Source organism: Microbulbifer agarilyticus (genome assembly GCF_019800665.1).
Taxonomy (GTDB): domain Bacteria; phylum Pseudomonadota; class Gammaproteobacteria; order Pseudomonadales; family Cellvibrionaceae; genus Microbulbifer; species Microbulbifer agarilyticus_C.
The window spans coordinates 1-46,236 of sequence record NZ_JAHVKO010000010.1 but is presented as its reverse complement, the minus strand read 5'-3'; the positions used below and the strand labels follow the sequence as shown (position 1 = coordinate 46,236).

Below are 46,236 nucleotides of genomic sequence, written 5' to 3'. Positions count from 1 at the left end.
AATACATGTTTTTGCATACGCCAAGAAGAGAAGTTTGTCGCGGCCAGAAGAACGCCAAACGAAATAAACAAGGCTGATTCAATGTTTATGCAGCTCATAATACGATGACATTTAACGCCGCTAGCAGGGGCAGCCGGAGCGCAGCGTAGGCTGTCCAGCCCGGGGCCCCGCAGGGGCCTTGGGCGATCTTGCCTAGCCTGGTTATTGCGGCCGCACTCTGAACCAGCTACTAGCACTATGCCAGCCACGACTTGGCTGGCCACTGCTTAAAATTTACGAGGAAAGAATACCGCACTTTCCCCAACTATTTTTCATCTTACTGGCACCCCAAAAGATAACTCCGGACTGCCCTCTTCTACTGAAACAGACCGAACACTCTAGGAACGGAACTGATTGAATAGCAACCGACCAAACCGGCTCAATATTGGAAGCTATTTAGTGGCACTAAAATTTCAGCAACCACAAAAAACAAGAAAATACCGACCGGCACCAATAACGCCGTGCTCAGGGACGGCTTACTTTGTGCGCATTTTGCGCGAAAATAGGAGCGAAGCGACTGCGCGAAATGTGCACAAAGTAAGACGTCCCCTGCAGCACCTTGTTAGCCTGATTGGAGGTGCTCCCGAAGCACTTGGACACATAAGAAACCCCAAGACTTTCCGACGCCTTTCGCATGCTCAGTGACTGAAATTTCTTTAGTGATATTTTTCCAATCGTAAATTTCAACAATATTACCACTCTTTGCATCGAGCTCTATTTCGAACTCCCAGAACTCCAACTCCTCGTTCAGTAAGGTTCCACTGAAAGTGGAATCACAACAAATTGGGCCTTGACCAAACTCCACAAGTATAGAGTTGTCTTTTGAGAAGTTATTCGATTTTAGCCAGCAGCGGATTGCATCAGGAAAAATCTCAGTATCATGAAATAGCTTGGCAATTTTAGCTATGTTGAATTTACTAATCTCATTTTGCTCTCTGGTATTCAGATTTTTGATTTTTGCGAGCTTGTCTATGTTCATAGCGAAATCAGGCTAACAGTTTATTCATAAGCCTAGGGCTTTATATATTTTTGGGCGCTATTTAAATTGCCAGTAATTCCCTCACTGCGAAAATTCATTTCAAATCAATGGGAAAGCTGCCCGTGGCGCAAAATTCATCTGAAATATATAGCCCCTGGCTTCGGTCGGTTATTTCATCCACAGGCTATTGAGCATATTTCAACCGCCTTAAAAGTCAATGACTTACAGCTTTGATTCTAGAAATAGGAGACTTCGTTTCATATTTCGGCTATTGACTAGCCTCCCCGCCACAACTACTGTATATAAAAACAGTTACATAGGAGTTAGTCATGGATGACATCCGACACACTATTGAGAAATCTTCCTCGAGGTTCATAACTTCCTTGAGACGACATATTCGGGAGGCCGGGCTCGCCTATCGTACGGAGCAGACGTACGTGCATTGGATAAAGCGATTTATCCACTTTCACAAACTTCGCCACCCAAAAGAGCTTGGTGTTGTTGAAGTAGAGGAGTTTCTTAGTAATTTATCTGTGGATAAATTTTGCTCGGTAAATACACAAAAGATTGCGTTAAATGCGCTCGTCTATTTGTACAAACGCTATTTTGGCGTAAGCCTCGATGGTCTGAACTTCAAGCCCGCAAGGCAATATCGCCGTCTTCCAATTGTGTATAGCCGCACTGAAATACAGGCTATTTTGTCAAAGCTGGAGCGCACACCTCGGCTTATGGTCGAATTAATGTACGGTACGGGTCTACGGAGCGCGGAGCTCCTCGCACTTCGAGTGAAAGACATCGATTTTGGTAGTAATAACATTTTGGTGCGCAGCGGCAAAGGGAACAAAGATCGTACAACTATGCTACCGCAAGCACTTATCCCTTTGCTGGAGCGACAAATCGAGCGGGTGAAGCTGCTACACTCAGAGGATATCGCTGCGGGTTTTGGGGATGTCTATTTGCCTGACGCTCTCGCCCGGAAATACCCCAACGCAGCCAGAGATACAGCGTGGCAGTTCTTGTTCCCATCATCCCGTATTGGTCCTTGCCCTCGAAGTGGCGAGCTGCGTCGTCATCATTTGCACGCTACGGCGCTTTCTAAACATATCCGTAAGGCTGTTAAGGCTGCCGGTGTCAACAAACCGGCGCGGGCCCATGCGTTCCGACATAGTTTTGCAACGCACCTTTTGGAAGCGGGTTACGACTTACGCACTATTCAAGAGTTACTTGGCCATTCGGATATCGCGACAACAGAGATTTATACACACGTGGTCAATAGAGGGGGGAAAGGCGTGTTGAGCCCCGTCGATCGGCTACCGTCCAATCGAGGGATCGAAGAGAATCGCCCCGTATACTCTATAGCCAGCTGAAAAGTTTTCACCCATAAAAAAAGCCCCGCAAATGCGGGGCTTTTTTGGATAGGTCGGTAAGGCTGACTTACATCATGCCGCCCATACCGCCCATTCCGCCCATGCCACCCATGTCAGGTGCACCGGCAGCCGGCTTGTCTTCCGGCAGTTCAGCAACCATGGCTTCGGTGGTGATCATCAGGCCAGCGATAGAGGCTGCCGCCTGCAGTGCAGAGCGGGTTACTTTGGCCGGGTCCAGGATACCCATGCCCAGCATGTCGCCGTATTCGCCGGTACCAGCGTTGTAGCCGAAGTTGCCTTCGCCTTGCTTAACCTTGTCCACAACCACGGAGGCTTCGTCACCAGCGTTGCTCACGATCTGACGCAGAGGCATTTCCATGGCGCGCAGGGCTGCTGCGATACCGTGGTTCTGGTCTTCGTTGTCGCCAGTTACAGAGATTGCCTGAGTAGCGCGGACCAGTGCGGTACCGCCGCCAGGTACAACGCCCTCTTCTACCGCAGCGCGGGTAGCGTGCAGTGCGTCTTCAACGCGGGCTTTCTTCTCTTTCATTTCAACTTCGGTGGCTGCGCCAACCTTGATCACGGCAACACCGCCAGCCAGCTTGGCTACACGCTCTTGCAGTTTCTCTTTGTCGTAGTCGGAAGAAGATTCTTCGATCTGCGCACGGATCTGCTTAACGCGCGCTTCGATGTCGGCTACGTCGCCAGCACCGTCAACGATTACGGTGTTTTCTTTGGACAGGGTTACGCGCTTGGCGGTACCCAGGTGCTCCAGAGTGGTGGCTTCCAGTTCCAGGCCAACTTCTTCAGAGATTACGGTACCACCGGTCAGGATCGCGATGTCCTGCAGCATGGCTTTACGACGGTCGCCGAAGCCAGGTGCTTTAACCGCAGCAACCTTCACGATACCGCGCATGCTGTTTACAACCAGAGTTGCCAGCGCTTCGCCTTCTACGTCTTCAGCGATGATCAGCAGCGGCTTGGAAGCCTTGGCTACTTGCTCCAGCAGCGGCAGCAGGTCGCGGATGTTGGAGATTTTCTTGTCGACCAGCAGGATGAACGGGCTTTCCAGCTCAGCGGTCATGTTTTCCTGGTTGGTGATGAAGTAAGGAGACAGGTAGCCGCGGTCAAACTGCATACCTTCAACTACGTCCAGCTCGTTCTCGAGGCCGGAACCTTCTTCAACGGTGATAACGCCTTCTTTGCCAACCTTTTCCATCGCTTCAGCGATGATGGTACCAACGCTCTCGTCGCTGTTCGCAGAGATGGTGCCAACCTGGGCAATGGACTTGCTGTCTTCACACGGAGTGGACAGGCCAGCGAGGTGGTCAACGGCTGCGGCAACCGCTTTGTCGATACCGCGCTTCAGATCCATCGGGTTGAAGCCAGCAGCTACGGACTTCAGGCCTTCAACAACGATTGCCTGCGCCAGTACAGTCGCGGTGGTGGTGCCGTCACCGGCGGCGTCATTGGCTTTAGAAGCAACTTCTTTCACCATCTGCGCGCCCATGTTCTCGAACTTGTCTTTCAGTTCGATCTCTTTGGCTACAGATACACCGTCTTTGGTTACGGTCGGCGCGCCAAAGGCTTTGTCCAGAACCACGTTACGGCCTTTCGGGCCCAGGGTGGTTTTTACTGCGTCAGCCAGGATGTTTACGCCGCTCAGCATTTTCTGGCGAGCGTCGTCACCAAATTTTACGTCTTTTGCTGCCATGATCTTAATTCCTCAATTCTGTTCGTGGTTGCCTAATACTGGAAAGAGCTGGAGCTAGCTAAAGCTAGGCTCGGGCCTTAGCCTTCCAGTACGCCGTAAATGTCGCCTTCGCTCATGATGATCAGCTCTTCGCCGTCCACCTTGAGGGTGTTGCTGTCCGCGTAGCGACCGAATACAACGGTGTCACCCACTTTTACGGACAGTGCACGAACGTCGCCATTGTCCAGCTGCTTACCTGCGCCCACGGCAACCACTTCGCCCTGGTTTGGTTTTTCTTTTGCTGCGCCAGGCAGAACGATACCACCGGCAGTTTTCTGTTCTTCTTCCTTACGGCGTACGACTACACGGTCGTGTAAAGGACGAATTTTCATGGATTGCTCTCCAATGAGTCGTTTTAGGGTTGCATTTACATGTGGGCCAGCCCCCTTGGCGAGGCGGGCTCCATTCCTGCGCGCGAGCTTCGGGCGCAGGGAAAATCTAGGTGGAAGCTATATGTGGGAGGGGAAGTGGGATTTCAACGGCGGCGGAGAAAAAAACCCGGAGAATTTTTCAGAATTTCGGCTGCACAGGGCCAACCGCGGCAAAACTGCTCAAAAAACCAGCATTACCGCTGGTCTTTATCACTGTCTTCGCGTTTGAAGTCACCCTCGATAACATCGTGGGAGCGGTTTTCTCCCGGCTGAGATTGACCCGGTTGAGATTGAGAACCGCGCGTATGATCGCTTCCCGGGGGGTAACCAGGCCCGCGCACCACCACCACATGGCTCAGCAGTTTGCCGAGAAACAGGTGGCGGATACCCGGGATAAGACAGGCAAATCCAATCGCATCGGTGATAAAGCCGGGGGTAAGCAGCAATGCGCCACCGACCGCCAGGAAGATGCCTTCGGCCATTTCCTGAGCAGGCAGTTCACCCAGCGCCATTTTTTGCTGGGCGCGCAAGATGGTGGATAGCCCCTGCCGCTTCAGCAGCGCCAACCCCACCACGGCAGTCAGCAGCACCAGACCAATGGTCGGAAGCGCGCCGATTTCTTCACCCACACGGATCAGTACCCACATCTCCAGAATGGGCATGATGATGAACAGCAGTAGAAATGGACGCATGGTGTGGGTCTCTGGGGAAGCGCTTGCGAACCATATTGCGAACTACAGCCACGAGCACTTCAAAATTGTTACAGGAGGGGATTAGATGCGGGCGCCGCCATCAATTTCAATCACCCGGCCAGAGAGATAGTCATTCTCAATGATAAAAGCCACGGTACTGGCCACTTCGTCCGGTTCGCCGATCCGGCGCAGGGGGACCTGTTTGATCAGGCCTTCGAGGATCTCCGGGCGCATCTGCGCAACCATCTCGGTGCCGATAAACCCCGGGGCGATGGCCGCAACACGCACCCCGTAGCGCCCCAGTTCACGGGCCCAGGTTACGCTCATGGTCGCTACCCCCGCCTTGGAAGCGGAATAGTTGGTCTGCCCCATATTTCCGGCACGGGAAACACTGGAGATATTGATGATCACACCGCCATTGCCCCGCTCCGCCATGATCCCGGCTGCAGCGCGGCCGCACAGGAAGACACCGGTCAGGTTAACGTCGATCACCGATTGCCACTGGGACAGCGACATACGATCGGTCACCTTACCGTCCTTAACCTTCAGCAGCATGCCGTCGCGCATAATACCGGCGTTGTTCACCAGAACATCCAGCGCACCGAAATCTGCGGTAATCGCCGCAAAACACTGGTCGACCGCCTCTTCACTGGTGACATCTACCTTGTAGCTGCGCGCCTCAGCACCCAGCGCCTCACAGGCCGCGACGCTCTGGTCCAGCGCGTCCTGGTTCACATCCAACAGGGCAAGGCGAGCACCCTGCTTGGCCAGATGCTCAGCCATGGCGCGACCCAGCCCCTGACCACCACCGGTGATCACTACAACGCTATTTTTAATCTTCATAAACTCTCATCACTCTTGTCGAAGGCTCGGCATGTCGAGCTTGTTATTTTTCTGCGATCGGTTTACCAGGAATAGCCCACACCGACCGTCATTTTTGTATCCTGTTTTTCGCTGTCGATGGAAGGCGTGTTGTCATACTGCCAGGCGTATTTCACTTCCATCAAAATGCCTTTGACCAGCGGCGTGCGCACGCCGATCTCCGCGTTGCTCTGGTAGTCCTCACTACCTTCAAAGGACTGGAGAACTTCCTGGTTGTAATAAACCTCGGGGCCTAAATCGAACTTGTAGCGAAAGTCCCAGGCCGATCGGCCCGCGGCGTAGCGCTTGCCCGAGTTTTCATTGAGGCTTGGATCAATGTACTCGTCCTGCAGACTGCTCACACCACCCTGGATAGAGAGTGCAGCTTTATCCGTGTCGAAAAACAGGTAACCAAGGCCGAGACCGAGCGTAGTGCTGAGCTCAAGGTTGCGCGCTTCTTCGCGCAGCAGCGCACTGTTACCCGCGGCAAACCATTTTTCCGCGAAGATCCAGCGCAAGTCATAGCTAAGGCGATACTTTTCCAGATCATCAATTTCGGGGTTGTTCTGATTCTGATACTGGGTGCCAATAAGATGGTGAAAATCACCATGGCGCACGTCAAAATTCACATTGACGTCCCAGTCCTGTCTCTCGCGGTTACCATCCTCGAATACTCCCGCCGCAGACACGTTACCGTGCAGCACGATGGGGTTGCCGACAAAGTTTACGTAGGGCTCTGCGCGATCAATGGCGGGAAAATCCATGATCCAGCCAGCGCCTTCGTCACAGTACAGCTCCCACTGCTGGCGGCGGTGACCAGCAAGCGCACATGGTTCATCTCGCCCCGCAATCTTCAGATCCTTATCGGTCTCCAGCGACAGAATCTTGGCTTTCTCCACCGTGATATCGCCGAAGGTTTCCGACCGCCAGATTACATGGTCTTTTTCCACGACCACCAGCTCACCATAAATGCGGTCGCCGTTGGCCAGGCTCAGCACTCCGGCGTGCGCAGTGGACGCGCCCAGCGCAAAGACGAAAAAAGAGACTGGCGCAACTTTCAGCCAACTTTTTGAAAAAGAGGAGAAAAATTTCGCGGCAAAAGCGGGAAAACGAGGTACAACAGACAGCACGAAACAACCTTCCGATAGCTTGACATTATTAATTGCGAGAAACTAATAATTCAGGAGTTCGGCAAAATGAAAAAGTTTCCAAACATCCGGATAACACATGGTGCAGAAACCAATGTCAGCAAACAATGATGCCACAAGTCGCATCTGCCTTGCACTTGCGCAGGTGCCGACGGGACGAGTGGTGACCTATGGGGGATTGGCCGAGATGGCTGGGTTGCCAAGAGCAGCGAGGCTGGTGGGACAAACCCTACGCAAGTTACCGCGGGATACCACCCTGCCGTGGCACCGAGTGCTCAATGCGCAGGGGCGTATTTCAATTCCAGAACCAGGGTATCAGAGGCAGAAAAGTAGACTAGAGGCAGAGGGTATAGTCCTGATACACGGTAAAGTCGATCTTAAACAATTCCTCTGGCGGCCGTAACGCAGCACTCCTAACTAGTCGTCGGTGCATCCACCTCAACCTTGCGGTTGTCTCGCCACCAGACATAGACCGCCAATAGGATCGCCGGTATCCCGAGAATCGCCGCATAGGTAAAAAATACGGAGTACCCCATAGAGTCCACAACGATCCCGGAGAACCCACTGATAAATTTGCCCGGTAAAGTCATCAAAGAGCTGAACAGGGCGTATTGCGTCGCCGTGTACTCTTGGTTGACCAGGCTCGACAGGTAGGCGATGAACACCGTATTAGAAATGCCCGCGCTGACATTATCAGCACTAATCAGGATCGCCAGCCAATTCTTATCTGGCCCGATCTGTGCCATGTGCGCAAATAGAAGATTGGTCGCAGAAACCATCACTGCGCCCAGAATCAGTGGGCGCATAATACCGTAGTGCACAACAAGCAACCCACCGAGGTAGGCCCCGAGAATTGAAAAGAAGAAACCAAAGACTTTTACGATCTGGAAAATATCTGTTTTTGAAAAGCCCAGATCCAAGTAAAACGGGTTAGCCATAACACCCATGGCAAGGTCACTAATTCGATAAATACCGATTAGCAGCAAAAGGATCAATGCAAAGCGCCCGTTGCGTTTGAAGAAATCAATTACTGGGCAGACAACCGCTTTTACAAACCATTCTTTTAATCCGCTGTGCTCCCCGGAGCCCCAGATTCGCTCTATCCAAGCACGCTCAAACGGTTTGGCCAATTCCGCCGCCTTGGTATGATCAGGCTCGGCAACCACTAGAGTGGTAATGATGCCAACCCCCATCAACAACGCCATGCTGAGATAGGAAGTCGACCAGTCCGCAATATCGGCAATGTACAGTGCACCACCTCCGGCTACCAATAACGCCACTCGATAGCCAAATACATAATTGGCAGCCATGGCGCCTTGAAGTTCTTCACTGGCGGATTCAATGCGAAACGCGTCAATTACCACGTCCTGAGACGCGGCACAAAACGCAACAGCCACGGCGATCAGTGCAATTTTCGTCAGGGCAAGCTGTGGATTGAGATTGGCGAGAAAAAACAGACAAAGGGCAATGCCCAGTTGCGATAGAAGCAACCAGCTACGGCGTTTTCCCAACATACCATTAAAGAAAGGAATGCGCAGATGATCGATCACCGGCGCCCAGGCAAACTTAATGGAATAAGTAAGGCCAACCAAGCCAAAGAAACCAATCGTGGTTCGGCTCACACCATAATCCGTGAGCCAAGCCGCCAGTGTTGAAAACACCAACAGGAACGGTAGGCCGGCAGAAAAGCCGAGAAAAAACATTGCCAGCACTTTGGGTTTTAGGTAAACCCGTAGTGCCTGTCCCCAGGTCATTTTTGGTTCTTGCATGGGCAGGCTCTTCTTCCTTTTATCGGCTTGCCTGAAGTTTCTGCGCTAAGGCCCGAGACAAAACGGAACCCCTAGCGACCTATTTTTACTTCTAATTGTGCTTCGGCCAACTTGTTGGCTTCAATCTGGGCGGCCACTTCGGCGGCGGGAGCTTCATCACCCAGTGCCAACTGCTCTACCTTGAGGGCATAGACACGAAATTGATAACGATGCGCCCCCTGCCCCTCTGGCGGACAGGCGCCAGCATAACCGGGATCACCGAAGCTCGAGCGGCTTTGTATCGCCTCCGGTAGCAGACCAACTTTGGGATCACCGCTGCCAGCTGGCAACTCGGTGACCTCGGCGGGAATGTTAAACACAACCCAGTGCCAGGCATCGATTGCCGCAGGCGCGTCAATATCCTCCATCACCACAGCAAAACTGCGTGTACCCGCGGGTGCGCCAGACCAGGCTAACTGGGGCGAGATATTCTCGCCGTTACAACCCAGCCCATAGTACAGCTGTGCGGCGCGTAAGGTGTCACCCTCGGTGTAATCCGAAGACGTCAGCGCAAAGGTTTCTGCACGCACGGCTACGGCCAAGGCCATCCAAACCAGTGCGCTCATTGCGCGCAAAAGCATTGCTACAGGCGCCATGGAGTATCGCCCTCCCAGTGTAGCAGCCCACGGCCGCAAACCTGTGTGTCCGAAAACTCAATGCCAGGGCAAAGATTCGTCGCGTGCATAAACATTCTCAGCTCTTACCTGTCCGCAGAATTCACGACGCTTCCGCCAGCAAGGTCGGGATGGTGGCCAAATCCATATTACCCCCGGTGAGCACCACCGCGACCTTTTTGCCACGGAAACGCGCGCGGTGCTCCAGCAGCGCCGCCATTCCTGTTGCTGCGGATGGTTCCACCAGCTGTTTGGTACGACTCCACAATAATTCAAGCGCCTGCCGAATACCCGCTTCGGAAACGGTGACGACGTCGCTAACGGTTTCCCGAATCACCGCAAAATTGCGCACCCCGAGGGTTGTGCGCAGCCCGTCGGCAATCGTATCGGCGGTTAGCTCGGTGATGCGCACACCACCACGCAGAGAGCGCTGGGCATCATCCGCACCCTGCGGCTCTGCGCCCAGTACTTTTATTTGTGGTGCCAACGCCGATACCGCCAAGCCGACGCCGGCCAACAGGCCACCGCCGCCCACCGGGGCCACCAGCAGATCGGGCTCAAAGCCCTGTTCACGGCACTGCCCTATTACTTCCTGTGCGACGGTGCCCTGGCCGGCAATAATCCGCGCATCATCGAACGGCGGCACCACATGCGCCCCAGTCTCTGAGACCACCTGCGCCAGAGTGGATTCCCGCGCGGCAAGGGTTGGCGTGCACTGCACAATGTTTGCCCCGTAGGCGGCAACCGCGGTTCTTTTGGCCGCAGGTGCATTTTCCGGCATCACCACGGTACATTGAATCCCGCGCTGCGATGCCGCCCAGGCCAGCGCCGCACCGTGATTGCCGGAGGAGTGTGTCGCCACCATGGAGGTACCCGCGGGCAACTGGAACAGGGCATTCGCCGCACCGCGGGCTTTAAACGCACCGACCTTTTGCAAGTGTTCACACTTGAAGTACACCTCAGCGCCCAGTATTTCGTTCAGCGCAGAGGATGTGATCAGTGGTGTTCGGTGCACGAGACCGCAGAGCCGCTCGGCAGCGGTAAAGATATCCGCAGCCACCGGCAAATCGATGGATTCGGCAGGAGAATCAGACACAAAATTACCCATCAAAAAGCCGCCCTATTGAGGGCGGCACGGAAAGAAAGTAGTGGTAAGACCCGGCTCTAGGGAGCAAACGCGCGTGTCACCCCCAAAGCACATACAACGCCATCAGCGTTATCCACATCAGCAGCGCACGGGATAACAAACTCTGCATTGCCTCAACTTCGGCGCCGCACAGCCGCTGCCCTTCATTCACCGCAACACCGGCACTGCACTCGCTGCTATCGATACCGCCAAGGGCACCCTCCATATAGCGCTCGAGTACGTCGGCAGTCGTGGTTTCCTTGCAGGTCAGGCGTTCACGCCACGCCCGGTAGCAGCCGGCAAAATTACCCACAATTGCCAACGAGAAGCCCAGAGCGCGAACCGGCAGCCATTCAATAAGCCACAACCAGCGCGCCGCCAGCGCTCCCTCTTCCGCCTGTGAATTTTCTGCACCGTCCTCGGTCTCAGCATCATCGTCCGACACAGCATCGGTTTCTGCATCTTGGCGGGCAAATGCGGACATGGCCAGCTGGCTCATGCGATACAACAATGCACCGGGCACACCCAGCAACAAAAACCAGAAAAGCACCGCGAACAGCCGCTCGAACGCGCGGTAAACGGCAGCGTGGAACACCAGGCGATGCAAGGACTGGGCATCGGAGACTTGCGCCACTTCCCGCTCAGCATCCGGGCCCAGGAGAGGCCCCGCCGCAACCTTGGCCGCATCCAGGTCGCCCTGGTACCAGGCACGCAGGTAACTTGCGAGGGCATCGTTAAAGTTGCCCCGTCCAAAGCAGTACAGCAGTGCAGGCACGCTGACCAGCAACACGCCGAGCCAACCCAGCATGGACTCGGCAAATGCCAACAACAGTGCCACCGCCATCACCGGCGCCAACACCAGAATGCCGAACCCGAGGCTGTAACGCTGCTTGAGCGCCGGCCGGTTCAACACAAAATCTTTCCAGTGGCCAAACCAGGCGTCCCGGTGCAGCGGGCCGCCAGAGCCCCATATCTGTACCAGCGCCAATGCCAGCAGCACAATCAAAAGTGCCATAACTCCCCCGTTGTCATCTGTGGCTGACCTATCCCGCGCTAGGCTTCGGGCAGGTCGCCTTTGTTATTCCCGGCCAACGCATCCAGCTCGTGAAAATATTGACTCCAATGAAACCCTGGTCCCGGGTCCAGTTTCCTGCCGGGCGCTATGTCCGAGTGCCCGGTAATCCTCGAGCGATCGATACCCGGGTATTCCTCCACGATCGCCGCGGTCACCTCCGCCAGCGCGGTGTATTGCTCGGCCGTAAAGGTATCGGTATCGAGCCCCTCGAGCTCAATGCCAATGGAAAAGTCGTTACAGTTGTCCCGCCCGCAAAAGGTGGACTGCCCCGCATGCCAGGCGCGCGCAGTGAAAGGCACATACTGGGTTACCCGCCCATTGCGGTCGATCAACAAATGCGCAGACACTCGCAAGGTGGCAATCTCCGCGAAGTACGGGTGGGCATCGATATCCAGATGGCCGAGGAAAAATTCGTCGATAAAGGCGCCGCCGTACTGACCGGGCGGAAGGCTGATACTGTGAATGACCAACAGATCCACATCCGTATTGTCAGGACGCGCATTACAGTGCGGACTCGCGACCCGGCGCACGCCGGAAAGCCATCCTGACTGGATCTGATATTTCAAAACACGACTCCGCTGAAACTGGGCACCAAGTTATTCTATGGAAGCGAAGAAGAGTCTGCCAATAGCCGCCGATACGAGTTATGGGACTAATGCAGTTTTTTTATGGAAATCGGGCATTTTCTGAACAAAAAACACCCTTGAGGATGTAGAAGCGCGCAGAGACCCACAGGTCAGATGGGCCTTGCGCGCCCTACGGGATCAGGAAAATAGGTCAAACGCTGATCGCGATTTTACTTTCGCCACAGTTGCCGACCACATACTCAAGCGCCCGCTCAAACAGGGGCCCCTGCTCTAGCGGCAGCAGCTCCTCATTGCGCAATGCGTGAGCCAGCTCCAGACGCGAGTACACCCCTACTTTGGCGCCCTGGCGGTTTACAAACATAAACTGGTCCAGATCGCTGATAATTGCGGCCAAACGGCAACGCACCGGAAGCTTTTCCGCCCGGCGCAGCAAGAACCAGCTGTCTTTCAGGTGGTAAGTCTGCTGCCAGTGATTGTCGTCGTTGGGCAGCGGCTTGAGGTCTTCGGATTTCGCCGATGCCGCTTCAGTGACCACTTGCTGGATCTCTTCCACTTCCGGCAGCGCCTTCTGCTCTGCCGGCAGCTCACGGGATTCATCCAGCACCTGAGTTTCCGGCACCTGCTCCTCGATCACCGCAGCGGTGGTCGTCTCCTCTACCGGAATAGACACTATGCTGTCGGCCTCACGGCGCAGCTCTTGCACCAGGCGCTCGCGGGTACGCCGCTCGCGCTCTGACTCAACGCGCTCGCCCAATTTCTGGCGCTCACGATAGAGCATATCCAAACCGCCCATCAGGCGCTGGCGGTCACTCGGGCTCAACGAAAGTGATTGCGCACCGGCCTCAAGGCGCTTCTTCAGCACCGGCAACAGGCGACGCATTTTCACGCTGCTTTCCGGCATGGGTGCAACCACACTCCAGATCAGGTCGCGCGCGGTCAGAACATGCTGGCGCCAGGCACTACTGTCAGTGCCATCCTTCAGGCATGCGCGGAACAGTACACTGCTCCAAACCCGGTTCAGCCACTCGTGCACAATCTTTGGCAGTTTGCGCTCGGCGGTAAGTGCGTCAAATACTGCCGCAACCCGCGCCTTGGAGGCTTCGACCCGCGCGGTACCCTGGGCTTCGTCGACGGTGCGACGCTCCATCACTTCCGCGCGCTTGCGTTCGCGCGCAGAGAACTGACGGAAAGATTCGAGCAAGCGCACAAAGATCTGTTCGTCTTGGTCGTACTTCGCCAGTACCTCCTCGACGATGGTGCAGACTTCCCGATACAGGGGATCGTTCAGGTAATTTTCGCCCGGCTGCCAGCCAATGGCGGCATCGGCAAGTTCATTCAACAGGCGGCGTGCGGGATGCCCACCCTTGCTGAAAAACGCCTTATCCGCGACAGCTAGCTTCAACATGGGCAGCTGCATGCGGATCAATTGCACTTTAATCGGCTCTGCCAGGTTGCGGTCCTCGAGCATAAACGAGAACAACATGTCCACCAGGCGGATGACTTCGCTATCCAGCTCGTGCAGCGATGCGCTTTGTTTGGATTGAATCAGGCTTTGCTGCAATAACTCGGTGACATTTACCAGCTGACCGGTAGCACCGGTGTGCGCGGGTATCGACATCTGGAATTGACCGAGCTGCTGCAGCAGTGCCGGTGTTGCCATGGCAGGAACACCTGCGCCCGCCGGCGCCAGACCTGGCCCCCCAGAGTAACTTGCAACGGAACCTGCGGCCGGATAGCCAGCCGCCCCGGGCTGGCCGGCAAAACCTGCGGGTATACCGCCAGCAAATCCTGCGGCGGGCATATCTGCAGCACCTGGACCCGGAACACCCTGTTCACCCGCCACTGGCGGCACAACTGGGGCAGCCGGCGCACCGGGCATTGGCGCTCGGCCGCCTGGCTGACGACTCCGCTGACGCAGCGGATCTTGAATATGTGGCAAAACCCCCTGCTCGATCAGCAGGCTGTTACAGTCTTCGTACAGTTCACCCAGTCGATTGGCGAGTTGCAATTCAAACTTTTTCAGTACCGTCATCCGCGCGCGCAGGGAAATTTCCACGTCATCCAACGCGTCGGCAAAGGCCGCACAGATTGCCGCGGGGCCTAACGGCAGGTTTTCGTCGTAGATTTTTTCCGGCAGTAAGGTATCGAGGCGCAGAGAAAGGGCCGCGATGGGCTCGGCGTGATCACGACGGACATTGGCAACCATGGAGCGGATCGCGACCTGCTGCTCGAGGTCGTCGTTGTTGACAAGCGACAGGCCCTTGGCGGCCGCGCGCAAATCGAGCTCGGCATCCTCGCCGGGAGAGTCGTTGCGGGGGTGGTGAAAGCGTTCTTCGACGCCGTCACAGAAGCTATCAACCAGGTTGCTGTGCTCTACCCGAATTGCACGGATGGCCTGGAACAGCTGGTCTTGCTCATCCTGCTGATGCGCTTTTTCCGCCATCGTAAACAGGGAATCGTCGACCTGGGCAAAGACTTCTTCCGCCCGGGACTGGATCCACTGAATGGCTTTTTGATTGACTAGGCTCACGGTTTTACTTAGTTGCCGGGTGGCGGACCTACCGCCAGAGGCACCACCTCGCCCCGTCTTCGCGCCACCACTGATTACAAAAAGCTCGTTATTACTTCTTTCCATATCATCCATGCTCACCCCAGTATGCCCTCCTGGCATCGGCTTGACGCGCACCTGCTCGGGTACCTCTCTCAAAAACCAACGATCCGAACAGAATGCACCTGGTCATCAGCGCGAATTTTCGGCGGACTCAAAGTGATTTGCGCGCCAAAACCGCTAAAATTCTATGACTCTTCTTTATAGAAGCTGTGACATCAAGGCCCAAAAGGCGACCGATGTCTCAAAACAGCGTTCAATATCCTGCAAAGCACAGCGACACGCAAGTGCCAAAAAGGACCAATCTGCGTGAATCTCTTTGAAAATTGTACGGTCGTGCCGGAATGGCAGGATATTCAGGAGGGATGGCAGCCAAATTGTAGATTTGGATGCCAAATATGCTTGGTGACAAATCGTTACATGTTGCGAATCGGATAGCAACCCCGGGATGCCCTCGCAACCATCAGCGCTCCCCGGAGCGCGGCCCCCGAAAGGAGTTGATCAGTGCATCTCGCCCCGGGACTTGCGTACGGTACCAATGACCGATTGCAGCGCGCGCTCAAATAGCATGCCATCATCCATCGACATCAACTCGCCCTTGCGCAGCGCAACCGCCAGCTCCGCACGGGTGAATTCTGCCACCTTGGCACCATTGCGATTCACAAAGATAAACTGGTCGATGTCTTTAATAACCGCAGCCAGGCGGCAGCGGAATTGCTCTTCCTCACCGCGCTTGAGCTCGAACCAGCTCCCCTGCGCCAGGCGGAACGTCTGCTGCCAGTGAGTATCGGTTTCGGGAATGTCTTCACCCTCAAGAGAATCTGGCTGCAGCTCGACCTCGGCAACCGCCTGCTCCAGCGCCTCCATTTCTGGAAGCTCCGCCACGGCTTCCTGCGCAGCCTCAGTCGCTGTCATATCCTCAGCCAGCGGAGCAGACACTTCCGCAGCCGCGGCAGGTTCTGGCGCTGTCGTTTCAGTCTGACTGGCCGCCTCTGCCATCGCGCGCGCTTCCTGCTCAACCTGCCGGCTGCGCTCTTGCATCAAGCGCTGCGCCAAGGCGAAGCGTTCACGGTAAATTTCCTTGAGTCCGGCGAACAGGCGGCGCGCCTCAAAGGTATTCAGCGATACCGCTTCCACGCCGGCCTTGAGACGATCCTGCAATGCGGGTAACAAACCGAGCAATTGCTTGCGACTTTCCGGCATAGGGGCATGCACACTCCACACCAGATCGCGGGCGGTACGCACATCCCGGCTCCAGGTTTCGCTGTCGGTACCCTCTTTGATACAGGTCAGGAACAGCATATTGCTCCAGACCTTCTGCAGCCAATCGGCAACCACCGGCGGCACATCGCGCTCGGCCATCAGCGCATCCATCACCGCAGCAACCCGGGCACGTGCGGCCTGGGTTTTGGCCTTACCGTCGGCCTCATCCACAATCCGCCGTTCCAGGCGCTCGGCGCGCTTGCGCTCACGCAGGATAAACTCGCGGAAGGACTCCAGCAGGGTGGAGAAAATATTAATATCCTGGTCGAACTCTGCGAGTACGCGAGCGACCACTTCGCTGATCTTTTTGTACAGCGGATCTTTTTCGTAGTTGTCTTTTGCCTGCCAACCGGTACACGCATCGGCCAGCTCATTCAGGAGCTTACGGGCCGGGTGGCCGCCCTTACTGAAGAACGACTTATCTCCGATCGCAACCTTCAGCAGCGGCAATTGCAGGCGCCCCAGTTGCGACTTGATCGGTTCTGCCAAATTCCGGTCTTCAAGGATGAAGGAGAACAGCATTTCCACCAGCTTGATGATATCGCTATCCATCTTTGCCAGTGAGGCAGATTCACGAGCCTCAACTAAACGATTCTGCAGAAGGCTGTTGACGTTCAGCAACTCTACCTGGCCATCACCGTAGCTCTGGGGCAAGTGAGACTGTAGCGCGCCAAGATGAGAAAGCAGATCTTGCGGGGCCATCGGCGCAACACCGCTTCCCAGCGGGATCAGGCCGTGGCCCGACGCACCACTAACAGAGGCAGCATTACCAGGAGAGCCGGCATAAACCCCGCCCTGCTCCGGCGCAGCTTGCCCTTCCCCCGCACCTTGCGGTCTTTGCGGACGGGCCGCTTGACGCTGCGGCCGTGCACTGCGCTGATGCTTCAGGGTTGGCAATACTCCCTGCTCAACAAACAGGCTGTTACACGTATCGTAAAGCGTGCCAAGGTTCGCCATTACCACCTGCTCAAACTTTTTCAGCAGAGTCAGGCGGGCGCGAATATGCAGATCCAATGAGCGCGAAGCTTCAACAAACGCATCGCAAATCGCATCGGGTCCCAGAGGGTTGTTCTTGTCGTAAATCTTGGCGGAAAGCAGGGTGTCGAAACGCAGGGAAATCGCAGACAGGGATTCGGCAAAGTCACGCTTGGCATTCGCGACCATCGTATCGACGGCCACCAACTGTTCCAAATCGTCGTTATGCACCAGGGAAAGATTGTCTGCCTCGTAAGGATCTTCGTCGTCGGCAGCTTCCTGCACATAGAATGCTTGCGCGCACTTGTCGGCAAACTGTTCGACAACTCGGCGGCGCTCAACCCGCAGCAAACGCAATGCCTGAAACAGGCCGTCCTGCTCGTCTTGCCCGTGCGCCTTCTCGCCCATAGCAAACAGCGAATCATCAACCTTGGCGAAAACTTGCTTCACAAGCTCCACCAATTGTTGCTGCGCCTTGTCGCGCACCACTTCTACTGCGGCAGGCAGGCCGCCCCCCAGCTGGGATTCGCGCTTGTCACGCGAGCCTCGCTGCAGGGATACCACATTCGAAGATGGACCTTCGCTGTCTTTCATGTCATCTAGCCTCGTCCGGTCTTCCCTAAGGAAGATTCCGGGTGATGCATCACAGCCGCTCTGGGAAGCCACTGCGCTTATTATTGGATTTCTTGCGCTCCCTCTTTAACGACCTAAAGCACCGCCCTTTTAAGCTAAGGCGGCAGAGAGCGAGGTAACCTATTTTTGTCGACCGTTGATTCTAAAGACAGCATGTGTCAACAAACAACCACAGACAGGGTCGTCAGACCGTTTTTGCGACTTTATTCACAGGAGCCCCACCGGACAAGCCCGCCAAGGTTCCCAACGACACCTTATACGCGTTCTTCTTGCGAGCAGATTTGCTAGTATTGGCGCCCCACAATGCCCCCAGCTTTCGGTTTTCGTCTTTATTTAGGCGAGCACTATTGAGGTTCACGTATGACGCCCGCCAATGCCAACATCCCCAACCTTGTCCTGGATATACAGCGTTCGGTGAGAGATGCGCTGGCGGAGGATGTGGGCGATGGCGACATCACAGCACAGCTGATCCCTGCGGACCGCCAGGCCCGCGCCCGAGTAATCACCCGTGAGGAATGTGTATTTTGCGGAGCTGCCTGGGTAAACGAAGTATTTCGGCAACTCGACCCAACACTTAACGTCATTTGGCATGTGGAGGACGGTCAGCGCGTCGCCGCGAACAGCAAATTATTTGAGCTGGAGGGCAATGCCCGTACCATTCTTACCGGCGAACGCTGTGCCCTGAATTTCGTCCAAACGCTTTCCGGCACCGCCACCACCGCGGCAACTTATGCAGCTCTGACTTCTGGCACTCAGATAAAAATCCTGGATACCCGCAAAACCATCCCGGGCCTGCGCACAGCGCAGAAGTATGCGGTTCTGTGCGGGGGCTGTGAGAATCATCGAATCGGCCTCTACGATGCATTTTTGATCAAGGAAAACCATATCGCCGCAGCGGGCGGTATCCACAATGCGGTTCAGCAAGCGCATCAGATCAAGCCCGGCGCACTGGTGGAAGTGGAAGTAGAAAGCCTGGAAGAGCTTCAGCAGGCGCTCGACGCCGGTGCCGACGTGATTATGCTGGATGAGTTTACCGACGAGATGACTGCGCAGGCACTGAAACTGGCCAAGGGCCGCGCCAAGATTGAAATTTCCGGCAGTGTAAACGAAGCTCGCCTGCAACAACTGGCCAACCTGGAAGTCGATTACATTTCCTCAGGCAGCCTGACCAAGCACCTGCGTGCCATCGACCTGTCTCTGCGCCTGTACTCGGAGTAAGCAACCCCCAACATAGCCGGCGCTCGGAGGTTACGCAGAGGGCCGGTATATCCAGTGCTGGTGCAGCAAGTAGTTACTAACCAGCGTCACCAGCGTTGCGCCTACCTGCGCAAACACGTAAGGCAAAAACAGCAGTAGCAGAGCGAAGCTCAGCGTATTCACCCCCAGGCCGATGGCCACCACGACAATAAACCTTGGCAGCGCCTGCCGGTGCCCGGCGCGGCCATGAAATGTCACTTGAAAATTCAGCAGGTAGCTGACCACCGCGGCACCGCCGTAGGCCACCGCCGATGCGGTCACCGCAAACACGCCAAACAATTCCACCAGCGCAACCAATAAAAGGTACTGGACCGCCGTTGCTATCCCACCAACCAGAATAAAACTCCCCAGCCTGCGCGCGAGGCCATACAGTGGCCGCCACAGCCACGGCACACGTGGCTGCTCAGACGAGGAGTAATGGGAGGACGTGGAATCAGACTGGGGCATGATGCTGCGGTTTGGATTCAATTGGCCCGTGCGGCTCGGGAGTCAGTACCGGTTGGACCACAACGGTTCCTTCCTGTTCCATAGCCTCCGGCGACGCGGCGTAGCTGTCGGCATCTGCGACTACAGTATCATCGGCACGACGCCGCCGCATTGCGCCCACAAGTACCATCGCCTGTACCAACAACAACCCTTCTACAGGCTTGCGATAGCGCCCTTCGTTCACGGAAATCGGCAGCAATCCCTGCACCAGCACCCAGGTAAACACCAGCACACTCAACAGCCGTGTACCGCCGAGTCGGCGCCAGTACAGCAGCGCAGCCAGCATTAGCAGAAGAGTAGTGGGCGCCCATACCCAGCGCGTATGATGATTGACGGCCTCCAGCCAGCGGGCCTGATTATTATCCGGCCAGGAAGAGCCAAAAAATAAGTTCACCAGATTTTCGCCGGTCAGTTGCAGGTAACGCTCGGCCGTTAGCGGGTATTTGGCCATCACCGCATCCCAGTCTTCGGAGCCGTTGGTGATATCGATCTCAGCCTTCACCACACCTTCCCGGCTTGCACTCCAGTCGCTCAGCGGGGCCAGGGGTTTTGCGTCCATCGCCGGCGAGGCAAACCAGTACACCCAGCGTGCGCCATTGCGATCGTAACTGATGTGAATATCGCGCTTGCCAGAGCGGGCATACAGCTCATTCAATTTACCGATGCCGTGGGGCGCGATCAGGTGCATGGCGGAATAGCTGCGGTACACCAGTGGCCCCATAATCAGGCCGAGTACCAACAGGCTATAGCCCGCCTTGGCAATCTTTTGCGGCTGAACCAGCCACAACCAGGTGGTAACCACGGCGGCAAACGGAATCGCGATACCACGCGTCAATCCGGCAGCAGCCCAGAGCCCAACCATCAACAGAAAGCTTGCGAGTGTTTGCTTACGTCGGCAGCGCCAACTGGCGTAGAGCGCAGCCCCCAATAACGGCAATAGCAGGGTCTCCTGCATAAAGTAGCCGTATATTGCGATCCACGAAGGCAGCAGCGATATTCCTGCCCACACTGCCGTTGCCAGCAGGCGCGACGGCAGCAATTCACGCGCAAAGCGATACCAGATCCACGGGGTAATACACGCGAGCAGCACGGTATAAAACGCAATTAACAGCGGCTCGCCCAGCGTCAGCTTGGCAAGAAGTCCGATATACAGCTGGTACATTACCGGATCGGTGAGCGTCATGGGGTCGGTACGCAGGGTTTCCGTGCCCTGCTCCCAGTGCCGCTGCGGGTCACTCCAGATGAAGTTGATCGGATTGTACGTAAGGATATGGTCGATACGCAGCCAGATACCCAGTGCGATCAACAGATACAGCCCCGCATACAGCAACCAGCGGCGATCAATGTGCAGAGTTCCCTGAGGCAGGACGATCAGGGCCAAGTCCGCCCCCCTGTTCAGGAGCGCGCCCTGGTCACGCTTGAAAAAATCGAATTTCATCGTTGCGGCAGGCTCCGGGACTACGCGGGTTTAGCGGCGGGTTTGGCCGATGTTGAGGCGCCAGATACCAGTGGCTCCACCGCTGGGGCATCTTCGCCACGGAAAAAGAGACGGCCATGCCCGAAGCGCAGTACGGGGAACCAGCGCCCGAGGAATGCAAAGGTCCCACGCTCGGCAATATAGTGTGCGTAAGCCACGTAAGTCGGATCCCAGGACAGGTGTCGCTCTTCGGTACGCGCGCGCATGAAGTAAATAAAGTTCACCATCAGTAACAGCAGGGACTGACGCAGGGCGTCAGGGCCACTCGCGCTGACCATGAACGGCATGGAGATCATCCACCAGGAAATATTTTTGCTGATGTATGCCGGGTGCTTGGTAAACCTATAAGGGCCGTTGGTGAGAATGCCGCGATGGGTCAAGTTGGAAAAACGGATTCCGAACGGAATGCTGGCCCATACGTAAACGGCAATGAGCAGCAAAATGATGGAACCCCAGAGGCTGTAGGCCCAGGGGGTATCCCAGAACCAGTAACCCCACGCCGGCGCATCGTCATATTTGAGGTAGGTACCGGAAAACAGGCTCCAAAATGGCTGGTACCCGATCAGCGCCACCCCCCAACCAAGGAAACTGGGCTCCACGGTGCGGATGTGCGAATCGAACAGGCGCAGGGTGCACACATAGCCCACGGTGACAAACAGCAGATCGATGTAGAACAGGAAATTAAAGGTGAAATCAAAAACCGATTTGAAGTTCACCAGCAGACTGGAGAAATCAAAATTCAGCAGGTTGGTCAGGTTGTTGCCGAGGTAAACAAACATCAGCGGCAGGAAGAACAGCTTCACCAGCCAGCCCAGATACAACTGGCCAACGGCTTTGCCAGATACCTCTTTGGTATTCCCCATCACCCAGCTTCCGAGCTGCCAGTAACCGTCCTTGGGAGACTGCATGGCCCCGTCTACCAGGTAAAAATACGGCACCGCCAGCGCCATCCACCAGGGCAGTACTGCTTTCACTACTGCGTAATAGTTATCGTAAAAGGAACCGTGATACTCGGGGAACAGCCAGTACACAAAAGCCACCGAGCCAATTGTGAGATAGAAGCCCACAAGCTTCAGGGCGGTGCGTCCCCAATTGAAATTCACCCGGCGGAAGTCGAGACCGGCGGACGGATTGCGCCAGGGTTTGATGAAGACCCATTCCAGCAGAATGATCGGCAGTGCCAAGGCGACGGCAACCACCACCAGTGACTGGGTTTTGACATGCAGATCCTGGCCGTATTCCCGCAACCAGAAGACCGCGGCAAGCGACACACCCAGGGCAAACAGGTTGATCCACATATTGGTGGGGGCGTCCGGACAGGACGGGACAACTTCAACCCCATTCTTGCGAGGTTGCGAAGCGCGCTCTGCAGAGGGCTTCTTGGAGGCCGTTTTTTTACTTTTTATTTTCTTCATGCTCGGTCCAACTTGTACAGCCGAACCAAGTTTTGGCATCACAGGAAATACCAGATGGGGCGGCCAGACCACAGGTCATATTTGCACCAGTTTACCGCCATCCCCGGAGCACCGCCAGAATCGCCCCGGCATCACTGGATGCGGGGAGAACGAATAGTCAGTTATGTCGCCCAACTAGTCACCCGGCAGGTCACCTGATAGCCCTCAGTGAGGGTGATGATGGTGCTCATGCTCCGCCGGAGCTTCTTCCTGCTCGGCCGGCTCAGTTTGCGGCACCGTGTCGATGTCTTCAGTACCGTGGCCCTTGTGGTTGGCATGCATCGAGTGCTCGCCGTGGACCTCAGTGGCACCCTGCTCGCTGTGGGTACCGTGCGTATTCTGAGTACTGTGAGTACTGTGAGTACTGTGAGTACTGTGAGCATCGTGGCCAGTGTGAGCGCCGTGAGCGCCATGTCCCAGGGTTCCCCAAAGTGTCCACACCCCGAACACCAGCACCAGGGATGCCATGGACAAGCGAACACCGGGCTTCTGTACGATCTTGCGCAAACGGGTGGCCGCCACTCCGGTCGCCAGCACCGCGGGCGCGGTGCCCAAGCCGAAGGCGAACATGGCGAGCGCCGCCTGTTGACCACTCCCCTGGGCAAGCGCGAAGGTCAGCGCGCTATATACCAGCCCACAAGGTAGCCAGCCCCAGACCGCACCAAGCGCTACCGCCTGCGGCGTCGACTTTACCGGCAGCAGGCGTCGCGACAAGGGCTGCACCGCGCGCCACAATACCGCTCCACCACGCTCCAGCCATACCAGCCCGCGCCACCAATCCGCCAGGTACAGTGCCATGGCGATCAGCATCACACCGGCAACAATACGCAGGGGTGCCAAACCAGCGGCAAGGTCTGCAGCCAGGAAGGCACCGAGAGAGCCCACAAGCAAACCCATCAACGCGTAACTGGCGATGCGTCCGGCCGAGTATCCGAGTAATTTGGGCCACTGGGGCTTCTCCCCCGGTACCGCCAGTCCAAGCGCCCCGGAAATTCCGCCGCACATACCAATACAGTGGCTACTGCCCAAAAAACCGATCGCCAGCGCAGCGGCGAAAAAACTCCAGTCCGCCATCAGTCCGACTTCCGCTCGTCGCCGGCATTCAACGCTTTACGTGCGTGCCCATCCACTGACACCTCAGCGCGCTCTGCAGCAGTCTGCTCCGTATCGGCTTGCTTAAGCGGCTTGCGATCGTCTTCAAACAAGATTCGGCGACTTTCCGTTTCCAGATCATCGTACTGACCATTGTTCACCGCCCAGAAGAAAAACTTCACCGCACAGGCGATAAAGACGATCACGATGGGCACGAGAAGAAAAATACTGTCCACTTAAACCTCGAAATAGGATTTCGGCATCATCGCCTTATGCCGCGGGCTGCCAGCGCGACAAACGCAAAGCGTTAACCACCACCAGCAAAGAGCTCAGCGACATACCGATGGCTGCGGCCCAGGGCGGCACCAGCCCAAGGAAGGCCAGGGGCAGCGCCAGTAGATTGTATAAAATGGCCCAGCCCAGGTTCTGCCGGATGATCTTGCGGCAACTCGCCGCCAGCGTAAACGCGCGCGGCAAGGCACACAGGTCACCCTTTAACAGAATGGCGTCCGCTCTGGATTGTGCGAGGTCTGCCGCGGACATCATTGCCACGGACACGTCGGCACCGGAGAGCACCGGCACATCATTAATACCGTCACCAATCATCAATACGCGCTCACCTTCTCCCTGCAATCGTCGCAGCTGCTGCAGTTTCTGCTCGGGAGACGCACCCGCCTGATAGTCGCGGATGCCCGCGAGCTCTGCCAGGCGCGGCACTTCCGCGGACTGATCACCACTCAGTAGCTCAACCGCGACACCCTGCCTAGCCAGCATGCGCACCGCACCCGTTGCACTGGGGCGCATATCATCGCCCAGCCCAAGCCATGCCACCGGCCCCGAAGCATCGCCCAGCAACAACCATTGCCCGGGTTCTGCGGGAGTAGACATATCGATCCCGGAAGCACTGATTTCCCCGACAAAACCTGGCGCGCCGAGACGATATTCGACGCCATCGCACTCGCCGGCCACGCCCTGCCCGGTCACCGAACGCAGGTTGCTGGCGGAGCGGTTACCAAACCAGGGGCGAAACGCGCGCGCCAGTGGGTGATTGTTTTCCACCTCCAGTGCAGCGGCGATATCTCGTGCAGCTTCCTTGGAGACACCTTCCCTGAGCGGCATCACCGCACGCAATTGCGGCGTCCCTTCGGTAAGCGTGCCGGTTTTGTCAAAGATCACACGATCGACCGTGGGCAAGGTTTCCAACACATGCCCTTTGGCAACCAGAAGCCCCAGCTGCTGCAGGCGCAGCGTTGCCGCCGCCAGCGCCGCGGGCGTCGCCAATGACAGCGCACAGGGGCAGGTAACCACAAGTACCGACAGGGCGACCCAGAAGGCGCGCCCCGGATCCTGCTGCCACCAGAATACAAAAGCGGCCACGGCAATGCACAACACTGCGGCAATAAACCGCCCGGCAATCCGATCGGCGAGCGCCGCCTGCTCAGGCTTGTCCAACTGCGCCTGCTCCACCAGCTTTTCGATGGCGGATAGGCGTGTGCCACTGCCGGCGGCAGAAATCCGCACGGTGAGCGATGAATCACCGTTTACACTGCCGGCGAACACCCGGCTGCCGCAGACTTTCTGCTGCAACTCGGATTCGCCGGTAAGAATGGATTCATCAACGCCACTTGCGCCCTCGGTAACCACACCATCCACCGGCACGGTATCCCCCGGGCGCAGCAGGATGTGCTCACCCACCACGAGCGCCGCCACCGGCACTGATTCAAGTTCACCACGCTCTCCGCGGCGCAACGCGGCCAGCGGCAGCAACTGCGCAAGCCCACCGCTGGCGAGTCCTGCGCGATGACGCGCGCGCATCTCGACAAAACGGCCCAGCAACAGGAAAAAGGTGAACATGGAGACGGATTCGAAATACACCTCACCGGTTTCAAAAACCGTGGCGTAAACACTGGCACCATAGGCCAGTCCGATCGCCAGTGAGACCGGCACATCCATGATCAGGTGCCCGCTGCGCAAGGCGCGCCAGGCCGCGGCAAAAAACGGCTGCGCCGCATAGCACACCACCGGCGTTGCGACGACGAGCGATACCCAACGGAAGAATTGCTCGAACTGAACATCAATGCCTTTGTTGCCACCAAAGTAGAGGGCAATCGCAAACATCATGACCTGCATGGTGCCCAGGCCGGCCACCCCCAGACGACGCATAGCGGAGCGGCGCTCCTGCTGAATCAACTGCTCGTTGTTGGCCGCGGTTGCGGGGGAAGGACGGTAACCAATACGGGCGAGTGCAGCAAAAAGCTCGCTCAATTTGATCTGTGCCAAGTCAAGTACGATTTGCGCACGATGGGTACTGGCATTGACCGATACACGATGCACACCAGGTATCGCCATCAGCTGCTTTTCGATTAACCACACACAGGCGGCACAGGTAATCCCTCCCACCAGCAGGCTGGCAACCTTGAGGGGTTCAGCAGTATCGACTCCGTGGAGAGAGCCCGAGAAATCGCGCACGAACTCTGCCTGCACTTGCGGCAGATCATATGCTTGCCAGCGCTGGTCCTGCGACGATGTTTCGGGGCGTTCGCTGCTGTTTTCACGGAACCGGTAGAAGTTATCCAGGCCACCGGCGACGATCGCCCCAGCAACGGCTTCGCAGCCTGGGCAGCACATGGGGCGGGCAACCCCTTCAATGGTGACGGAATATTGGCTGCCCTCAGCCACGGGCAAACCACAGTGGAAGCAATCGCTGCGCTCGGCAGCGACACGGGATGGATCAACAGCAGAAGAATCCGGCGCGAAAGAATCGCTCATCGAATCACCCATGGATTCATTGCTCCGCAGGCTTCAGGGGCACTCCATTGCCAATATTGAAATTAATTTCCCCTTTCAGCCGCCACTCCGCCTGTTCGAAGTTTTCCGGGTTCAGTTCCGGCATCAGCTGCAAATACCAGCGGTGGCGCATGGGTGCGGCGACTTCTCCGCGGTAGCGGCCGATGGAAACCTGTTCGAGCACCACATGCTCATCCATGTCCGCTTCCACCGGGTGGCTCAGGATCAGTAACAGTTTTTCCGGGTACTCGAGGCTCCCACGCAAATCGAGAGACACGGACTTTTCCTCCGGAGAAAACAGCAGCATGCCCGCCAGGCCTAAAGCCTTCGCCTGCTGGTCCTGTTCCGCACGGTAGTGATACAGACGGCTGTCTTTGTAATAGGTATCGCTCACCACATCATCGCCGTGCCGCACAGCGATGGACAGCATGGTAAAGGACACGATCACCACCACGACCAGCGGTGCCATGACCACCCAGAACCAGGGCTCACGGTACCAGACACCTGGTGCTTGGGAATTTTTTTTCTGAGGCACGAACTTATTAAACCCGAACTCTAAATCTACGAATTACTTGGAACAAATGCCTGCGCAGGGGCAACCGCCCCCGCTGGCTACTTGGGACCGATAAATACGGTCTTGTGACGATCCTTGAGCTCGGGCGCATCTTTGGCCTGAATCTCAATATAGATGTCGTGCTTGGTATCCTTCAGCTGATCCTTGGGCACACTAACCCGAATCGGCACAGAGTATATCTCGCCGGGGACAACATAGGGATTCCCCTGCATACGCAAGGAATAATCGTACCCCTCTTTGCCGTCTATGCGCACGGTGAACTCGTGCGGGCGCTGATCCATATTATTGATTTTGACCGTGTAGACATTCTGCACCATGCCCTGTGACACCCGATACATACGGGCACCGCGGTCACGCTGTACTTCGGCCTGCACCGGGGAACGCGTCACCACCTGGTAAGTGAAGGCGCCAACAAGTACCAGCAACACCAACGCATATCCGAGCAGACGCGGGCGCATATACTGGGTCTTGCCCGTCTGCAGCTCGTCTTCTGAGGTGAAACGGATAAGCCCGCGCGGGTACTCCATCTTGTCCATCACGCTGTTACAGGCATCCACGCACAGGCCACAGTTAATGCACTCGTACTGCATGCCGTCGCGAATATCGATGTCTACCGGGCACACCTGCACACACCAGTAACAGTCGATGCAGTCGCCCATACCCTGAGACTTGTAATCCACATTTTTCTTGCGCGGACCACGCGCCTCACCACGACGGGCATCGTAGTAAACCGCCAGGGTGTCCTGGTCGTACATGACCGACTGAAAACGCGCATATGGGCACATGTATTTGCACACCTGCTCGCGCATAAAGCCAGCATTCATGTAGGTAGCAAAGGTAAAGAAGGCTACCCAGAATACCCCCTGGGGATGGGCCTGGAAGGTCGCCAGGTCCACCACCAGGTCGCGAATGCCGTAAAAATAGCCGACAAATGCCAACGCAGTCGCGAGGGAAATAAACAACCAGATCGCGTGCGTGCCACCTTTACGCAACACTTTTTCCGCGCCCCAGGGTGCGGCATCCAGTTTCATGCGCTTGGCGCGATCGCCTTCGCAAACCCTTTCCGCCCAGATGAACATCAGGGTCCACACCGTCTGCGGACAGGTAAAGCCACACCACACACGACCGAGCCAGGTGGTTATCGCAAATAGCGCGAACGCGGAAATGATCAGCAGCCCCGCCAGCAGAATGCCATCTTGTGGACCGAAGGTGGCCCAGAAGATATGAAACTGTCGCGCGGGCAGATCAAACAGTACCGCCTGCTGACCATCAATGTTCAGCCAGGGGATAAAGAAAAAAGCGAGAAGTAGTGGTAGGCCGGTGTATTTACGGATACGGGTGAAAACACCCCGGATATGACGAATATAGATTTTATCGTCGGATTCGTAGAGCATCCGGTAGCGGACTTCGCCATCACCATCTTGCTCTTCACGGGTCGGAATTCTATCGCTCACAATACCTCGCTCCCCCGAAACTGTGTCATTCGGGCATTCCTGCAGTGGATGCAATGAGGCTTGTTCTTCTTCCCTGCGGTGCCCTTCCCTCAGGCGAAGGCGGCGATCACTCGCCGCCCGCCCATTCAATAAGCTCTAGCAAACAAGCTTACTGCTGTACGTCTTCCTGACGTGACAGGCTGTAAACGTAAGCTGCAACCAGACGGATCTTGTCTTCACGCAGCTTGTCTTTCTGAGACGGCATGTTGTTGCTACGGCCACCGCGGACAGAGTGCTGAATCTCTTCGCGAGTACCGCCGTACAGCCAGATGTCGTCGGTCAGGTTCGGCGCACCCAGAGCCTGGTTGCCTTTGCCGTCTGCACCGTGACACGCCATACATACCGTGCCAAATACCTGTGCGCCCTGCTCCGCCAGCGCCGCATCGTGCTCCTGACCGCTCAGGGACAGAACATATTCAGCCACTTGCTTCACACCATTGACGCCGATAATCGGCTCCTGTGGCGGCATCATGCCCTGGCGGCCATTGTGCAGGGTCTCGAGAATTTTTTCCGGAGAACCACCGTACAGCCAGTCGTTGTCGGTCAGGTCTGGGAAGCCGTAGTTACCACCACCATCAGCGCCATGACACACGGCACAGTTGTTGGCAAAAATACGCGCGCCCATTTTCAGCGCATCGCGGCTTTCCGCAATCTGCTCGATCGGCATTTCCGCGTACATACCATAGGATTCCTTGAACTCCGCCTGGGCCTTGGCCTGATCGGCTTTCAGCGCGCCAACCGATGTCCAGCCGCCGATACCCTTGAAGTTACCCATACCCGGATAAATCACCAGGTACGCAACGGAAAACACCAGAGTGGCGACAAACAGCAAGAACCACCACTTGGGCAGCGGGTTGTCATACTCTTCGATACCGTCGTAAACGTGGCCTGTGGTTTTGTTTTCCGGGTCGTCCTGGTCGCTCACCGCCACTTTGCGGTTTGCAAAAAGAACCCAAGTTACCAATGCAAGATTGGCGAGGGTGAGCACAATTACCCAAACACTCCAAAATGTACTCATTTGTCCTGCCCCTGTTCCTGTTTCTCACCGGCCTTCTTTTCGGCCGTGCTATCGCTCTCGCGAGCGGACTTATCTAGAGTTTCCTGCTCGTCGGCAAACGGCAGCTTGGCATCTTCCTCAAAGCGCTTTTTACGCTTTGGCGAAAAAGCCCACCAGCAAACCCCGAGGAATGCCAGCGAACCGAGAACCACACCAATTTGCCGCAGAATATCGATATCCACCGAGCACCTCGCTTAACGCTTTTGCTGTACAAGAGTACCCAGCTGCTGCAGGTAGGCTACCAGCGCGTCGATTTCGGTTACGCGGCCACCTACAAAAGGCTTGCTGGCATTGGCAATATCTTCATCGGTGTAAGGAACACCGACGGTGCGCATCGCGCGCATTTTCGCCGCAGTGTGTTCACCGGTCACGATATTGTCGAACAGCCACGGGTAAGCCGGCATGATGGATTCCGGTACCACGTTGCGCGGGTCGTACATGTGGGCACGGTGCCACTCATCGGAGTAGCGGCCACCAACGCGCGCCAGGTCCGGGCCGGTACGCTTGGAGCCCCACAGGAATGGGTGCTCGTATACGGACTCTTGCGCCATGGAGTAATGACCATAGCGCTCCACTTCCGCACGCAGAGGACGAATCATCTGCGTGTGACAAACGTGGCAACCCTCGCGAATGTAGATATCGCGACCTTCCAGCTCGATCGGACCCAGAGGTTTCAGGCCCGCGATCGGCTCGTTGTTTTCTTTGATAAAGAACTGAGGAACGATTTCCACCAGCGCGCCAAAGCTAATCGCGATGACGGTAAACAAAATCATCCAACCGATGTTTTTTTCTACTAAGTCATGATTCTTCACGATTCAATCCCCCTTAAACACTCTTTGCCACAGGCAGACTTTCATCGCGACCAACCTCGCCTTCTTTCGGCTCATCGGTAACGGTACGGAAAACGTTGTACGCCATCAGCAACATGCCAGAGGTAAAGATCGCACCACCCAGCCAGCGAACGATGTAGCCCGGCTTACTGGCGACCACACTTTCCACGAAGCTGTAGGTCAGGGTGCCGTCGGCGTTAAATGCGCGCCACATCAGGCCCTGGGTAATACCGTTCACCCACATGGCGGCGATGTACAGTACGGTGCCGATGGTAGCGAGCCAGAAGTGCGCATTAACCAGCTTCACGCTGAACATTTCCTTGCGGTTCCACAGAATCGGGACCAGATGGTAAATGGCACCGATCGAAATCATCGCTACCCAACCCAGGGCGCCGGAGTGCACGTGGCCAACGGTCCAGTCGGTGTTATGGGACAGTGCGTTAACGGTCTTGATGGACATCATCGGGCCTTCGAAGGTGGACATACCGTAGAAGGACAGAGAGACAACCAGGAAGCGCAGGGTCGGATCGGTACGCAGCTTATGCCATGCGCCAGACAGGGTCATGATGCCGTTGATCATGCCACCCCAGGACGGCGCCAGCAGGATGATGGACATGATCATCGCCAGGCTCTGGGTCCAGTCAGGCAGTGCGGAGTAATGCAGGTGGTGACCACCGGCCCACACGTAGATAGAGATCAGCGCCCAAAAGTGCACGATGGACAGCTGGTAGGAATATACCGGGCGGCCAGCCTGCTTGGGCACGAAGTAATACATGATGCCCAGGAACGCTGCGGTCAGGAAGAAGCCCACCGCATTGTGTCCGTACCACCACTGGATCATGGCATCGGTAGTACCCGCGTATGCGGAGTAGGATTTCCAGGTGCTTACCGGGATGGCGATGCTATTAACGATATGCAGAACGGCAACGGTAATAATGAAGGCGCCGAAGAACCAGTTCGCCACATAAATGTGGGAAGTGTTGCGCTTCACGATGGTGCCGAAGAAGACCAGACCGTAGGCAACCCAGATCAGCGCAATCAGGATATCAATCGGCCATTCCAGCTCGGCGTATTCTTTCGCGGAGGTGTAGCCCAGTGGCAGGGTAATCGCGGCAGCGATAATGACGATCTGCCATCCCCAGAAGGTAAACGGGATCAGCCAGCCACCCCATAGACGGGTTTGACAGGTACGCTGCACTACATAGTAGGAAGTGGCGAACAACACGCTACCACCGAACGCGAAGATAACCGCGTTGGTATGCAGCGGGCGCAGTCGGCCAAAGTTCGTGAATGGTTGCCAAAGGTCATTCAGCGCAGGCCACGCCAGCTGAGCGGCGATCAATACGCCGACACCCATTCCAACAATGCCCCAGACCACCGACATAATGGTGAACTGGCGCACAATGTTGTAGTCATAGTCCGGCAACTTGCCGGCCTCTGCCACCGTTGTCGTCATTGTGTAACTTCCGTTGCTTTTTGAAATTCGCTTCCGTCAAACGTGCAGGATTCGCCAATTAAAGTAGTGGCTATTCCCTTCACGTTAGACCGAGTAGGCACAGGGAAGACGATTTATACGCTGTAATCGCCCTTCCCAACTGATTTAGATCAAGTCACGACCTTTACCTGCAGCAATTCGCAGGCGCAGGGCGTTCAATTTGATGAAGCCTTCGGCATCTTTCTGATCGTAGGCGCCGGCATCATCTTCAAAGGTTGCGATACGCTCGTCGAACAGGCTGTCTGCCGAGCGACGACCAACCGCAGTCACGCTGCCTTTATACAGTTTCAGGCGCACCTCGCCGTTAACCACAGACTGGGACTCATCGATTGCCGCCTGCAGCATGCGGCGCTCCGGGGACCACCAGTAACCGTTGTAGATCAGCTTCGCGTAACGCGGCATCAGCTCATCTTTCAGGTGCGCCACTTCACGGTCCAGGGTGATGGACTCGATGGCGCGGTGCGCTTTCAGCAAGATGGTACCGCCAGGGGTTTCGTAACAGCCGCGGGACTTCATACCCACGTAGCGGTTTTCCACGATATCCAATCGGCCAATACCGTTGGCGCCACCCAGCTTGTTCAGGGTTTCCAGCAGGGTCGCCGGGCTCATGCGCTCGCCATCGATGGCAACCGGGTCGCCGTTCTCGAACTGCAGGGTAATATAGGTAGCCTTGTCCGGGGCCGCTTCCGGGCTGACACTCCAGCGCCACATATCTTCTTCGGCTTCGGCCCACGGCTCTTCCAGCACGCCGCCCTCGTAAGAGATGTGCAGCAGATTGGCGTCCATGGAGTACGGGGACTTTTTCTTCTTGCCGGAAAAATCCACCGGGATCTTGTGCTGCGCGCAGTATTCCATGAGCTTTTCGCGGGAGTTCAGGTCCCACTCGCGCCACGGCGCGATCACCTGGATGCCAGGCTTCAGCGCGTATGCGCCCAGCTCGAAGCGCACCTGGTCATTACCCTTACCGGTCGCACCGTGGGAAATGGCATCTGCGCCAGTTTCATTGGCGATCTCGATCAGGCGTTTGGCAATTAGCGGGCGCGCAATGGAGGTACCCAGCAGGTACTCACCTTCATAAATGGTGTTGGCGCGGAACATCGGGAATACAAAATCGCGCACAAACTCTTCGCGCAGATCATCGATGTAGATCTCTTTGACGCCCAGGGCTTCCGCTTTGGCGCGCGCGGGCTCTACTTCCTCACCCTGACCGATGTCGGCGGTAAAGGTGACGACCTCACATCCATAGGTATCTTGCAGCCAGCGCACGATCACCGAAGTGTCGAGACCACCGGAATACGCCAATACCACCTTGTCGATCTTGCTCATTACTATCCTCTGTACAGTAAGCCCTCAGTCCCGGGCGATGATCCGGACACAACTGCTAACCACAAACGTGAAGCACCCCAGGAGAATGCGATCACCTGCGGGGAAATCTCGTTCTGGGAGGGATTATTTTTGGAAGTGTGCCCAGTCGTCGCGGAGAGGCCGCGTTTTTTCGGGGCGGGATTGTAGCGCCTAGAAGGCCCTACGGCCAGCACCATACGGGGCGTCCGCAAATAGTGATTATTGGCAGGCGGAATACGCTGATCACTTTACACCCAAACTGTGCACCTAAGAGGCATTTACCACAGTTTTCGCAATTTTTTGGCGCTTCGGGTAGCATCGGCGCCGCGTTCAATCCGGGAGGAGATATTCGGTGGATTCCAAACAGCATATTACCCTGCGAGCACCTGACGACTGGCACATTCATTTGCGCGATGGCGATGCCCTGACCCGCACTGTTGGTGACGCCGCAGACCAGTTCCGCCGTGCGATCATCATGCCGAACCTGGTGCCCCCGGTGGTGAATGCGGATGACGCGCTGGCGTATAAGGCACGCATTGAAGCGGCGGTCCCCGCCGGCAACCCGTTCACGCCGCTGATGGTGATCTACCTGACCGACAATACGACTGCGGAAGTGGTCAAGCAGGCCCACGCCGCAGGTGTGGTTGCCGCCAAGCTCTACCCGGCCGGCGCCACCACCAACTCCGACTCCGGCGTTACTGATATCGCCAACATCTATCCGGCGCTGGAAGCCATGCAGGAGTGCGGCATGAAGCTGCTGCTGCACGGAGAGGTCACCACTGCGGATATCGATATCTTCGACCGCGAGCGCGTGTTCATCGAAAATATTCTGGGCCCGGTTGTTGACGACTTCCCCACCCTGAAGATCGTGCTCGAGCACATCACCACGTCGCACGCCGTCGAGTTTGTCAGCCAGGCCCGCGAGGGCATTGCCGCGACCATTACCGCCCATCACTTGCTGTACAATCGCAATCACATGCTGGTAGGCGGTATCCGCCCACATTATTACTGCCTGCCCATTCTCAAGCGCAACGCCCACCAGATGGCGCTGATTGAGGCGGCCACCAGTGGCAGCCCCAAGTTTTTCCTGGGCACAGATTCCGCCCCACATATCCAGGGTAAAAAGGAGAGCTCCTGCGGCTGCGCCGGTTGCTACACCGCGTTCAGCGCCATCGAGCTGTATGCCGAGGCCTTCGAACGCGCCGGCAAGCTGGACAAACTGGAAGGCTTTGCCAGCGAGTTCGGCCCAGACTTCTACGGCCTGCCGCGCAACTCCGATACCATTACCCTGGTACGCGAGCCATGGACCCTGCCCTCTGGCTTGCAGATGGCTGACGACGCACTGATCCCGTTGGCCGCTGGCGAAACCTTGAACTGGCGCCGGGTTTGATCCCGGTTGCCGCCGCTATTTTGTGATTGATTAAGACTTCAGGACTCCCGTGACACCAGCAGAAACGCCCACCGGACCCAAAAGCCTCCTGGCACAACGATTCCGGGGATTCCTTCCGATTGTCCTGGATCTGGAAACGGCGGGCTTTAACGCCCGCACCGATGCCCTGCTGGAAGTTTCCGCGGTCATCCTGAATATGGATGAATCCGGCACCCTGTTCGCGGAAGAGACCCACAGCTTCCATATCGAGCCCTTTGAAGGCGCCAATATCGAACAGTCCGCGCTGGACTTTATCGGCGTGGACCTGGATTCGCCGGACCGCGACGCTTGGCCCGAGGAGATCGCCCTGCCTGAGCTGTTCCGGCATATCCGTCGCGCCATCAAGGCACACAGCTGCACCCGCGCGATCATGGTTGCGCACAATGCCCACTTCGACCTCGGGTTTATCAATGCTGCGGTGGCGCGCTGTGGTCTGAAGCGCAACCCATTTCACCCCTTCTCGTGCCTGGATACCGCAACTCTGGCCGGGCTTGCCTATGGCCAAACCGTGTTAGCCAAGGCCTGTCAGACCGCCGGGATCCCCTTCGACAACAGCAGCGCCCACTCCGCGGAATACGATGCGGAGAAAACCGCCGAGCTCTTCTGTGGCATCGTCAATCGCTGGCGCGACCTGGGCGGCTGGCCGCTGGCCGATGCGCCCGTCGACGCTGTCGACGGCAATGAAGACGCCGGTGAAGAAGGCGACGCAGCCGACACCTGAGCAACCGCTGTCGCCGGCTCACCACACCTCATACCTTAGTCGTATGTCGCCGGTAAAATCCCGCCGCTAGGCTGGAGCGCTACCAACGAAATTACGGTGAGCACGATGAACATTTCCTCCCTCGGCAAGTATCTGGCAGCGCCGTTCGGGCTGTCCCTGCTATTAAGCGCGGGCAACGCAACCGCCGGCGCCTGGCAAAAAGATGTGGCGATTGGCGGATTCGAAAGCGTACACGTCTACACCCCCGAAACCACCTCCCCCATCGGCCATGGCCGCGCATTGCTGGTGCTATTGCATGGATGCGTGCAGCCCATCGACAACTATCTGGGTGCCAACCTCGAGCGCGCCGCCGATGAATTCGGCATGGTGATCGCACTACCTGACGCGGCAAACAAGGCCGGCTTTAGCTGCTGGTCCTACTGGCAGGGCGACCGCTCCCGCACCGCGGGGGACTACAAGAACCTGATTGAACTGGCCACGACCCTGAGTGGTGACGGTGAGCATGGCATCGACCCCAACCAGGTATACATTGCCGGCGTCTCCTCCGGTGCCGTTTTTGCCAACACCACCGCCTGTCTCGCACCTGATGTGTTCGCCGGTATGGGCATCAGTGCCGGCCCCAGTATTGGTACCAGCCCCAAGGGCGCTCTCGGTTTCTGTGAGACGGCCGATGTGGCAAATCGCTGCGCCACCTATGCGGGAGAATTCAAAAACCATTTCGCTACCCAGATCACGTCCGTGGCACACGGCACCGAAGACGCCACAGTGGATCACTGCTACAACGCCCAAAACGCGGAAGGCATGGCAGAGGTTTACGGGGTGAAAAAGATCCAGGGAACCAACACCTACACAGAAGGTGAACGCACCGCGAGCGAAACCCTGTGGGAAGACGGACGCGTGTCTATGGTTTGGCTGAACGATGTGGGACACGCCTGGGCGGGCGGCGAAGGCGCCGAGGGTCGCTTCATCAGCGCGGACGGTGTGAGCTATGCCCGCTACCTGGGCAAGTATTTTTCGGAAAACAATCAGCGCGTTCAGCCAGAATAACCCACTACCAGCGGGGCGCTTTCTGCGCCCCGGTCTTTCCCGCCGCCACTCTCTTCAACCCTGCCCGCTCACCGAAGCAAAACTAGCTGCCAACCAATACCTAAGTCGCATATGCACTGTTATGGGGCCCCGCTAGTCTCGTATCGCTTCCTATAAAAATATAAAGGTGAAAGCGATGACAATAACAAAAGAGAGAAAACTCCTGGGCGCGAGCCTGGGCCTGTCCATGCTGTTGGGCGCCAGTGCGGTCGATGCCGGAAGCTGGCAGCAGAACGTCGCCATCGGCGGCTTTAATCGAGTCCACATCTATACCCCCGATTCTGTATCTCCCATCGGCAACGGAAAATCCCTGCTGGTGGTACTGCACGGCTGCACCCAGTCTATTGATGCCTACCTGACCGCTAACCTCGAGGACGCCGCAGAAGAATACGGCATGGTGGTTGCCGTTCCAGACGCGGTAAATAAAGCCGGTTTCAGCTGCTGGTCTTACTGGGAAGGTATCCGCTCCCGCACCGCAGGTGACTATGCCAACCTGATCCATCTGGCCAACACCATGACCGGCGATGCCGCGCGCAACATCGACCCCGACCAGGTGTATATCGCGGGCCTGTCATCCGGTGCTGCATTTGCCAACACCACCGCGTGTATCGCCCCGGATATCTTCGCCGGCATGGGCATTAGCGCCGGCCCCAGTATTGGCACCAGCTCCAATGGCGCCATCGGCAGTTGTGAGACCGCCAACGTCACCAGCCGCTGTAATTCCTATGCCGGAAGTTATGCGAGCCACTTCGACACCCAAATAGCTTCTATCGCCCACGGCACCAGCGACACTACCGTCGACGACTGCTACAACCGGCAAAATGCCGAAGGCATGGCCGGCGTCTATGGCGTTAGCGAATTGTCTGGCACCAATACCTATAGCGACAATGGACGCACCGCCGCGGAAACCCTGTGGCAGGACTCAAGAGTATCCATGCTGTGGCTGAATGGTGTGGATCACGCCTGGTCCGGCGGCCAGGGCGCTAGCGGTAGCTATGTGAACGGCAACGGAATCAATTACGGCCGCTATCTCGGCCAGTACTTTGCCGAAAACAACCAGCGGGTAGATCGCAACCAGGGGCCGGAGCTCAGTAACATTACTGCTGCGTCCAGCGGCAGCCTGATCACGGTGAGCGGTACTGCAATCGACGCGGAAGGCAGTGTGAGCAGTGTTGACGCCACTTTTGAGGGTCCCGCCAGTGACTCCGTAAATGGCACTGTTGATGCCAGTGGTTATTTTTCCCTGAGCAGCGCGACTCTGGTGGACGGGCTTTACGAGGTATCCATTTCGGCAACGGACAACGAGGGTGCGGCAAGCGAAAGCTACGTATCCACGGTTCGTGTCGGCCCTGCGCCTCCTCCTACCGCTCCCGAACTCAGTGACTTGGCAGCAACGGTAGATGGCCAGTGTGTCACCGTAACCGGTACCGTGATCGATCAGAACTTGGATCTGGATACCGTGAGCATTGCCTTCAGCAATGGCAGTATCCCCGCTGCCGTAACAGGTACGACCTTCTCCGGCCAGCAGTGCAGTCTGCCCGGCGGCCAGGGCAGCGCCACCGTAACCGCATCCGACATGAGCGGTCTCAGCAGCAGTGCCAGCGTAAGCTTCGTCGCCGATGCCGGCGTTACCGCCACTCTGGATGAGCACATTGCCGCAACACGCCTGGACTACACCAACTACGCCAACTGTTATCTGGAGTACAGCACCGCCGCATTCCGCCTGGATGAGAAGTCCGTGGGTGGTGGCATGTGCCAGTGGCAGGACAACGATGCCTCGTGCACCGGGCCTCAGCAAGCATGTTCCACCGGTGGCAGCAGCTCGGGCGGCAGCAGTTCTTCGAGCAGCAGTTCTTCGAGCAGCAGTTCCTCCAGCAGTTCTGGCGGCAGCGGTAGTTCCGGCGGCAGCAGCTCTTCGAGTAGCAGCTCCTCCAGCAGCTCCAGCAGCTCTAGTGGCGGCAGTGGCAGCAGTGGCGGCGGCGACCATGCATGTACCGAGTACACCGCCAGTAACTACAGCCATGTGACGGCAGGGCGCGCAACCACCAGTGGCGGCTACGTCTATGCACTCGGCTCTGGCGACAACCTCGGCCTGTACAACACCTTTGTCACCACCACCTTGGCTGAAACCGGACCGGGCTATTACGAACAGGGCAACTGCCCCTGAGCAATAGCGGAGTAGTCCCAAGTAACCGAGAAAAAGGCCTGAGAAATCAGGCCTTTATCGTTTCTGGGGCAAGGAAAGCTGTAGCAGACTTAGCCGCTTCGTACACCATTTAAACAGACGAGTGTACTGGCGGGTGATTTTTTGCACAAAATGCGGTATTATCTGCCGTTCATGCATAAAAAGTGGAAAGAATAGTGGCTAAAAAAGCATCTAGCGCTAACAAACGCAGTAAGGAAACTGTTTCTACAGAGTCGCGCGAAGCCATCGAAGCCCAGGTACAGGCCTTCCTGGCCAATGGCGGCCAAATTGAGCAAGTACCCAAGGGTGTGAGCGGCCAAACCAATACCTCAGGCCCCAAGCACATCACCCTGGGCAAAAAGCCACGCAGCTAATCCTACCGCTCGCCTTTACTATTCAGAAGGCCAACAGGCCGTCGACGATTTCTCGTCACGCCAGCTCCTCGCAGGAGCTGGCTGATCATAAGCTTCTTATCTTGAGTTTCTTCTCTGAAGGCTCTTCTGTTTAGATTCTTCCGCGTGTTTCTGACGGTCCGGTCTAGAACCGGTACCCCAATCCCGCCATGGTCACCAGCGGGTCCAGTTCAACATCCGCGGTAATTTTACCCACGCCAGGCACCTCGACAGTGGCCTTAGTATCGATGTCCATCCAGAAAACCGCCACATTAAACAACCAGCGCTGATCTGCACCAAAAGTAAAATCAACACCCGCTTCCAGCGCGACACCCGTAGAGTTTTTTAGCGAAAGGTCGGCTCCATCGGTCGCCCCCAGAGTGGCGAACACGCTGTCTGCCTGGGAGCTAATCGCTTCCTCGAAGAACACCGTGTAATTCAAACCGGCGCCGACATAGGGCTGTACCTTGGAGGATGGCGCCAGTGGGTAATACTGCAGCAACACAGTTGGCGGCAGATGACGGGTCTCGCCCAAATCGAAGCTTTCCCCCAAACCGGTGACCTTCAAGTCGTGGCTAAATGGACTTGCCGCAACCAACTCAATTCCCCAGTGATCCCGCCACATGTAGGTCGCGGTGATTCCCAGTGCGGAACCGTCCTTCACCCCCGCAGCCGTCCCTTCTAAAGCGGTCCCGGATAACGCGAGCGCCGATGAGCTGACATCTGGGCTAACCGTGGCCGCGCCCGCACGCAGCAACACGCTACCGGATTCATACGCAAATACAGGAGCAGAAAGTAAGAGGGTGGCCGCAGCGGCGATTAACTTCATGAGTTTCTCCAGAATCCCAAATTAATTATTTCGATCCAGCGAGCCCGCTCAGCTCAGTGGACGGGCACAGATTAACTGCGGTGGTAGGCTGACTGATTGATTCACATCAATCACATGAGATCGGTCCAGCACGAAATCGCAGGCACAAAAAAGGCGGGTCATACCCGCCTTTTTTGATCTGATTTTTGTCTGCCGTTTTCGATGAATTACGGCATCTCGTCCAGATCTGCACCCTCTTTCACCGGCGGCATCAGGTCTTCCTTGCTGATGTTCATCGCCATCAAGGTATTCGCGGCAACGTACACAGAAGAGAAGGTACCGATAATCACACCGACAATCAGTGCCAGGGAGAAGTTGTGGATCAACTCACCACCGAAGAACTGCAGAGCCCAGAGCACCAGCAAAGTGGTGAAGGACGTCATAAAGGTACGGCTTAGCGTCTGGCTCATGGAGATATTAATTACCTCGGCAGGCTCCGCCTGACGAACCTTGCGGAAGTTCTCACGTATGCGGTCATACACTACGATGGTGTCGTTAATCGAGTAACCAATCACCGCCAGCACCGCCGCCAGCACGGTTAAGTCAAAGTCGAGCTGCAGGATCGCGAAGAAGCCAAGCACAATAATCACGTCGTGGATCAAGGCGACCACCGCACCAATGGCGAACTTGTACTGGAAACGCAGGGCCACGTACGCCATCACCACTGCCAACGCGAACAGCATGCCCAAGCCACCATCGTCACGCAGCTCTTCACCAATCTTCGGCCCCACCATTTCCACACGGCGCAGGTCGACGCGGCCATCACTACCCTGGCGCAGCACGCCAACAACCTTATCGCCAATGGAGTTGGTTGCTTCCGCATCACGGGCGTTCTGTTGCGTCTGTTTCTGTGCAACTTCCGGTGGCAGCTTGATCAGCAGCTCACTGTCGGAGCCAAAGCGCACCACCTCGGCACCTTCATAGCCGGCTTGCAGCAGCTGGCTACGCACGTCGGCAATCTGCGGGGCATTCTGATAACCCACTTCAATCTGGGTACCACCGGTAAAGTCCAGACCGAGCTTCAGGCCATTCATCGCCAGTGCAATCACCGATGCGATCACCAGGACAAAAGACATGGCTGCGGCAACTTTGCGCCAGCGCATGAAATCGTACACGCGCTTGCCCATGTACTCGGTGATTTTTCCGTTCTCTTCTTTGGTATTACTGCTCATCACCGTCCCCTTAAATCCACAATTTCTGAACACGGCGGCCGCCGTAGAACAGGTTGATCAACGCGCGGGTACCCATGATGGCACTGAACATGGAAGTCAGAATACCGATCGACAAGGTTACCGCGAAGCCCTGAACCGGCCCGGAGCCAATGGCGTACAGGATGACCGCAACAATCAGGGTGGTGAGGTTGGCGTCGACAATGGCGCTGTAGGCGTTGTCGAAGCCCGCATTAATGGCTGACTGTGGCGGTAGGCCATTGCGCAACTCCTCCCGTATCCTCGAGAAGATCAACACGTTGGCATCCACCGCCATACCGATGGTCAGTACCATACCCGCAATACCCGGCAGGGTCAGGGTGGCGCCCAGAATAGACATCACCGCAACAAGCAGGATCAGGTTGGTTGCCAGGGCGATATTCGCTGCCAGGCCAAATACCCGGTAGAAGATCAGCATACACAGCACCACCGCCGCCAGGCCGATTTGCACCGAGGTCACGCCGACCTTGATGTTATCCGCACCCAGAGATGGGCCAATTACACGCTCTTCCACAAAGTACATGGGGGCAGCGAGTGCACCGGAACGCAGCAGCAGTGCCAACTCCTGCGCTTCCGCAGGGCTTCCGAGACCAGTGGTACGGAACTGACGGCCGAGCGGACTCTGTACGGTAGCGAGACTGATGATTTTCTTGTCATCGGTACGCACCTGAACGGTGACTTCATTGCCTTCTGCGTCGACTTGCGTCTCCGGGGTAAAGCGGCTCTCTACGAACAGCGTACCCATCCGGCGGCCAACGTTTTTCCAGGTAGCGCGGTGCATCAATTCACCGCCGCGAGAGTCCAGGGTAATGTTTACCTGCGGGAAGCCACTCTCATCGTAACCAACCCGTGCATCGGTAACGCGCTCACCAGAAATAATGAGCTTGCGTTCCAGCCAGGCACCACCGTAGGCCGCGCGCTCCTGCTCGTTACGGAATTCGAAATACTCTTTATTGGTGACCAGGGCATCCTGGCGCGCTTCCATACGGTATTCCAGGTTGGCGGTCTTACCGATGATACGCTTGGCTTCCGCGGTGTCCTGAACACCTGGCAGCTCTACCACGATACGGTTACGGCCCTGACGCTGTACGATCGGCTCCGCCACACCCAGCTCGTTCACACGATTGCGCAGGGTGGTGAGGTTCTGGGTAACCGCATAGTCTTCGAGTTGCTTGATTTCCTGGTCGGCCAGGGTCGCACGGATCTCGAGATTGCTGCCGCCGCCGGCTTCGGTCAGCTGCAGGGTGGGAAACTCACTGCGCAGGGTACGCATACCCAGGGTGCGCAACTCATCACTGCGGAAACGGGCCACAATTTCGCGATCGTTTTCCAACTCCACGCTGCGGTAGCGCGCTTTGGCCGCACGCAGCTTGGACTTCACATCGGAAACATAGCCTTCCATATTGGTTTTAACGATGGAGTTGGTATCCACTTCCATCAGGAAGTGCACACCACCGGCCAGGTCGAGACCCAGCTTCATCGGGCTCGCGCCCAGCTTGCTCAACCATTCGGGGGTGGTGGGCGCCAGGTTTAGGGCCACCACGTAATCGCTGTGACCGAGTGCCTCTTGAATAGCACGCTTGGCTGGCAGCTGCTCTTCGATAGACTTCAGGCGAAGCAGTACAGACTTGTCCTGCACCTCGCCGCCAAAATACGCGATTCCCGCGTCATCCAAGGCTTTCTGGGCTTCACTGAGTACATTCTGATCAATTTTCAGGGCGCTGGACTGACCGGAGATCTGTACGGCCGGATCCGGGCGATACAGATTCGGGGACGCGTACAGCAGCCCCAATCCGACGATGATCAGAATCAGGATATATTTCCAGAGGGGGAAGCGATTCATGCTGTTCTCATTGTTGGAATGGCCCGTTGTCGGGCACGTTTTTTTGGTAACTAACGATATGCGGCCCCCGCGCCCAAATACAAGGCGCGAGCGCTACCGTACAGAATTGCGAGCTGATTATACGGGGATCATCAGGTGGCACAAATTGCCGCCCGGCAAATTAATCCAGCGGAGGCACCGGACGCCCCAATCCGGCATAGAAAGACGCCACATACTCCTCGAGGGTACCGGCGGCAATGGCATCCCGTAGCCGCTGCATCAGGCGCTGATAGTGCCGCAGGTTGTGGATCGTATTCAGCTGGGAACCGAGAATCTCGCCGCATTTGTCCAGGTGGTGCAGATAGCTGCGGGAGAAGTTCTCACAGGTGTAGCAATCGCATCCTTCCTCGAGTGGTCCAGTATCGTGACGGTGTTTGGCATTGCGTATCTTGACCACACCCTCAAAGGTGAACAGGTGTCCATTGCGGGCATTGCGTGTGGGCATCACGCAATCAAACATATCCACACCCCGGCGCACGCCCTCCACCAGATCTTCCGGTTTACCCACACCCATCAGATAGCGCGGCTTGTCCGCCGGCATCTTGTGCGCGAGATGATCCAGTACCTTGATCATCTCCTCTTTTGGCTCACCTACGGAGAGTCCGCCAATAGCGTAGCCATCAAAGCCAATGTCGGTAAGCCCCGCAAGGGACACATCACGTAACTCGGGATACATGCCGCCCTGCACAATGCCAAACAGCGCCGACGGGTTATCCCCATGTGCACCTTTGGAGCGCTTGGCCCAGCGCAGGGACAGCTCCATGGACTTGCGTGCTTCGTCCGGCGTCGCCGGATACGGGGTGCACTCGTCAAAGATCATCACCACGTCGGAACCCAAGTCCTTCTGTACCTGCATCGACTCCTCCGGCCCAACAAATACCGGGCTGCCATCCACCGGCGACTTGAAGGAAACCCCCTCCTCGCTGATCTTGCGCATCTTGCCAAGGCTGAATACCTGGAAGCCGCCGGAATCGGTGAGGATCGGGCCCTTCCACTGCATAAACTCGTGCAGGCTACCGTGGGCCTTGATCACCTCGGTACCCGGTCGCAGCATCAGGTGGAAGGTATTACCGAGAATGATGTGAGCACCAATGTCCTCAACATCACGCGGCAGCATCCCTTTTACGGTGCCATAGGTTCCAACAGGCATAAATGCCGGGGTTTCCACCGTGCCACGAGGGAAATGCAGCCGCCCCCGACGGGCCTTGCCGTCGGTGGTATCCAGCTCAAACTTCATAAAACATTCGCGGCTCAAGGCATTCTCCTCATCCAAAACCACTTGATTCAAACTCTGTGCGAACTCAGTCGTCCGCTTGCCCAGCGCCCACTTCGGCGGGATCTACCGCCGGGTTGCGCTCGATAAGCATCGCGTCGCCATAACTGAAGAAACGATACTCTTCAGCAACCGCCTGTCGGTAGGCATTCATCGCGTTGTTGTAACCGGCAAACGCACTCACCAGCATCAGCAGGGTCGATTCCGGCAAATGGAAATTGGTGATCAAGCGATCCACCACACGGAAGTCATAGCCGGGATAAATGAAGATCTCGGTCTCGCCCTGAGTCGGTTTGAGCTGACCGCTCGCCGCAGCACTTTCCAGCGCACGTACACTGGTTGTACCAACGGCAATCACCTTGCCACCCCGAGCACGGCAGGCTTTCACCGCATCACACACCTCGGCAGACACATCCAGTATTTCACTGTGCATCTTGTGGGTGTTGATATCATCCACACGCACCGGCTGGAAGGTGCCGGCGCCCACATGCAGGGTGACGAACGCCGTATCTACACCCTTGTCCCGCAACGACTGAATCATCTCGTCATCAAAATGCAGACCGGCGGTCGGCGCCGCTACTGCACCCGCGTTGCGACTGTAAACCGTCTGGTAGCGCTCTTTGTCCGTTTCCGTATCTTCACGATCGATATACGGCGGCAAGGGCATATGCCCCTGACGCTCGAGTACAGGGAGCACACCTTCTGCGGGAAACTCCAATTCGAACAGCGCATCGTGGCGCGCAACCATTGAGAGACGCGAGCCGTCCTCGAGAAAAATTTCACTGCCAGGCTTCGGCGATTTACTGGAGCGGATATGTGCCAGTGCACGATGTTCGTCGAGCACGCGCTCGATGAGAATCTCAAGCTTGCCGCCACTCGCCTTCTGCCCAAAAAGGCGTGCCGGAATCACCCGGGTATCGTTGAATACCAGCAAATCCCCAGGCGCAATCAGGTCCGGTAACTCCGCAAATTGGCGGTGCCCCAGAGCCCCGGTTGTGCCATCCAGACACAAAAGGCGACTGCCACGGCGCTCCGCAGTCGGCGCTTTCGCGATCAGCGATTCGGGTAAATCGAAATAAAAGTCCTGGCGTTGCATCACTTCAGTCTAGGCATTAATCAATCGGCCGCGAAGAGTAACGGAAACCACTTCCGCAGCCAAATTTGGTTGACCATCCACAACTCATCGCTATAATCATCGTCCTTTCCTGACCGACCTTTATGGCGGTTAAAGGAACTGCCAGAGTGGTGAAATTGGTAGACACAGGGGATTCAAAATCCCCCGCCCTTAAAAGCGTGCCGGTTCGAGTCCGGCCTCTGGTACCAAACAAAAAAGCCCTGATTGCGCGAGCAGTCAGGGCTTTTTTGTTTGGTACTGGAAGCCGGCGAGCCCGGCACTCGGTTCGACCAACTGCGCCAGCAGTTGGGACGCCGCCAGGCGCCCGCAGGGGCACATCGGCGTAGCCGATGTGATCAGTCCGGCCTCGGGCAGGTGGCAGCGAGGCTATTTCGTCCCGCCATTCCAATCTCGATACATTTACGAAGAATTCGCTCACCTGCAAACAGGCTCCGACATGTGAGAGCAGGTCATCGGTAGGCTGGTGTGTTTGATCAAGTTCCGCAGTGAACCTCGACAACGATGACCTACACTGGGTGTCAAGCTGCGCTCGCCATCGCTGCGCGACGCCTGCGGCGCCCTAGCCTTTGCTCCTTCGGAGCATGGGCTTTCACATGGCAGTGCTACGCACTGCTTGGTAGTAAACAGTAATTCACCGTATCCCAAATAAAAAAAGGGCCACCCAAATGGGTGGCCCTTTCTTTTATTTAGAAGCCTGACGATGACCTACTCTCACATGGGGAATCCCCACACTACCATCGGCGATGTTGCGTTTCACTTCTGAGTTCGGCAAGGGATCAGGTGGTTCCACAACTCTATGGTCGTCAGGCAAA

39 protein-coding genes, 1 tRNA gene and 1 rRNA gene are annotated in these 46,236 nt (G+C 56.7%); 9 read left to right on the top strand and 32 right to left on the bottom strand.

The window, feature by feature from the left end; translation table 11 throughout:
* Positions 1-601 precede the first annotated feature (601 nt).
* The gene (locus KUV22_RS17060; protein ID WP_222232983.1) at positions 602-1,018 is read right to left on the bottom strand and encodes a hypothetical protein; all 417 of its coding nucleotides are present in this window, start codon (positions 1,016-1,018) and stop codon (positions 602-604) included.
* A gap of 329 nt (positions 1,019-1,347) precedes the next feature.
* Between KUV22_RS17060 and KUV22_RS17055 the strand changes: the two genes are divergently transcribed.
* Positions 1,348-2,385: an integron integrase gene (locus KUV22_RS17055; protein ID WP_222232982.1), complete on the top strand. Its 1,038-nt coding sequence runs from the start codon at positions 1,348-1,350 to the stop codon at positions 2,383-2,385.
* Positions 2,386-2,452: 67 nt separating this feature from the next.
* Here the strand turns inward: KUV22_RS17055 and groL are convergent, their stop codons facing one another.
* The 5 genes from groL to KUV22_RS17030 all read right to left on the bottom strand — a co-directional run bounded on the left by groL (position 2,453) and on the right by KUV22_RS17030 (position 7,060).
* On the bottom strand, positions 2,453-4,099 hold the full coding sequence (gene groL / locus KUV22_RS17050) for a chaperonin GroEL (protein ID WP_222232981.1): 1,647 nt from the start codon (positions 4,097-4,099) through the stop codon (positions 2,453-2,455).
* A 77-nt stretch (positions 4,100-4,176) separates the two neighbouring features.
* Positions 4,177-4,470 (bottom strand): co-chaperone GroES, encoded by a 294-nt coding sequence (locus tag KUV22_RS17045; protein WP_222232980.1) that lies wholly within the window; start codon positions 4,468-4,470, stop codon positions 4,177-4,179.
* 233 nt (positions 4,471-4,703) lie between these two features.
* A complete protein-coding gene (locus KUV22_RS17040; protein ID WP_222232979.1) occupies positions 4,704-5,201 on the bottom strand; it encodes an FxsA family protein in 498 nt (165 codons plus the stop codon).
* Positions 5,202-5,282: 81 nt separating this feature from the next.
* Positions 5,283-6,044 carry an SDR family oxidoreductase gene (locus tag KUV22_RS17035; protein WP_222232978.1) on the bottom strand — a complete coding sequence of 254 codons (762 nt, stop codon included), beginning with the start codon at positions 6,042-6,044 and terminating at the stop codon, positions 5,283-5,285.
* Between the two features lie 62 nt (positions 6,045-6,106).
* Positions 6,107-7,060 carry a DUF481 domain-containing protein gene (locus KUV22_RS17030; protein ID WP_224919700.1) on the bottom strand — a complete coding sequence of 318 codons (954 nt, stop codon included), beginning with the start codon at positions 7,058-7,060 and terminating at the stop codon, positions 6,107-6,109.
* Positions 7,061-7,289: 229 nt separating this feature from the next.
* Here KUV22_RS17030 and KUV22_RS17025 point away from each other — a divergent pair, with 229 nt between their 5' ends.
* Complete coding sequence (locus KUV22_RS17025) at positions 7,290-7,613, top strand: MGMT family protein (protein WP_315856972.1); 324 nt, start codon at positions 7,290-7,292, stop codon at positions 7,611-7,613.
* A 10-nt stretch (positions 7,614-7,623) separates the two neighbouring features.
* Here the strand turns inward: KUV22_RS17025 and KUV22_RS17020 are convergent, their stop codons facing one another.
* From KUV22_RS17020 to KUV22_RS16990, 7 genes are all read right to left on the bottom strand, one after another.
* A complete protein-coding gene (locus KUV22_RS17020) occupies positions 7,624-8,979 on the bottom strand; it encodes an AmpG family muropeptide MFS transporter (protein ID WP_222232976.1) in 1,356 nt (451 codons plus the stop codon).
* Between the two features lie 71 nt (positions 8,980-9,050).
* Positions 9,051-9,614, bottom strand: a complete 564-nt coding sequence (locus KUV22_RS17015) for a YbhB/YbcL family Raf kinase inhibitor-like protein (RefSeq protein WP_261319678.1) — start codon at positions 9,612-9,614, stop codon at positions 9,051-9,053.
* 121 nt (positions 9,615-9,735) lie between these two features.
* Complete coding sequence (locus KUV22_RS17010; RefSeq protein WP_315857572.1) at positions 9,736-10,728, bottom strand: threonine ammonia-lyase; 993 nt, start codon at positions 10,726-10,728, stop codon at positions 9,736-9,738.
* Positions 10,729-10,816: 88 nt separating this feature from the next.
* On the bottom strand, positions 10,817-11,773 hold the full coding sequence (gene ampE / locus KUV22_RS17005) for a regulatory signaling modulator protein AmpE (RefSeq protein WP_222232974.1): 957 nt from the start codon (positions 11,771-11,773) through the stop codon (positions 10,817-10,819).
* A gap of 38 nt (positions 11,774-11,811) precedes the next feature.
* Entirely contained in the window at positions 11,812-12,399 is a 588-nt protein-coding gene (gene ampD, locus KUV22_RS17000; protein WP_222232973.1) for a 1,6-anhydro-N-acetylmuramyl-L-alanine amidase AmpD, read from the bottom strand.
* A 211-nt stretch (positions 12,400-12,610) separates the two neighbouring features.
* On the bottom strand, positions 12,611-14,950 hold the full coding sequence (locus KUV22_RS16995; RefSeq protein WP_315857571.1) for a DUF1631 domain-containing protein: 2,340 nt from the start codon (positions 14,948-14,950) through the stop codon (positions 12,611-12,613).
* A 579-nt stretch (positions 14,951-15,529) separates the two neighbouring features.
* Entirely contained in the window at positions 15,530-17,860 is a 2,331-nt protein-coding gene (locus tag KUV22_RS16990) for a DUF1631 domain-containing protein (RefSeq protein ID WP_222232971.1), read from the bottom strand.
* Positions 17,861-18,259: 399 nt separating this feature from the next.
* Here KUV22_RS16990 and nadC point away from each other — a divergent pair, with 399 nt between their 5' ends.
* Positions 18,260-19,117: a carboxylating nicotinate-nucleotide diphosphorylase gene (gene nadC, locus KUV22_RS16985; RefSeq protein ID WP_222232970.1), complete on the top strand. Its 858-nt coding sequence runs from the start codon at positions 18,260-18,262 to the stop codon at positions 19,115-19,117.
* 30 nt (positions 19,118-19,147) lie between these two features.
* On the opposite strand, the gene KUV22_RS16980 is transcribed toward nadC, so the two are convergent.
* From KUV22_RS16980 to KUV22_RS16920, 13 genes are all read right to left on the bottom strand, one after another.
* Positions 19,148-19,603, bottom strand: coding sequence for a GtrA family protein (locus KUV22_RS16980; RefSeq protein WP_222232969.1), 456 nt, complete (start codon positions 19,601-19,603; stop codon positions 19,148-19,150).
* On the bottom strand, positions 19,590-21,080 hold the full coding sequence (locus KUV22_RS16975) for a hypothetical protein (RefSeq protein WP_222232968.1): 1,491 nt from the start codon (positions 21,078-21,080) through the stop codon (positions 19,590-19,592). Before KUV22_RS16975 ends, KUV22_RS16980 begins: the two co-directional genes overlap by 14 nt.
* A gap of 20 nt (positions 21,081-21,100) precedes the next feature.
* Positions 21,101-22,534, bottom strand: a complete 1,434-nt coding sequence (locus KUV22_RS16970) for an isoprenylcysteine carboxylmethyltransferase family protein (protein ID WP_261319677.1) — start codon at positions 22,532-22,534, stop codon at positions 21,101-21,103.
* 204 nt (positions 22,535-22,738) lie between these two features.
* On the bottom strand, positions 22,739-23,647 hold the full coding sequence (locus tag KUV22_RS16965) for a sulfite exporter TauE/SafE family protein (RefSeq protein ID WP_261319676.1): 909 nt from the start codon (positions 23,645-23,647) through the stop codon (positions 22,739-22,741).
* Positions 23,647-23,901 (bottom strand): cbb3-type cytochrome oxidase assembly protein CcoS, encoded by a 255-nt coding sequence (ccoS, locus tag KUV22_RS16960; RefSeq protein ID WP_222232967.1) that lies wholly within the window; start codon positions 23,899-23,901, stop codon positions 23,647-23,649. Before ccoS ends, KUV22_RS16965 begins: the two co-directional genes overlap by 1 nt.
* 34 nt (positions 23,902-23,935) lie before the next feature.
* Positions 23,936-26,434 carry a heavy metal translocating P-type ATPase gene (locus KUV22_RS16955; RefSeq protein ID WP_261319675.1) on the bottom strand — a complete coding sequence of 833 codons (2,499 nt, stop codon included), beginning with the start codon at positions 26,432-26,434 and terminating at the stop codon, positions 23,936-23,938.
* 16 nt (positions 26,435-26,450) lie between these two features.
* Positions 26,451-26,987: a FixH family protein gene (locus KUV22_RS16950; protein ID WP_315857570.1), complete on the bottom strand. Its 537-nt coding sequence runs from the start codon at positions 26,985-26,987 to the stop codon at positions 26,451-26,453.
* Positions 26,988-27,064: 77 nt separating this feature from the next.
* Positions 27,065-28,480, bottom strand: a complete 1,416-nt coding sequence (gene ccoG, locus KUV22_RS16945; protein ID WP_222232965.1) for a cytochrome c oxidase accessory protein CcoG — start codon at positions 28,478-28,480, stop codon at positions 27,065-27,067.
* A 148-nt stretch (positions 28,481-28,628) separates the two neighbouring features.
* Entirely contained in the window at positions 28,629-29,537 is a 909-nt protein-coding gene (gene ccoP / locus KUV22_RS16940; RefSeq protein WP_222232964.1) for a cytochrome-c oxidase, cbb3-type subunit III, read from the bottom strand.
* Positions 29,534-29,758, bottom strand: coding sequence for a cbb3-type cytochrome oxidase subunit 3 (locus KUV22_RS16935; protein WP_222232963.1), 225 nt, complete (start codon positions 29,756-29,758; stop codon positions 29,534-29,536). Before KUV22_RS16935 ends, ccoP begins: the two co-directional genes overlap by 4 nt.
* Positions 29,759-29,770: 12 nt before the next feature.
* Positions 29,771-30,388, bottom strand: coding sequence for a cytochrome-c oxidase, cbb3-type subunit II (ccoO, locus tag KUV22_RS16930; RefSeq protein WP_222232962.1), 618 nt, complete (start codon positions 30,386-30,388; stop codon positions 29,771-29,773).
* Between the two features lie 13 nt (positions 30,389-30,401).
* Positions 30,402-31,862: a cytochrome-c oxidase, cbb3-type subunit I gene (ccoN, locus tag KUV22_RS16925; protein ID WP_222232961.1), complete on the bottom strand. Its 1,461-nt coding sequence runs from the start codon at positions 31,860-31,862 to the stop codon at positions 30,402-30,404.
* Between the two features lie 144 nt (positions 31,863-32,006).
* On the bottom strand, positions 32,007-33,227 hold the full coding sequence (locus KUV22_RS16920) for an argininosuccinate synthase (RefSeq protein WP_222232960.1): 1,221 nt from the start codon (positions 33,225-33,227) through the stop codon (positions 32,007-32,009).
* Positions 33,228-33,597: 370 nt separating this feature from the next.
* Between KUV22_RS16920 and pyrC the strand changes: the two genes are divergently transcribed.
* The 5 genes from pyrC (at position 33,598) to KUV22_RS16895 (ending at position 39,040) form a co-directional block, all read left to right on the top strand.
* Positions 33,598-34,635, top strand: coding sequence for a dihydroorotase (gene pyrC, locus KUV22_RS16915; RefSeq protein WP_222232959.1), 1,038 nt, complete (start codon positions 33,598-33,600; stop codon positions 34,633-34,635).
* 49 nt (positions 34,636-34,684) lie between these two features.
* Positions 34,685-35,395 carry a ribonuclease T gene (gene rnt, locus KUV22_RS16910; RefSeq protein WP_222232958.1) on the top strand — a complete coding sequence of 237 codons (711 nt, stop codon included), beginning with the start codon at positions 34,685-34,687 and terminating at the stop codon, positions 35,393-35,395.
* Between the two features lie 105 nt (positions 35,396-35,500).
* Positions 35,501-36,442 carry an extracellular catalytic domain type 1 short-chain-length polyhydroxyalkanoate depolymerase gene (locus tag KUV22_RS16905; protein WP_222232957.1) on the top strand — a complete coding sequence of 314 codons (942 nt, stop codon included), beginning with the start codon at positions 35,501-35,503 and terminating at the stop codon, positions 36,440-36,442.
* Positions 36,443-36,617: 175 nt separating this feature from the next.
* Complete coding sequence (locus KUV22_RS16900) at positions 36,618-38,648, top strand: extracellular catalytic domain type 1 short-chain-length polyhydroxyalkanoate depolymerase (RefSeq protein ID WP_222232956.1); 2,031 nt, start codon at positions 36,618-36,620, stop codon at positions 38,646-38,648.
* 194 nt (positions 38,649-38,842) lie between these two features.
* Positions 38,843-39,040 carry a hypothetical protein gene (locus tag KUV22_RS16895; RefSeq protein ID WP_222232955.1) on the top strand — a complete coding sequence of 66 codons (198 nt, stop codon included), beginning with the start codon at positions 38,843-38,845 and terminating at the stop codon, positions 39,038-39,040.
* Between the two features lie 163 nt (positions 39,041-39,203).
* On the opposite strand, the gene KUV22_RS16890 is transcribed toward KUV22_RS16895, so the two are convergent.
* From KUV22_RS16890 to queA, 5 genes are all read right to left on the bottom strand, one after another.
* Positions 39,204-39,887, bottom strand: a complete 684-nt coding sequence (locus tag KUV22_RS16890) for an OmpW/AlkL family protein (protein ID WP_222232954.1) — start codon at positions 39,885-39,887, stop codon at positions 39,204-39,206.
* A gap of 206 nt (positions 39,888-40,093) precedes the next feature.
* Positions 40,094-41,098 (bottom strand): protein translocase subunit SecF, encoded by a 1,005-nt coding sequence (gene secF / locus KUV22_RS16885; RefSeq protein WP_261319674.1) that lies wholly within the window; start codon positions 41,096-41,098, stop codon positions 40,094-40,096.
* A gap of 10 nt (positions 41,099-41,108) precedes the next feature.
* Positions 41,109-42,977, bottom strand: coding sequence for a protein translocase subunit SecD (secD, locus tag KUV22_RS16880; RefSeq protein ID WP_222232953.1), 1,869 nt, complete (start codon positions 42,975-42,977; stop codon positions 41,109-41,111).
* 160 nt (positions 42,978-43,137) lie between these two features.
* Complete coding sequence (gene tgt, locus KUV22_RS16875; protein WP_315857573.1) at positions 43,138-44,253, bottom strand: tRNA guanosine(34) transglycosylase Tgt; 1,116 nt, start codon at positions 44,251-44,253, stop codon at positions 43,138-43,140.
* Between the two features lie 64 nt (positions 44,254-44,317).
* The gene (queA, locus tag KUV22_RS16870; protein WP_222232951.1) at positions 44,318-45,385 is read right to left on the bottom strand and encodes a tRNA preQ1(34) S-adenosylmethionine ribosyltransferase-isomerase QueA; all 1,068 of its coding nucleotides are present in this window, start codon (positions 45,383-45,385) and stop codon (positions 44,318-44,320) included.
* 140 nt (positions 45,386-45,525) lie between these two features.
* Here queA and KUV22_RS16865 point away from each other — a divergent pair.
* A tRNA-Leu gene (locus tag KUV22_RS16865) sits at positions 45,526-45,612 on the top strand.
* Positions 45,613-46,116: 504 nt separating this feature from the next.
* Here the strand turns inward: KUV22_RS16865 and rrf are convergent.
* Positions 46,117-46,232, bottom strand: a 5S ribosomal RNA gene (gene rrf / locus KUV22_RS16860).
* Between the last annotated feature and the right edge of the window lie 4 nt (positions 46,233-46,236).

What these genes read in the sequence shown, in the direction of transcription:
- secD (WP_222232953.1), bottom strand. Translation starts at nt 42,977, where the DNA reads ATGAATCGCTTCCCCCTCTGGAAATATATCCTGATTCTGATCATCGTC.
- queA (WP_222232951.1), bottom strand. Translation starts at nt 45,385, where the DNA reads ATGCAACGCCAGGACTTTTATTTCGATTTACCCGAATCGCTGATCGCG.
- tgt (WP_315857573.1), bottom strand. Translation starts at nt 44,253, where the DNA reads ATGAAGTTTGAGCTGGATACCACCGACGGCAAGGCCCGTCGGGGGCGG.
- KUV22_RS17060 (WP_222232983.1), bottom strand. Translation starts at nt 1,018, where the DNA reads ATGAACATAGACAAGCTCGCAAAAATCAAAAATCTGAATACCAGAGAG.
- KUV22_RS16905 (WP_222232957.1), top strand. Translation starts at nt 35,501, where the DNA reads ATGAACATTTCCTCCCTCGGCAAGTATCTGGCAGCGCCGTTCGGGCTG.
- nadC (WP_222232970.1), top strand. Translation starts at nt 18,260, where the DNA reads ATGACGCCCGCCAATGCCAACATCCCCAACCTTGTCCTGGATATACAG.
- ccoP (WP_222232964.1), bottom strand. Translation starts at nt 29,537, where the DNA reads ATGAGTACATTTTGGAGTGTTTGGGTAATTGTGCTCACCCTCGCCAAT.
- KUV22_RS17035 (WP_222232978.1), bottom strand. Translation starts at nt 6,044, where the DNA reads ATGAAGATTAAAAATAGCGTTGTAGTGATCACCGGTGGTGGTCAGGGG.
- KUV22_RS17045 (WP_222232980.1), bottom strand. Translation starts at nt 4,470, where the DNA reads ATGAAAATTCGTCCTTTACACGACCGTGTAGTCGTACGCCGTAAGGAA.
- KUV22_RS16970 (WP_261319677.1), bottom strand. Translation starts at nt 22,534, where the DNA reads ATGAAGAAAATAAAAAGTAAAAAAACGGCCTCCAAGAAGCCCTCTGCA.
- KUV22_RS17015 (WP_261319678.1), bottom strand. Translation starts at nt 9,614, where the DNA reads ATGGCGCCTGTAGCAATGCTTTTGCGCGCAATGAGCGCACTGGTTTGG.
- KUV22_RS17055 (WP_222232982.1), top strand. Translation starts at nt 1,348, where the DNA reads ATGGATGACATCCGACACACTATTGAGAAATCTTCCTCGAGGTTCATA.
- KUV22_RS16920 (WP_222232960.1), bottom strand. Translation starts at nt 33,227, where the DNA reads ATGAGCAAGATCGACAAGGTGGTATTGGCGTATTCCGGTGGTCTCGAC.
- secF (WP_261319674.1), bottom strand. Translation starts at nt 41,098, where the DNA reads ATGAGCAGTAATACCAAAGAAGAGAACGGAAAAATCACCGAGTACATG.
- KUV22_RS16990 (WP_222232971.1), bottom strand. Translation starts at nt 17,860, where the DNA reads ATGAAAGACAGCGAAGGTCCATCTTCGAATGTGGTATCCCTGCAGCGA.
- KUV22_RS16900 (WP_222232956.1), top strand. Translation starts at nt 36,618, where the DNA reads ATGACAATAACAAAAGAGAGAAAACTCCTGGGCGCGAGCCTGGGCCTG.
- KUV22_RS17040 (WP_222232979.1), bottom strand. Translation starts at nt 5,201, where the DNA reads ATGCGTCCATTTCTACTGCTGTTCATCATCATGCCCATTCTGGAGATG.
- ccoN (WP_222232961.1), bottom strand. Translation starts at nt 31,862, where the DNA reads ATGACGACAACGGTGGCAGAGGCCGGCAAGTTGCCGGACTATGACTAC.
- KUV22_RS16890 (WP_222232954.1), bottom strand. Translation starts at nt 39,887, where the DNA reads ATGAAGTTAATCGCCGCTGCGGCCACCCTCTTACTTTCTGCTCCTGTA.
- KUV22_RS16975 (WP_222232968.1), bottom strand. Translation starts at nt 21,080, where the DNA reads ATGAAATTCGATTTTTTCAAGCGTGACCAGGGCGCGCTCCTGAACAGG.
- KUV22_RS16955 (WP_261319675.1), bottom strand. Translation starts at nt 26,434, where the DNA reads ATGAGCGATTCTTTCGCGCCGGATTCTTCTGCTGTTGATCCATCCCGT.
- ampE (WP_222232974.1), bottom strand. Translation starts at nt 11,773, where the DNA reads ATGGCACTTTTGATTGTGCTGCTGGCATTGGCGCTGGTACAGATATGG.
- KUV22_RS16980 (WP_222232969.1), bottom strand. Translation starts at nt 19,603, where the DNA reads ATGCCCCAGTCTGATTCCACGTCCTCCCATTACTCCTCGTCTGAGCAG.
- KUV22_RS16965 (WP_261319676.1), bottom strand. Translation starts at nt 23,647, where the DNA reads ATGGCGGACTGGAGTTTTTTCGCCGCTGCGCTGGCGATCGGTTTTTTG.
- KUV22_RS17025 (WP_315856972.1), top strand. Translation starts at nt 7,290, where the DNA reads ATGGTGCAGAAACCAATGTCAGCAAACAATGATGCCACAAGTCGCATC.
- KUV22_RS17020 (WP_222232976.1), bottom strand. Translation starts at nt 8,979, where the DNA reads ATGCAAGAACCAAAAATGACCTGGGGACAGGCACTACGGGTTTACCTA.
- groL (WP_222232981.1), bottom strand. Translation starts at nt 4,099, where the DNA reads ATGGCAGCAAAAGACGTAAAATTTGGTGACGACGCTCGCCAGAAAATG.